46 protein-coding genes and 4 pseudogenes are annotated in these 55247 nt (G+C 61.0%); 24 read left to right on the top strand and 26 right to left on the bottom strand.

Translation table 11 applies throughout. The features are described from left to right. Window positions 1-424: 424 nt before the first annotated feature. The 3 genes from arfA to BMY49_RS07910 form a co-directional block, all read right to left on the bottom strand. The gene (gene arfA / locus BMY49_RS07920; protein ID WP_074210948.1) at window positions 425-574 is read right to left on the bottom strand and encodes an alternative ribosome rescue factor ArfA; all 150 of its coding nucleotides are present in this window, start codon (window positions 572-574) and stop codon (window positions 425-427) included. Between the two features lie 296 nt (window positions 575-870). Then, complete coding sequence (gene cobA, locus BMY49_RS07915) at window positions 871-1767, bottom strand: uroporphyrinogen-III C-methyltransferase (protein WP_044628974.1); 897 nt, start codon at window positions 1765-1767, stop codon at window positions 871-873. After that, window positions 1727-4450 (bottom strand): nitrate reductase, encoded by a 2724-nt coding sequence (locus BMY49_RS07910; RefSeq protein WP_089675356.1) that lies wholly within the window; start codon window positions 4448-4450, stop codon window positions 1727-1729. The genes cobA and BMY49_RS07910 overlap by 41 nt, the downstream gene beginning before the upstream one ends. Window positions 4451-5087: 637 nt before the next feature. Between BMY49_RS07910 and BMY49_RS07905 the strand changes: the two genes are divergently transcribed. From BMY49_RS07905 to BMY49_RS07890, 4 genes are all read left to right on the top strand, one after another. Beyond that, window positions 5088-6407, top strand: a complete 1320-nt coding sequence (locus BMY49_RS07905) for an NAD(P)/FAD-dependent oxidoreductase (RefSeq protein WP_089675355.1) — start codon at window positions 5088-5090, stop codon at window positions 6405-6407. Between the two features lie 17 nt (window positions 6408-6424). Next, window positions 6425-8950 carry a nitrite reductase large subunit NirB gene (gene nirB, locus BMY49_RS07900; protein ID WP_089675358.1) on the top strand — a complete coding sequence of 842 codons (2526 nt, stop codon included), beginning with the start codon at window positions 6425-6427 and terminating at the stop codon, window positions 8948-8950. Between the two features lie 28 nt (window positions 8951-8978). Next, the gene (nirD, locus tag BMY49_RS07895; RefSeq protein WP_044628971.1) at window positions 8979-9353 is read left to right on the top strand and encodes a nitrite reductase small subunit NirD; all 375 of its coding nucleotides are present in this window, start codon (window positions 8979-8981) and stop codon (window positions 9351-9353) included. Window positions 9354-9485: 132 nt separating this feature from the next. Then, a complete protein-coding gene (locus BMY49_RS07890) occupies window positions 9486-10424 on the top strand; it encodes a cation diffusion facilitator family transporter (protein ID WP_089675354.1) in 939 nt (312 codons plus the stop codon). Between the two features lie 99 nt (window positions 10425-10523). Here the strand turns inward: BMY49_RS07890 and BMY49_RS07885 are convergent, their stop codons facing one another. Next, on the bottom strand, window positions 10524-11291 hold the full coding sequence (locus BMY49_RS07885; RefSeq protein WP_089675353.1) for a metallophosphoesterase: 768 nt from the start codon (window positions 11289-11291) through the stop codon (window positions 10524-10526). Between the two features lie 43 nt (window positions 11292-11334). Further along, on the bottom strand, window positions 11335-12138 hold the full coding sequence (locus tag BMY49_RS07880; protein ID WP_089675357.1) for an alpha/beta fold hydrolase: 804 nt from the start codon (window positions 12136-12138) through the stop codon (window positions 11335-11337). Window positions 12139-12791: 653 nt separating this feature from the next. On the opposite strand from BMY49_RS07880, the gene BMY49_RS17990 reads away from it, so the two are divergent. Further along, window positions 12792-12914, top strand: coding sequence for a hypothetical protein (locus tag BMY49_RS17990; protein WP_255319117.1), 123 nt, complete (start codon window positions 12792-12794; stop codon window positions 12912-12914). A gap of 19 nt (window positions 12915-12933) precedes the next feature. On the opposite strand, the gene speG is transcribed toward BMY49_RS17990, so the two are convergent. Beyond that, window positions 12934-13518 carry a spermidine N1-acetyltransferase gene (gene speG / locus BMY49_RS07875; protein WP_089675352.1) on the bottom strand — a complete coding sequence of 195 codons (585 nt, stop codon included), beginning with the start codon at window positions 13516-13518 and terminating at the stop codon, window positions 12934-12936. Between the two features lie 124 nt (window positions 13519-13642). After that, window positions 13643-14848 carry an NAD(P)/FAD-dependent oxidoreductase gene (locus BMY49_RS07870; protein WP_074210952.1) on the bottom strand — a complete coding sequence of 402 codons (1206 nt, stop codon included), beginning with the start codon at window positions 14846-14848 and terminating at the stop codon, window positions 13643-13645. 142 nt (window positions 14849-14990) lie between these two features. Here BMY49_RS07870 and BMY49_RS07865 point away from each other — a divergent pair. Further along, window positions 14991-15152, top strand: a pseudogene (locus BMY49_RS07865) (beta-eliminating lyase-related protein); the annotation flags it as partial. On the opposite strand, the gene BMY49_RS17405 reads toward BMY49_RS07865, so the two are convergent. The 3 genes from BMY49_RS17405 to fhuB form a co-directional block, all read right to left on the bottom strand. Continuing rightward, entirely contained in the window at window positions 15150-15287 is a 138-nt protein-coding gene (locus BMY49_RS17405; protein ID WP_167359359.1) for a hypothetical protein, read from the bottom strand. The pseudogene BMY49_RS07865 and the gene BMY49_RS17405 overlap by 3 nt on opposite strands. Before the next feature lie 3 nt (window positions 15288-15290). Then, window positions 15291-15902 carry a LysE/ArgO family amino acid transporter gene (locus BMY49_RS07860; RefSeq protein ID WP_074210953.1) on the bottom strand — a complete coding sequence of 204 codons (612 nt, stop codon included), beginning with the start codon at window positions 15900-15902 and terminating at the stop codon, window positions 15291-15293. Window positions 15903-16019: 117 nt separating this feature from the next. Next, window positions 16020-18011 carry a Fe(3+)-hydroxamate ABC transporter permease FhuB gene (fhuB, locus tag BMY49_RS07855; protein WP_089675351.1) on the bottom strand — a complete coding sequence of 664 codons (1992 nt, stop codon included), beginning with the start codon at window positions 18009-18011 and terminating at the stop codon, window positions 16020-16022. A gap of 197 nt (window positions 18012-18208) precedes the next feature. Between fhuB and BMY49_RS07850 the strand changes: the two genes are divergently transcribed. The 7 genes from BMY49_RS07850 to BMY49_RS07815 all read left to right on the top strand — a co-directional run bounded on the left by BMY49_RS07850 (window position 18209) and on the right by BMY49_RS07815 (window position 28688). Continuing rightward, the gene (locus tag BMY49_RS07850) at window positions 18209-19141 is read left to right on the top strand and encodes a siderophore-interacting protein (RefSeq protein ID WP_062361326.1); all 933 of its coding nucleotides are present in this window, start codon (window positions 18209-18211) and stop codon (window positions 19139-19141) included. After that, window positions 19134-19757, top strand: a complete 624-nt coding sequence (locus BMY49_RS07845; RefSeq protein WP_062374720.1) for a cytochrome b — start codon at window positions 19134-19136, stop codon at window positions 19755-19757. Before BMY49_RS07850 ends, BMY49_RS07845 begins: the two co-directional genes overlap by 8 nt. Window positions 19758-19976: 219 nt before the next feature. Beyond that, window positions 19977-21434 (top strand): DUF3375 domain-containing protein, encoded by a 1458-nt coding sequence (locus BMY49_RS07840; protein ID WP_062361332.1) that lies wholly within the window; start codon window positions 19977-19979, stop codon window positions 21432-21434. Next, entirely contained in the window at window positions 21431-22039 is a 609-nt protein-coding gene (locus BMY49_RS07835; RefSeq protein WP_062361334.1) for a DUF4194 domain-containing protein, read from the top strand. Before BMY49_RS07840 ends, BMY49_RS07835 begins: the two co-directional genes overlap by 4 nt. Then, the gene (locus BMY49_RS07830; RefSeq protein WP_062361336.1) at window positions 22029-25421 is read left to right on the top strand and encodes an ATP-binding protein; all 3393 of its coding nucleotides are present in this window, start codon (window positions 22029-22031) and stop codon (window positions 25419-25421) included. Before BMY49_RS07835 ends, BMY49_RS07830 begins: the two co-directional genes overlap by 11 nt. Continuing rightward, window positions 25418-26626 (top strand): DUF3322 domain-containing protein, encoded by a 1209-nt coding sequence (locus tag BMY49_RS07825; RefSeq protein ID WP_062361338.1) that lies wholly within the window; start codon window positions 25418-25420, stop codon window positions 26624-26626. Before BMY49_RS07830 ends, BMY49_RS07825 begins: the two co-directional genes overlap by 4 nt. A 481-nt stretch (window positions 26627-27107) precedes the next feature. Next, on the top strand, window positions 27108-28688 hold the full coding sequence (locus BMY49_RS07815) for an ATP-binding protein (RefSeq protein WP_062361343.1): 1581 nt from the start codon (window positions 27108-27110) through the stop codon (window positions 28686-28688). A gap of 21 nt (window positions 28689-28709) precedes the next feature. On the opposite strand, the gene BMY49_RS07810 is transcribed toward BMY49_RS07815, so the two are convergent. The 3 genes and pseudogenes from BMY49_RS07810 to ltrA form a co-directional block, all read right to left on the bottom strand. Next, window positions 28710-28865 (bottom strand): hypothetical protein, encoded by a 156-nt coding sequence (locus tag BMY49_RS07810; RefSeq protein WP_208596182.1) that lies wholly within the window; start codon window positions 28863-28865, stop codon window positions 28710-28712. 67 nt (window positions 28866-28932) lie between these two features. Then, window positions 28933-29460: pseudogene (locus BMY49_RS07805) on the bottom strand (helix-turn-helix domain-containing protein); the annotation flags it as partial. A gap of 25 nt (window positions 29461-29485) precedes the next feature. Further along, entirely contained in the window at window positions 29486-30439 is a 954-nt protein-coding gene (gene ltrA, locus BMY49_RS07800) for a group II intron reverse transcriptase/maturase (protein WP_244154937.1), read from the bottom strand. Between the two features lie 508 nt (window positions 30440-30947). Here ltrA and BMY49_RS07795 point away from each other — a divergent pair. Beyond that, on the top strand, window positions 30948-32054 hold the full coding sequence (locus BMY49_RS07795) for an ABC transporter ATP-binding protein (RefSeq protein WP_074210958.1): 1107 nt from the start codon (window positions 30948-30950) through the stop codon (window positions 32052-32054). Window positions 32055-32070: 16 nt separating this feature from the next. Beyond that, window positions 32071-33186, top strand: coding sequence for a sn-glycerol-3-phosphate ABC transporter ATP-binding protein UgpC (gene ugpC, locus BMY49_RS07790; RefSeq protein ID WP_062372471.1), 1116 nt, complete (start codon window positions 32071-32073; stop codon window positions 33184-33186). A 118-nt stretch (window positions 33187-33304) separates the two neighbouring features. Here ugpC and BMY49_RS07785 read toward each other — a convergent pair whose 3' ends face one another. The 6 genes from BMY49_RS07785 to malE form a co-directional block, all read right to left on the bottom strand. Beyond that, window positions 33305-33829, bottom strand: coding sequence for a DUF1993 family protein (locus BMY49_RS07785; RefSeq protein WP_062372468.1), 525 nt, complete (start codon window positions 33827-33829; stop codon window positions 33305-33307). A 55-nt stretch (window positions 33830-33884) separates the two neighbouring features. Continuing rightward, complete coding sequence (locus tag BMY49_RS07780) at window positions 33885-34808, bottom strand: MalM family protein (protein WP_062372465.1); 924 nt, start codon at window positions 34806-34808, stop codon at window positions 33885-33887. Between the two features lie 107 nt (window positions 34809-34915). Next, the gene (locus BMY49_RS07775) at window positions 34916-36235 is read right to left on the bottom strand and encodes a maltoporin (RefSeq protein ID WP_089675350.1); all 1320 of its coding nucleotides are present in this window, start codon (window positions 36233-36235) and stop codon (window positions 34916-34918) included. Between the two features lie 154 nt (window positions 36236-36389). Next, window positions 36390-37280, bottom strand: a complete 891-nt coding sequence (malG, locus tag BMY49_RS07770; RefSeq protein ID WP_013333439.1) for a maltose ABC transporter permease MalG — start codon at window positions 37278-37280, stop codon at window positions 36390-36392. Window positions 37281-37305: 25 nt separating this feature from the next. Further along, the gene (malF, locus tag BMY49_RS07765) at window positions 37306-38841 is read right to left on the bottom strand and encodes a maltose ABC transporter permease MalF (protein ID WP_089675349.1); all 1536 of its coding nucleotides are present in this window, start codon (window positions 38839-38841) and stop codon (window positions 37306-37308) included. A gap of 62 nt (window positions 38842-38903) precedes the next feature. Further along, entirely contained in the window at window positions 38904-39791 is an 888-nt protein-coding gene (gene malE, locus BMY49_RS07760; RefSeq protein WP_244154936.1) for a maltose/maltodextrin ABC transporter substrate-binding protein MalE, read from the bottom strand. A gap of 21 nt (window positions 39792-39812) precedes the next feature. On the opposite strand from malE, the gene BMY49_RS07755 reads away from it, so the two are divergent. Both BMY49_RS07755 and BMY49_RS07750 read left to right on the top strand, forming a co-directional pair. After that, window positions 39813-41270 carry an alpha-amylase family glycosyl hydrolase gene (locus BMY49_RS07755; protein ID WP_371827820.1) on the top strand — a complete coding sequence of 486 codons (1458 nt, stop codon included), beginning with the start codon at window positions 39813-39815 and terminating at the stop codon, window positions 41268-41270. Between the two features lie 141 nt (window positions 41271-41411). Then, window positions 41412-42404: pseudogene (locus BMY49_RS07750) on the top strand (LacI family DNA-binding transcriptional regulator); the annotation flags it as partial. Between the two features lie 63 nt (window positions 42405-42467). On the opposite strand, the pseudogene BMY49_RS17800 reads toward BMY49_RS07750, so the two are convergent. Beyond that, window positions 42468-42590 (bottom strand): annotated as a pseudogene (locus BMY49_RS17800) (IS3 family transposase); the annotation flags it as partial. Between the two features lie 104 nt (window positions 42591-42694). Between BMY49_RS17800 and BMY49_RS07745 the strand changes: the two are divergent. From BMY49_RS07745 to BMY49_RS07735, 4 genes are all read left to right on the top strand, one after another. Further along, window positions 42695-43930, top strand: a complete 1236-nt coding sequence (locus BMY49_RS07745) for an IS1380 family transposase (protein ID WP_089675348.1) — start codon at window positions 42695-42697, stop codon at window positions 43928-43930. A gap of 274 nt (window positions 43931-44204) precedes the next feature. Further along, complete coding sequence (locus BMY49_RS17795; RefSeq protein WP_062361346.1) at window positions 44205-44528, top strand: glycerophosphodiester phosphodiesterase family protein; 324 nt, start codon at window positions 44205-44207, stop codon at window positions 44526-44528. A 199-nt stretch (window positions 44529-44727) separates the two neighbouring features. Then, window positions 44728-44964 (top strand): hypothetical protein, encoded by a 237-nt coding sequence (locus BMY49_RS17790; RefSeq protein ID WP_062361348.1) that lies wholly within the window; start codon window positions 44728-44730, stop codon window positions 44962-44964. A 31-nt stretch (window positions 44965-44995) separates the two neighbouring features. Beyond that, window positions 44996-45763, top strand: a complete 768-nt coding sequence (locus BMY49_RS07735) for an ABC transporter ATP-binding protein (RefSeq protein WP_062372434.1) — start codon at window positions 44996-44998, stop codon at window positions 45761-45763. Between the two features lie 46 nt (window positions 45764-45809). On the opposite strand, the gene BMY49_RS07730 is transcribed toward BMY49_RS07735, so the two are convergent. Then, window positions 45810-47465, bottom strand: coding sequence for a multidrug ABC transporter permease/ATP-binding protein (locus BMY49_RS07730; protein WP_089675347.1), 1656 nt, complete (start codon window positions 47463-47465; stop codon window positions 45810-45812). Window positions 47466-47625: 160 nt separating this feature from the next. Here BMY49_RS07730 and BMY49_RS07725 point away from each other — a divergent pair, with 160 nt between their 5' ends. Further along, window positions 47626-48492 carry a LysR family transcriptional regulator ArgP gene (locus tag BMY49_RS07725; protein WP_089675346.1) on the top strand — a complete coding sequence of 289 codons (867 nt, stop codon included), beginning with the start codon at window positions 47626-47628 and terminating at the stop codon, window positions 48490-48492. Between the two features lie 161 nt (window positions 48493-48653). Here BMY49_RS07725 and BMY49_RS07720 read toward each other — a convergent pair whose 3' ends face one another. Both BMY49_RS07720 and BMY49_RS07715 read right to left on the bottom strand, forming a co-directional pair. Continuing rightward, the gene (locus BMY49_RS07720) at window positions 48654-49211 is read right to left on the bottom strand and encodes a cytochrome b (protein WP_062361355.1); all 558 of its coding nucleotides are present in this window, start codon (window positions 49209-49211) and stop codon (window positions 48654-48656) included. Window positions 49212-49299: 88 nt separating this feature from the next. Further along, window positions 49300-50172 carry a LysR substrate-binding domain-containing protein gene (locus BMY49_RS07715; protein WP_054641605.1) on the bottom strand — a complete coding sequence of 291 codons (873 nt, stop codon included), beginning with the start codon at window positions 50170-50172 and terminating at the stop codon, window positions 49300-49302. A gap of 141 nt (window positions 50173-50313) precedes the next feature. On the opposite strand from BMY49_RS07715, the gene BMY49_RS07710 reads away from it, so the two are divergent. After that, window positions 50314-51192: a DMT family transporter gene (locus BMY49_RS07710; protein ID WP_054645110.1), complete on the top strand. Its 879-nt coding sequence runs from the start codon at window positions 50314-50316 to the stop codon at window positions 51190-51192. Here the strand turns inward: BMY49_RS07710 and BMY49_RS07705 are convergent. The 3 genes from BMY49_RS07705 to BMY49_RS07695 all read right to left on the bottom strand — a co-directional run bounded on the left by BMY49_RS07705 (window position 51175) and on the right by BMY49_RS07695 (window position 54140). Next, on the bottom strand, window positions 51175-51654 hold the full coding sequence (locus tag BMY49_RS07705; RefSeq protein WP_054641277.1) for an NUDIX domain-containing protein: 480 nt from the start codon (window positions 51652-51654) through the stop codon (window positions 51175-51177). The two genes, BMY49_RS07710 and BMY49_RS07705, sit on opposite strands and share 18 nt — an antisense overlap. 140 nt (window positions 51655-51794) lie before the next feature. Beyond that, complete coding sequence (locus BMY49_RS07700; RefSeq protein WP_058578672.1) at window positions 51795-52580, bottom strand: RsiV family protein; 786 nt, start codon at window positions 52578-52580, stop codon at window positions 51795-51797. Between the two features lie 117 nt (window positions 52581-52697). Continuing rightward, on the bottom strand, window positions 52698-54140 hold the full coding sequence (locus tag BMY49_RS07695; RefSeq protein WP_089675345.1) for a hypothetical protein: 1443 nt from the start codon (window positions 54138-54140) through the stop codon (window positions 52698-52700). A 332-nt stretch (window positions 54141-54472) separates the two neighbouring features. On the opposite strand from BMY49_RS07695, the gene BMY49_RS07690 reads away from it, so the two are divergent. Further along, window positions 54473-54865 (top strand): septal ring lytic transglycosylase RlpA family protein, encoded by a 393-nt coding sequence (locus BMY49_RS07690; protein ID WP_044629795.1) that lies wholly within the window; start codon window positions 54473-54475, stop codon window positions 54863-54865. Window positions 54866-55247 lie beyond the last annotated feature (382 nt).

Below are 55247 nucleotides of genomic sequence, written 5' to 3'. Positions count from 1 at the left end.
GGCCTCCCAGGGTAAGACGCGCGACCTTCCTCCCATCTACCCGCCGCATCTACTTCCACATCTTCTGGATAGCTATTGGGCTTCGAGTTTCATGGCCCTCTCGCCCAGATGTGGCTGCCTCATATGCGGTTCCTGTTCGTCGGGCCAGGAGTTTGCCTACAGCTTCCTTCAGATTCCGCCTCACGACGAACACCCTTGCTGTTCAGCTAACGGTTCCCGCTATCAGGGTCCGTAGGGGACTTTCACCCCCAAGTCATCCGGCCAACCACCACGGCGGACCGGATAGCGCCTAATTGGCGCTGCGCGCCATGCCTGGCGCACCATAAAAAAGCCGACCTAGCGGTCGGCCAAAAGCTGATGAGAGTCTGCAGACTGGCAAATTGCCTGCAGCGATGCCTGGGGAAGGCATCGCCAAAACGCTGGTTCAAGCGGCTTGGCGATGCCCTCTTTGAGCATGACGCCCTTTACGAGAGTAGCTGCCCTTCCCTTTCTTCGGCGTTTGCTGCTGCATTTTGAACATAGGGGTACGTAACTGCGCTTTGAGCGCGTTTTCGCCAACCTTGTGCTTTTTCATAGAATACTCCTGGTTTATTAAGAGACGCTTAACCGGGCAGTGGAAGCCTCCGCTCCTATGAACATTCGCGTCGCCATCGGTTCCTGCCAGCACGGTAGTTTTCAATAAGCCCCATGAGATACCGAATGGCCGACCGTACTGCTGCTGGCCAACATCGCACCTAGAGACATCGTCATGCACTCCTGACTCTCCTCTCCACCGCCTCGTTTGATAGCGTGTTAACGAATATGGGGAGAGCCTTTGAAGACTTCAACCCCAGCGTTTAAAACGCTTAGTAAAAGAACACGACTCGGCTATCAATGCTGCTGCCAGCACTGCGTTTGAGAGAGTCGAGCGGCGGGGCTGTGGGCCACCATGCTCACCACACTCCCCACCATAATGAGGCAGGGCGATGGCAGCGGCTGAGCGGCAAGGCGTTCGGGCATATCGGCTAGCGTGCCCACCAGGGACTGCTGCTCGGGCTGGCTGGCGTTGGCCACCAGCATGATAGGCCACGTATCGGGCAGGCCCGCTTGGCGCAGGCCATGGCAAATGGCGGCCACTTTGGAGAGCCCCATGTAGAACACCAGGGTCTCGTCTTGACGCGCCAGCGATGCCCAGTCCGGCATACCGCCTTCCCGGCATAGCTGAGCCGTAATAAAACGCACCTGCTGGGCGTGACCGCGATCAGTAAGCGGGATTCCCATCCCCGCCGCTGCGGCGGAGGCGGCGGTAATACCCGGCACAATCTCTGCGGGCAGCTCGGCCTCTGCCAGAGCCGCTAACTCTTCGCCCATGCGCCCAAACACGCCAGGGTCGCCGCCCTTCAAGCGCACTACCGATTTGCCTGACTGGGCCAGGGAGACGATCAGCGCACCAATTTCTGCCTGAGGCATGCTGTGATGGCCGCTGGCTTTGCCAACATAGTAGCGCTCGGTACCCGGAGGAATAAGCCCTAGCACTTCACCTCCAACAAGGCGGTCATACACCACTGCGTCTGCCTGCATCAGCAACCGTGCGGCTTTCAGCGTCAGCAGCTCGACATCGCCGCTGCCCGCGCCGACCAAATAGACGGTGCCTGGGTGGCACTCACCGCTTAACGGCAAGCGCAAGCGCGTGGCGGTATCGCGACTAAATGGCGCCCACGCCCGCTGACCCAAGCGCCACAGCGCTTCAGGCCACTTCTGTGTTAGCTGTTTGCTTAGCGCGCGCATGGGGCCGCTCCTCTTCAAGTATCGCTTTTAGTTCGGGTAGGCAGCTGCCGCACTGGGTGCCGCAGGCCAGTCGTGCGCCTAACGCTTCAACGCTGGTATCGCCCGCATGAATCGCTTTCACAATGCTGGCTTGGCCAACCTGGTGGCAGCTGCACACCACCGGGCCGGTATCGACAGCACCATCATCGCACCCGGCCAGCAGGCGTCTACGGTGCTGTGTCTCCAGGGTAGCGTCATTGAAGCGCGCTTCAAGCCAGGCAAGCCCGGGCAGCTCGTCGGGTGGCCCCACCATCAACCACCAGCGCAGCCGCCCGTTCACTACTCCTGCTGCGCGCAGCCTACCCGTTGCCGGGTCGTCACACCACAAAGAGACAGGCACGCCGCACCACGCTTCCACCTGCGCCAGCCAATCCTTAACTGGCTGGCTATCCGCTAGCTGCCAACGGGTGCAGCTTGCCATCGGAATGCGCGCCCAGTAGTCGCTGCGACACCAGGGCGATGGTTGCGTATCCAACTCGTTGGCTAGCAGCAGCGTCGCCTGCCAAGTAATGGGGAGTTTACTCACCGCCACCGCCCCCTGCTTGGCTTCCGGCTGCCCGGAGAGCGGGTCGGTATAGCCTTTAATCAGTGCACCGCTGCGACCCTGCTTGGTAAAGCAGTCGGTCCAGTGCATCGGCACGAAGACTTCGCCTCGGCGCTGGGCGTTGGAAACCCGCACCCGCCCACGGTACTCCCCGGCGGCAGCGGTCAACGTCGCCAAGCTTTGATCTGTTAAGCCTGCCTGAGCAGCATCGTCTGGGTGCAGCTCGATGAACGGTTCGGCGCGGTGGTTCATCAAACGCGGCGAACGGGCGGTACGCGTCATGGTGTGCCACTGATCCCGCACGCGACCGGTATTCAAGCGCAGCGGGTAGTCGTCGCTCAGCGGCTGCGCCGGTGGTCGCGGCGTAATCGGCAGCAGTTTGGCTCGGCCATTCGCGGTAGCAAACCGGCCATCTTCAAACAGCCTTGCCGTGCCGCGAGGAGCCTGCTGAGTCACGGGCCACTGGATCGGTGCGAGCGCATCATAAGCCGCTTGGCCCAGGCCTACCAGCCCTGAGATATCGAACAGCCGCTGGGTCTCGCCGCTATTCTCATAGCCAGAGAGGCGTGCGTGCTCATCGAAAATCTCCCACGGGTGGGTATAGCTGAACGCCTCACTAAAACCTAAGCGCTTAGCCACTTCGCAGAGTATCCACCAGTCGTGCTTCGCTTCTCCGGGAGGAGGCAGCATCCCCCGCTGGCGGGAAATTCGCCGCTCTGAGTTGGTCACCGTGCCATCCTTCTCCGACCAACCCGACGCGGGCAGCACGATATCCGCAAAGGGCAGCAGGTCAGTATTGGCGACGCACTCCGAAACGATCACCAGCGGGCATATTGCCAGCGCGCGGCGCACTTTCTCCCCATCCGGCATGCTTACCGCTGGATTGGTCGCCATCACCCACAGGGCGGTAATCTCGCCACGCTCGATGGCGTCAAAGAGCTCTACCGCCTTGTAACCCGGGGCGTCAGGCAGTGCCGGGGTTAAATGCTTTGTGGTCCAGAAGCGGCTGACTAACTCGCGAGCGCCAGGCGTGTGGTAATCCATATGCGCCGCTAGCTGATTGGCCAGCCCGCCCACTTCTCTCCCGCCCATGGCGTTGGGCTGGCCGGTAATCGAAAACGGCCCTGCCCCTGGCAGGCCAATTTTCCCGCCGGCCAAGTGGCAGTTGATAATCGCGTTGCACTTATCGGTTCCGCTAGAGGATTGGTTCACCCCTTGGGAGTAGAGCGTGACCACGTGTAGCTGGCTGGCAAACCAGTAGTAGAAGGTTTCTAAACGTTCGGGGTCTACATCACACTCGCGGGCGACGGCTTCTACGCTGCCTGAATTCTGCTGAGCGGCATTCAGCGTATCTTCCAGCCCTTCGGTGTGGCGTTCTAGGTACACGCTATCCAAACGATTGTGGGCGTCCATCCACGCCAACAGCCCGTTAAACAGGTAAGCATCGCTGCCTGGACGAATGCCCAGGTAGAGATCAGCGATCTCACAGCTGTCAGTCACTCGGGGGTCAATCACCACGACCCGCATCAGCGGGTTGCGCTCTTTGGCAACCTTCAAGCGCTGATAGAGCACCGGGTGATTCCAGGCAAGGTTAGACCCTACCAGCACCACCAGCTCTGCCTCTTCTAGGTCTTCATAGCTGCAAGGCACCGCATCGGCTCCAAAGGCGCGCTTGTAGCCCGCCACGGCAGATGCCATGCAGAGCCGCGAGTTGGTATCCAGGTGAGGGGTCCCCAAGAAGCCTTTAAACAGCTTGTTGGCAACGTAATAATCTTCGGTTAAGAGTTGCCCAGACAGATACGCCGCCACCGACTGCGGGCCATGGGCGCTGCGCTGCGCTTGCAAGCGTTCGGCGGTGGTGGTGAGCGCCTGCTCCCAAGAGACCTCCTGGCCGTCCACGCGCGGCTTCAGCAAGCGCCCCTGCTCTCCTAGCGTTTCGTGCAGCGCGGTGCCTTTCACGCACAGGCGGCCATAGTTGGCTGGGTGCTCGCGGTCTCCTTCGACGGCGATGAGCTGCCCGTTCTCCAGCGTGGCGGTAACGCCGCAGCCGACGCCGCAGTAGGGGCAGGTGGTTCGGGCGAGCCGATTGGCCTGTGGCATGGCAGTTTCCTCCGGCGTTAAAAAGCAAAAAGCGCCCAAGCCAGCCTCGAAAGAAGCCTGCCTGGACGCCGTTGTCTCAGGGGCACCGCTTACCGGGTGCCGTACTCATCAGTGATTTGCTGCAGTTGGTATTGTTCGACGCAATTAGTCGTTGTGATCGTTATGGGCAAAGACCCTGCACTGAGCCGTTGTTGCTTGTTACTGGAATAACTGCAAACCCTGCGCCCACGCTGCGCTAAAACCATTAAAATAATTAATAAACAATAATTTATAAACGCAGCCTGCATTTCTACTACTCGCCAAAGGAATGCTCTTTGTCGAATAAGCGGCTGAAGAGAGTGCATTAACCGCCGCTTAAGCACCAAAGTGGGGCAAACCTAGCTAACCATGAGCGGCCTGCCGCCTCCTCAAAAACGCTTAATACCCTGATTAGGCTGAATTAAATCCACCGACGGCAAAAGCTGGCGGGCTTTTTGCTCACCATAAGATAAGACAGCTCGGCAGCCAACGGCGGTTGCTGCGCGTTATCAACGACGCTAACGGGCAACGACGCCCCTGATACTCCCTTCTTGAAAGGGCTGTGTCAGGGGCGTTTTTTTATTTGCTGAACATTATGCTTCAACCACAGGAGCTACCTATGGAAACCGCTTCCCGGTGCTCACCGAACGAACACCTCGTCATTATCGGTAACGGCATGGCTTGCCACCGACTACTTGAAGCGCTGGTTAACCATCCGCAGCGCCCCCGCCGTATCACAGTGGTGGGTGAGGAGTCGGTACCTGCCTATAACCGCATTTTGCTCTCTCCTTTACTGGCGGGCGAACTGGCGCCTGAGGCGCTCACTCTGCAAGACGCCTCCTGGTACGCCGATAACAACATCACACTGACGCTTGGCGACCGCGTGACCTCCATCGACCGCGAACGCCGCCTGCTCCTCACGCATCGCGGCGACATCTTAAGCTATGACCGATTAGTGATGGCCACTGGCTCGCGCCCCACGCTGCCAGCGGTGCCTGGCATCACGCTTGACGGTGTTCATACGTTTCGTGACCTACGCGATGCCGACGCCTTAGAAGCTATTGCTCAGCAAGGCGGCAACGCCGTGGTGATTGGCGGCGGCTTACTTGGATTGGAAGCCGCTGAAGGGCTGCGCAAACGCGGCGGTAGCGCGCTCACCGTCAGCGTTTTACAGCGCAGCGAGCGGTTGATGAACCGCCAGCTAGACACCACCGCCGCCCAATTGCTGGAAGCCACGCTGCGCGAGCGTGGCATCATCATTGAAACCGGCGCATCGCTTGCTGCCTTGGAGGGTAACGGCCACGGGCAGGTGCAGTCGGTCACACTAAGCGATGGCCGGAAGCTAGCTGCCGACAGCGTGATTGTCGCGGCGGGTATTACCCCCAATGCGGAGCTAGGCCAGCAAAGCGGGCTTATGTTCGACCGCGCCATTGTGGTGGATGGGCACCTCACCACCTCAGACGACCACATTTATGCGCTGGGCGAATGCTGCCAGTTCGAGCAGCACACTTACGGGCTGGTGGAACCCATTTGGCGGCAGGTGGAGGTGCTGGCTGCCGTGCTGTGTGGTGAAACGCCAGCGGCGTATCAAGAAGCCCCCACGGCCACCAAACTCAAGGTCAGCGGTGTCAGCCTGTTTGCCTTTGGCCCCACCGAGGCCGCCGCTAAGCACGAAGAGCTTCGTTACCAAGACCCGGAAACCGGCGACTACTGCCGCCTGCTGCTCCATCAAGGCCGCCTTATCGGCGCGGTGCTGTATGGCGATACCCGCCACGGCCCCTGGTATTTCGAGCAGGCGCTGGCCGCGACCGATCTCACCGCGTGCCGCCACCTGTTGCTGTTTGGCGCAACCGATGCCCAAACAGCGCTCGACAACCATTTCGATAACCCTCTCGACACCCTATCATCCCCTTTATCTCTCACCCGTGAGGCGGCTTAGCTATGGTGAATCACACAATGTCTACTCCAACCACGTCTTCCAACACGCAAAAGTTGATCATTGTAGGCAACGGCATGGTCGGCCACCATTTTGCCGAGCAGCTCGTAGAAAGCGGCGCGCTGGCGGAGTTTGAGGTGACGATGTTTGGCGAAGAGCGCCACCGCGCCTATGATCGCGTGCACTTATCCGAGTACTTTAGCGGCCGCGATGCGGAGTCACTGGCGCTGTGCGACGCCGATTACTACCACACCCACGGCATTCAACTACGCAGCGGCGAAGCGGTCACCGCGATTGACCGCGAACAGCAGCTGGTGGTGACCGAACAAGGCCACTACGCCTATGACCAGCTCGTGCTGGCCACTGGCTCTTTTCCCTTTGTGCCGCCCATTCCCGGCAACGACAGCGAAGGCTGCTTGGTTTACCGCACCCTGGATGACTTGGATGCCATTCAGGCAGCGGCCAAAAACGCCACCAACGGCGTGGTCGTGGGTGGCGGCTTGCTCGGTTTGGAAGCCGCCAACGCGCTGCGCGGACTGAACCTGGACACCGCTGTGGTGGAGTTCGCCCCACGACTGATGCCCATGCAGGTAGATAGCGAAGGCGGTGAGCTGCTGAAAGAGAAAATCGAAGCCCTGGGCGTTCAGGTACTCACCGAGCGGGCCACACAGCGTATTGAACCCGGCGACAACAGCCGCCTGCGGATGGTCTTCCAAGACGACAAAGTGCTAGAAACCGACCTGATCGTCTTTTCCGCCGGTATTCGCCCGCAAGACACCCTCGCCCGAGAGTGCGGCTTGAGCATCGGCGAGCGCGGCGGCGTGGTGATCGACGACCAGTGTCGCACCAGCGACCCGAACATCCTCGCCATCGGCGAGGTAGCGCTGTGGAACCAGAGCATCTTCGGCCTCGTGGCGCCTGGCTACCAAATGGCCAAAACGGCCGTCGCCACGCTGACGGGGGGCGATATTTGTTTTAGCGGCGCCGATATGAGCACCAAACTAAAACTGCTGGGTGTGGATGTCGGCTCCATTGGCGATGCCCACGGCAACCAGAACCCTGGCGCCCGCATGTTCCGCTACCTCGACCCGCTCACTCAGGTCTACCGCAAACTGGTCGTCACCAGCGACGGTAAGAAGCTGCTGGGGGCCATGCTGGTGGGCGATAACAGCGTGTATGACACGCTGTTGCAGTACTACGCCAACGGCATCGAGCTGCCTAAGGAACCCGCATCGCTCATTCTGCCGCAACAAAGCGGTGCTGCCCCGGCGCTGGGGCCGGATGCCTTGCCGGAAACGGCAATGATCTGCTCCTGCCACAACGTGACCAAAGGCAGCATCTGCAGCGCCATCGACGCGGGCGCAGCGGACCTTGGCAGCGTTAAAGGTGCCACCAAAGCCAGCACCGGCTGCGGCGGCTGCGCGGCGCTGCTCAAAAGCGTGGTGGACCATGAGTTGGAAGCTCGCGGCGTTGAGGTGGATAAGTCCATCTGCGAGCACTTCGCCCATACCCGCCAAGGGCTTTACGACATCGTAAGAGTCGAAGGCATCAAGACGTTTAGCGAGCTGATGCAGAAACACGGCAATCAAGAGACGCATCGCCTGGGCTGCGATATCTGCAAACCAGCGGTGGCCTCGATTCTCGCCTCCTGCTTCAACGAACCGATTACCGATGCCGCCCACGTGCCGCTGCAGGATACCAACGACACCTTCATGGCCAATATGCAGAAAAACGGCACCTACTCGGTGGTGCCGCGCATCGCCGGCGGTGAAATCACCCCGGATAAGCTGGTGGTGCTGGGGCAAGTGGCCCAGAAATACCAGCTCTACACCAAGATTACCGGCGGCCAGCGCATCGACCTGTTCGGCGCACGGCTGGAAGACCTGCCGGCCATTTGGGGCGAACTGATTGAAGCAGGCTTTGAGACCGGCCACGCCTACGGCAAGTCGCTGCGCACCGTGAAATCTTGCGTCGGCAGTACCTGGTGCCGCTACGGCGTACAGGACAGCGTGGGCATGGCGATTCAGTTAGAGAACCGTTACAAGGGCCTGCGCGCACCGCACAAGATCAAGTTCGGAGTTTCCGGCTGTACCCGGGAGTGCGCCGAAGCGCAGAGCAAAGACATTGGCATTATCGCCACCGAAAACGGCTGGAACCTCTACGTGTGCGGCAACGGCGGCATGCGCCCCCGCCATGCGGAACTCTTCGCCACCGATTTAGATGACGAGCAACTCTACCGCACCATCGACCGCTTTTTGATGTTCTACGTACGCACCGCCGACCGCTTGCAGCGCACCTCGGTATGGCGGGAAAACCTGGAAGGCGGCCTGGACTACCTGAAGGAGGTGATTCTGGAAGACAGCCTGGGTATCAACGATGAGCTGGAGCGCCAAATGCAGCATGTGGTGGATAGCTACCAGTGCGAGTGGGCCAACGCCATCAGCGACCCCGAAAAGCTCAAGCGTTTTAGAAACTTCGTGAACGATGCACGGCCCGACCCTTCCATCATCATGACCTCCGAGCGCGGCCAGCTACGCCCTGCTTAACCCAGTGACCACCGAATCGAGGACGACCATGACCGCCACCGCACTCAAACTATCGAACCACAACGACACTTGGCAGCCGCTCTGCACCAGAGCAGACCTCGTGGCCTTTTCCGGCGTTGCCGCATGGCTGAGCACACCGGAAGGCCCCGCCCAAGTGGCGCTGTTCTATTTGCCCGGCCACGCGCAAGAACTCTATGCCCTGGATCACTTCGATCCTTTCTCGAAGGCCTATGTGATTGCCCGCGGTATCGTCGGCGACATCAAGGGCAGCCCCGCGGTGGCCTCTCCGATCTACAAACAGCACTTCCGCTTGGAAGATGGGCAGTGCCTGGAGGACGACAGCCAACAGCTACGCGTCTGGCGCGTGGGTTTTAAGGGCGATGAAGTATGGATTGAGGGCTAATAGACTCACCAGTAAATAGCGCCGCCGCCAAGCGGCGTTATTTTACTGTGGTATAAACCACTGACATTTCCCACCTTGATGTTGCTATGCTTCCCAGCCTCTTGATTCGCTAGGCATGGGAGCCATACGTTCGTGAAGACAGAATCCAGTACGTTAGCCTTTTCCGCCTTCATGGCGCTGCTCATTGGCTGTGCCGGTATCGTGGCCACCTTGGCCTCGAACTCCCAGGCCATCCTATTGGATGGCTTGTTCAATCTTATCTACTTTAGCGTAGCGCTGGTGACCATCAAGGTCAGCAAGCTTGCCAGCCGCCCAGATAGCGAGTCGTACCCCTTTGGCTACAGCTACTTCGAGTCGTTGGTTAATTTATGCAAAGGTTTGCTGATTTTTGGGGTATCGATCTTCGCACTGGTGGATGCCGTGGCCGCACTGCTTACCGGTGGGCGAGAAATTTCCGCAGGGCTTGCGGTGATTTATGCGCTGTTCGCGACCGCCGCCTGCTCGCTCACTGCCTGGGTCATGCAGCGTAGTCAACGCCATGTGAGTAGCCCCTTGGTGGCCGCCGACAAACTCAACTGGCTGGTCAATAGCGTGATTTCAGGGGCTGTCCTGGTGGCTTTTTGCCTAGTGATGCTGTTTGATCGTCTCGGCTGGCGGGCTGTTCTTCCCTACATCGATTCGGTCTTGGTCATTGCGGTCGTCGTTCTCTGCCTGGGGGTCCCCGTGCGCATGGCATCGCAAGCGCTAAGAGAGCTGCTCAACAAAACTCCGGAAGAAGCCGTCGCCGAACCGGTGCGCCAAGCCGTTGCCCGTGGCCTTGCCGATATCGACACCCTGGAAGTGCGCGTGCGTATGGTGCGCCCCGGCCGCCTGCTTTACGTCATCGTCCACGTGGTACTCCCCAAAGACCTCCCAGAGGCGACATTGGCAAACCAAGACGCGCTGCGTCAGCGCATCGATGAAGAAGTACGCCGCTACTACTCGCCAGTGGTGTGCGACGTGGTGTTCACCGCTGACAACCGCTGGGCAGCGCCCTCTTGTGGGCTGTTAGTGAAAAAGTACTCTAACTAAAAATTCCATCGCCTATCACTCCCTGTAGTTGTATGAGCAACTGTTATCGTCACAGGTAGGAGTGTAGCTAGGTTATAGAGCAGCGCGTCATTTCAGCCCTTATTCACCTACCGTGACCACCCAATCAGGTCGAAACAGCGGCGGCGAAAACTCCTCTGGATAACCGCCCGGGTTGGCGATAATGCGGGTGCCGCTGTGTCGTGTATCCACCGGTTCGTGAACGTGGCCGTGAATCCACAAGTCCATCTTGCCCATCAGTTGCGGGAGGTGGGAGGCAAAGGCGGGCGAGAGCGCGTCGCCTATATACTGTTCGGGAATGCAACCGTGCAATGGAGCATGATGGCTCACCACGACGCGGGGGCCATCGAAAGGCTGTTGAAGCTCGCGACTCAACCACTCCAGCACCTCACGGTGCATGTCTTGGCTGGCTTGGGGAGTGAACACTTGGCCGGGAGCCGTGGTAATGATGCGAAAATCAGGCATGTAGCGCAGTGCTTTCGCTTCGGTGTCTAATGGATTGCGGGTGGGGTCGTCGGCATAGAGCGCAAAATCTGTCCAGAGCGTCGTGCCGTAAAAGCGTACTTCGCCAATGGTCACGCTGCGATTATCTAGCAGCTCAATATCATACCGAGCAGCTTCTAGCGCTAGCTCTTGGCGCAGCAGCGGCATGCTGGTGCCGTAGAACTCATGGTTGCCCGGCACGTAGAGAATCGGCAGGTCGGGAAACTGCTGCCGTGCCCATGCCAACCCTTCTGCTCTGCGATGAATATCCCCTGCCAACACCACCACATCCGCCTCGGCAGGCGGCAGTTCGCGGTGTCCGTCAAAATGTTCTAAATGAAGATCGGATAAAACTCTTAAGCGCATAGAACGTCTCTCATTATGCTTACATGGGCCTGAGATTAAGCCGTTAATAGGCAAGGCGAGCGATAAATTGGCGGGCAAACTCGACCACCACGGCTTCGGCTTCCCGATGAGGAATATGACCGATGCCGGGCAGCATTTCGCAGTGAGCGGGACCTTGGGTATAGCGGGCAATACGCTCAGGCTGACGATGAGACCCGTACTCGTCTTTTTCGCCATGCAGCACGAGTGTCGGGCACTGTACTTGTTCAAGCGCTGGGATGAGTGACCACTCTGCAAACGCGGGGCTTAGCCATGTGTCCACCCAGGCGTTGAGTACCCAGCGGGCTTTGTCGCCGTGGTACCTGGCCAGCTTGGCGAACTGTTCCGGCGCCTGAAAGGCAACGTTTGCCTCCTCAATCCCCTGCCGTGTGCGGTTTTCGTTAAACGCTTGGGCAGCAATGGTCACCAGTCCTTGGCACTGATCCGGGTAACCTCCAGCACAGTGCACCGCCATGCACCCCCCAACGCTATGGCCCAGGGCGATAAAGCGTGTGATTTGGTAGACCTCGCGTAGCGCTGCAAAGCTTCCCGTGGGTTCATCGTCAACAAAGCTCAGTGGTAGCGGTGTTGCGCTGGCATTTGATTGGCCAAATCCTAGCCGGTCATAGGCAATCACCGGCTGGCGCGTGGCGGTACATAGCGCCGCGGGAAAACTGCGCCAGAGTTCTACACAGCCCAGTGAATCATGAAACAGCACAATCGGGACATCCGAGCGTGGATTATTTGGCTGCCACCTACGAGTATAAAGGCAACCGTCGGGAGCGCTTACCCAGCGGTCTTGATGGTGAATAGCGGGCATTGATGTCATCTTAATGTTGTTAGTGTGTAATGAGCTCACAGCCAACATAGCATGTAGTACGCCGCTAACGTTTTAAGAAGTTGCTTTTAAGCGGCAGCCCCACCCAGCTAGCCAAGGTGAACGCTTTTTCACTAAGCATCGCCATGCTGTGTATCTCTTGAGCACGTCGTCCTCAACGAAATGCTGCACCGCAACAAAAAGAGACTATACTGGTAAGGTTGTCCCACAGGAGGACCATGTGATGACAATCATAAAGGCAATCCCAGCACGTAATGATGAAGTGCTCGCGTTTTGGCAATGTCAGGCGCAGTGGCAGCGCGCCGCCAATGATGCACTCGCCAACTTTTACTGCTAACGAGCGTTTTGCTCGACTGTTATATCCCCTATAGACGAAAAGATAACACCCCAAGCCGACACCCTCTGTCGGCTTTTTTGTATTATGAAAATCTTTTCCATTCAACAGGCTAGGAAGAAGCAGCGCTTCTTTGTCCCGTTTTGTAAGCTATTTCTTACATGCCATGGCATATCACTTACATCTTTTTGACTAGCCACGCCTTGCAAAAGCGCCTAATATTCACATCACAGCTATCTTGCTGCATTGCACAAAGCAAACTGCGTATAACAAAAATGATTCTTCAACCTCTGCACCAGGAGTGTTCGCCATGCAAAATGCCTCTAATCAACACCCGGCAATGGAAGTCGATGTCATGGAAGTGTGGGCAAAACGCGCGCAGCAGCAACGCGCCGCGTTCGACGCCCTAGCTGCCTATATGCGTCAGCAGTAAGGCGCTGACTACGTCTTGGTCAGCGCCTTTGGCAAACGACCAAGACGTGGGGTGTCATGACTCCCCCCTCTTCAACGGGCTGCTGATCCAACTGCGCCAGATACGCCTCCTGAAGGATATACATACGTTTGACGTCACGGTATTGACCGTTGATGAAGAATTCCTGTACCAAGTGGCCCTCTTCGATGAACCCGCTCTCCTCGTAGAGATGGATCGCTTTGACGTTCTGTACCGCTACGATCAAGTAGACCTTGTGCAGATTCAAAATCGTGAAGGAGTAGTGCAGCGCTTGGCGAATCAGTGAGCGTGCGAACCCTTTGCCCTGATGCTCTGGGGTAATGATAATTTGAAACTCGGCGCTGCGGTGGATGTAGTCAATCTCAATGAGCTCCACCAAGCCAATGGCTCGGCCCGTGCTGTCTTCGGCAACAAAGCGCCGTTCCGCATTGTCGTGAATATGCTTGTTATACAGCTCCTCAAGCTCATCAAACGACTCATAAGGCTCTTCAAACCAGTACGACATAATGCTCTGATTATTGTTGAGCTCATGCACAAAGCGCAGATCGTTACGCTCTAGAGCACGTAAAAACAGGGTGGGGCTCATGAAAACACTCACTTATCAATTACATAATGCTCACCAGCAGGCAAGACGCACCTGCTGACAAAGCACACATTCATCCATATTCGTAGTGTAGCGGTTTACTTACCGTTAGGTGATTGGCCAGACACTACCGCTGAAATGAGAATAGCGCGCTTAACGGGTGCTGACGGCCTTCAATGAGCGCGCGCAGCAGTTGTGCGCCTATCATGCTGTAGGTAATGCCGTTGCCACCATAGGCCATGGCAAAATGTACCCGTGGCCCTAGCGCCTCATGAGGCCCGAAATAGGGTAAACCATCGTCCGTTTCCGCAAAGGTGCCGCCCCAACAAAACGTCGGGTTGATCTTTAAACCCGGCCAGAGCGCTTCTACCTTTGCGGCCAGCGTCTGGGCTTTTTCCATCACACGCGCATCCCGGCACTCCGGAATATCTTCCTCATCATCTTCACCGCCGATGAGCAGCCGCCCATCCTGGGTAGAGCGTAGGTAGAGATATGGTCGCGCCGACTCCCACACCAGGGTATGGCTTAGCTTGCCCAGCACCTCAAGAGGCAACGGGTCAGTGACAAACGCGTAGCTGCTGCGATTTTCGGCTACCGGTTCAGGCAACCACGACTGGCTCTCGTAACCCGCTGCGATAATCACCTGTTGGCAGCGCAGCGTCGCTCCGTTGCGCAAGATCACCTCGACACCCTCGGCGTTCGGCTCAAGCCGCTCGACCTGTGTGCGATCAAACACACCTCCGCCACGCCGCACCACATTTTCCAGCAGATGATACGCCATACGGTAAGGGTCGATGCTGGCGGCCAACGAGGAAAGAATCGCCCCTGGGGCTGAAAAACCGTAGTCGGATTCAAGCGCACGCTGGTCAAGCCAGGCAACGTCAAAGCCAAAGCGCTTGCGCATCGCAAGCTCCGCTTTCAGGGCCGCCACATCTCCGTCATGACTGGCAAAATAGAGGCTCTGCTGACGGCTAAACGCCACATTGCCAAGTTCCGCCGCGAGTCGCTCCAGCGAATGAATCGCTTCGGCACAGCTACGATAAGCCATCACCGCATTAGCTTCTCCGTACTGCTCGGCCAAATGGACCATGTGGGTATCAATTTCGTACTGCAGCAGCGCCGTACTGGCAGCAGAGCTGCCCCACCCTACGTCCCTGCGTTCAAGAACCACCACTTGATGACCGTGGCGACTTAGCTCGTCGGCAATTAACGCCCCTGTAATACCGCCACCGATAATCACCGTTTCCGTTTGGTGATCGTGGGTAAGCTGCGGGAAAGCCGTTAACAGACCATTTTTCACCGTCCAAAACGGGTAACCACTTTTAAGATCCATCTAATTGCCTATGCTAGGTTGCCATGCGGTAGGAGTTGGTTATACAAACGATGACCCATGTCTGCGATAACCATGTTTGCGATAACCATAGCTGTTTATATCCATAGTGCCCTGTTCGGGAGGGCCGCCGGGAGAGAATTATATGATCGACTTACGTAGCGATACGGTGACACGCCCTACCGCCGCCATGCGAGACGCTATGATGTCAGCACCGCTGGACGATAATGCGTGGGGCGACGACCCAACGGTGAATGCCTTTCAAGCCACGCTGGCCGAGCGATCAGGTAAGGAAGCCGCGCTGCTATAAGAGCACGGCGTACTGATAGAGCTGCTCTACGCCACACAGATGGTGGTGCATCGTGATATCAGCGACAGCGATATTGAGCAGGTGCTGGATATCATCAAGCGCTACTTCGATCAGGTATAACGCGTCAATCAACCCCTACAACAGCGCCGAGCCGAGCGCCAGGTGCACCGCGATGGCAGCCATCATCAGGCCAATCAGCCCATCGATGGTGCGCCATGCCGCAGGGCGGGAGAGCCAGGGCGACAGCGCCGCGCCGCCCCAGGCCAGCAAGCTAAACCAAAGAATCGACGCCGTTGACGCTCCGGCAACGAACACACCGGCGCTCTCCTGCTGAGCGCCAATGGCGGGAATTAACAGCAGCGTATCGAGATAGACTTGCGGGTTAAGCACCGTGACCGCCAGAGTTGCCAGCAGCACGCCGCGCAAGCTGCGCGCTTTGGCGCTGTTGGCCTTTAAGCCTTCACGGCCACTGGCAGCTCGCCATAACGCTTGTGCCGCTAACCAGGCCAAGAACAGCACGCCCACCCAGCGCATGGCTTCCATGGCGTTAGGCATGGTGAGCAAAAACGCACTGGCACCAAACATACCCGCCGTAAGCAGAATGATGTCCGCGCTCATACACAGCCCCGCCGACCACCAGTGATACTCACGACGAATGGCCAGCCCCAGCACATAGGCGTTCTGCGCCCCAATCGCCATGATAATGCCGCCGCACACCACTAAACCCGTTAGGTAGCTTTCCCACATCGCCGCTCGCCTTATGCTTGAGTTAAGAAAGCGCTAGGGTAAGGGTAAGTTGACATAACAAAAAATCATCTTGCTAATAGCTCATTAGCGCAGCTTATACACGCTCAGGTTAAGCGCTTATAAGCGCCGCAGCCCCCACATAAAGTAGGCGCCGCCGATCAGCGAAGCCACTAAGCCTGCCGGAATCTCATAAGGGAACATGATTTGACGGCCTACCCAGTCGGCCAGCACCATCAACAGCATACCGATCAAGGCAGCGCCTACTAAGTGCTGTCGGGCGCGGGAGAAGCCCAGTAGCCGAGCCATGTGCGGGGCCAATAAGCCAATGAAGGAGAGTGGCCCCACCACTAGCGTGGCGCAGGCGGTGAGCAAGGCGACCAGCAGTAATAGTGCTAGGCGCGCACGGTTCAGACCTATGCCCAGAGAACGCGCTGTGGCGGTACCCAGCGGCATAATATCTAGCCAGCGGGTGAACGGCAGCGATACCAACGCAAGCCCTGCCGCAATACTGCCTACGAGCAGCGCGCTGCCTACATCCACGTAATAAGTAGAGCCTGCCAGCCACGCAATAACCTGCTGGCCGCGCGGGTCACCGCCCGCCAGCAGCACGCTGCGCACCGCATCGAACAGCGCGCTAATCGCTACGCCGCTGAGCAGTAAACGCTCAGGCACAAAGCCACTCTTACGGTTGAGCGCTACCAGCACAAGCAGCGTCGCCAACGCCCCCAGCGTTCCTATCGCCACCAGCAGGGCATTGCTGGGGGCGGGGAGCAGGTAAATACCTAAAATCAGTGCAATGGCACAGCCACCGCTGATACCCAGCACTTCGGGGCTCGCCATAGGGTTAGCCGAAAGGCGCTGCAGAATAGTGCCCGCTATTGCCAGCATCAAACCGCTGGCCGCTGCTGCCATCACGCGCGGAAAGCGCCACTCAATCACACCCCAATTCGTCGGGGCGATGATGCTCCAGCCGTTGGCCCCTTGCCCCACCAAATGGCCCGCCACCATAGCTGCCACCAGCGCCAGCAGTAGCCCAGTGGCTAACCGATGGGGCGCGGCGTGGCGCGTGAGCGCCACGCCGGTTGCTTGGGGAGGACGGTCGCCCTGCAGCTTAAGGCGCGGAATTAACCACATCAGCAGCGGTGCGCCTAAGGCGCCCGTCACGGCCCCGGTGGGAATCAGCGTCGCCACCATGCCGGAAAAGCGCTGCAGTAAGAGGTCCGTGGTGGCCAGCAGTACGGCGCCTAATAACGTCGACCAGAGCAAACGCGCACGCAGCGTGCGTGCCCCCGCCATACGCACGATATTGGGAGCCGCTAAACCAATGAAGCCGATAATACCCACCACACTCACCACGCTACCGGTGATGAAAACCGCCAGCCCTAACCCGGCAAAGCGCAAATGCTTCAGCGAAATCCCCAGGCTTTTGGCGCTGGCGTCGTCTAACTCTAAAACGGCCAAAGGACGCAGCAGCAGCCATGCCGCCAAGCCGCAAATGGCAAGCCTAGGAGCCAGCGACGCCACGCCATCCCAACCATTTTGAGCCAGCGATCCCGCGCCCCAAATCAGCAGCCCGGAAAGCACCTCGTGGTTAAACAGCAACAGCGCGGTGGAGAGTGCGCCCAGGTATAAATTAACGACCAGGCCCGCCAACACCACCACAACAGGGGCCAAACCGCGCCGCCAGGAGAGCAGGAACACCAGCCCCACCGCCAGTGCGCCACCCGACAAGGCGACCCACTCACGCCCCACCACCAACAACCCTGGCGCCAGCAAGGTAGCGGTCATCAGCGCCAGATTAGCGCCCGATGCCACCCCCAACGTGGTGGGTGACGCCAACGGGTTGCGCAGCACCTGCTGCATGAGCACGCCCGCTAGCCCCAAACCGCCCCCGGCCAACAGCGCGATCGAGAGGCGCGGCCACCAGGCGTAATAGAGCAGAAGCTCGTCGACATTCTCGAAAGAAGGGGTCACTAATGCCTCTAGGCCCAGCGCAAAACCGCCTTGGCTCTCTAGACCGACCCAAAACAGCACGACCATCGGCAGGCTCAGCAACAGACAAGCTTTCGCGGGGGTCATTCCTCCCATTCGTTGAGCAGCGCCTAGCATGATGCCCCTCCGTTGGTGGTGGCGGGACGATTCACCAAAAGAGCGAGGGCAGGCGGCTGCGTCATGGGAGTGACCTTGGATATAAGCAAACGAGTGCATGGAAATGAGCGCGTGAATGACTGTCGAAGATTCTAAATGATAATAATTAGCACTACAATTGCCCCCTTGATTTATGTCTCCGCATGAGGAACCCCATCATGGCAGCCAAACCGAGCTATCGGCTTTTCGATATCACCCTTGCCAGACGCACCCAAGTCAGCGCCTCATTAGTCAGGTTTACTTTCACTGGCCCGGAAGTCAGCCATATGGCGACCTACGCACCGGATCAGCGTGTCAAGCTGTTCTTCCCCGAAGGCGGTGGTAGTCTCGATCCGCTGTTTGAGATTGCCAAGCTGGAAGAGCATGACTGGTACGGCGCTTACCGCGCACTACCGGATGCACAGCGCCCCTCTGCGCGCACCTACACCATTCGCGCTCTGCGGCCGGAGAAGGCAGAGGTGGACGTAGAATTTGTACTCCATGGCGACAATGGCCCCGCATCGCGCTGGGCTATGCACGCCCGCCCAGGTGACCGCCTTGCCATGACAGCCCCCGACGCTAACTCGGAAGGCCCAAAGCTGGGCTACGAGTGGAAGCCGCCCCAAGGTGTACGCCGTATTCTGATCATCGCCGATGAAACCGCCCTCCCCGCCGCCGCAGGCATTCTTGAAACTCTTGATGACCTGCCGCTCAAACCCAGGGTCGAAGCGCTGTTCGAAGTGCCTCGCAGTGACGACGTTCAGCCGCTGCCCCAAGCCGCTAAGCTGCACTGGCTGGCCCGCGATGCTGAACCCGGCTGCCAACACGGTGAGCTGCTGATGAGAGCAGTGCGCGATATTGATTTGCATAAGGAAATTCAAGCGCTAGGCGGCGTGCCTACGGCAGCCACTAGCAACGACGAAAGCGACGATGAGGACGGCCCACTCTGGGAACCCGCCACCCTGGATGACAGAGCTCCCTTCTACGCTTGGATAGCTGCTGAAACCAAGGTCGCTATGAAGCTGCGTCGCTACTTAGTCAACGAGTGCGGGCTACCCAAGCAGTACGTTACCAGCATGGGCTACTGGCGCCAGGGCAAGGCCAATGGTTAAAGGAACGGCAAACAACACGGCGTTAAACAGTGATCTCACACGCAAGCCAGCTCAAACGCCTATTGGCTGGCGAGACAGCCCTGACAGCTATGGGCGGGTCAGCCGTGCGCTTCACTGGCAGACCGCCGCGCTGGTCACGCTGCAATTTACTGTGTTGCTGGCTTGGCGGGGAATGGGCGGAAACGCTATCACGCTGTTTTTGGCAAGCATTGGGCCTCATGGCTCGTTAGGGTTTCTGATTCTGATCGTGACGCTGGCTCGCCTTGGCTGGGCATGGGTCAACCGCAAGCAGCGTCCTCCGCAGCCGCTCGGATGGGATGGCCGCATAGCACGCCTTGTACATATCACTTTTTATGCGCTCCTGCTGTTGCTGCCTGCTTTCGCCATTTTGCGCCAGTACGGCCGCGGCGGGGCACTACGCTTTTATGGCATGGAGCTGCTGCCCGAAGCGGAACGCGACATCACCTGGATGATCGCCCCAGCCAAGCTCCTTCACGGCCCGCTCTCGTGGCTGTTATGTGGATTAGTCATCGGCCACATCACGATGGCGCTGATTCACCGCTTCTGGCTCAAAGACCGGGTACTGGCACGTATGGTGGGGGCAAGGGGGCGGTGAAGCATTGAGCAAAGCCACCGCACAGCTTTCGAGTAGTGCACAGCGCAACACTGCCGCCTACTCATCCCCTCGCCAACGGCTGCGTGGTTGGCTGGGGTAGCAAGCGCGGCCTAAGGTGAGGCATAATCGAACGAATCTCAATCCAACTGTTCAAGGCTACCTAGTTCCCCCTGTGCGGCCTGGACATGGGTGGCTATTCATAGAGCATAATCCAGCCGCATGGACTACGACTACCTCAACAGTCTACGTAAATACCATCCCGCTTGGCGGCTGCTGCTGGCCGACCACGCACCGCTGATCATTGCCTTCGTGCATCGCAGTTTTATCGAGCCCAATGTGCGCAGCCTGCCGGAGCAGGAGCTGGCGGCAAGGCTGGAAGACTATCTGTTCCACCTTCGCCAGGGGCTGGGCGAAGGGCACTTCCCAAAGCCCGCGCGGGAGTATCTGAATGACTGGGCCAGCGATGAACGCGGCTGGCTGCGGCGCTATTTTCCCGCCGACTCGGACGAACCGCATTACGACCTGATACCTGCCGTCGAGCAAGCCATTCAGTGGCTGGCCGGGCTCGAGCAGCGCACCTTCGTGGGGGCGGAGTCGCGATTGAAGTTGGTCTTCGACCTGCTACGTGACATCTCCCAGAACAGCGAAACGGATCCCGAGACGCGCATCGCGGAGCTGAGTCGCCGCCGCGCCGCCATTGACGCAGAGATCGAGGAGATTCGTGCCGGCCATATGGCGTTCATGGATCCCACGCGACTACGCGAGCGCTTTCTTCAGGCCACCGACACGGCTCGGGCGTTACTGGCCGACTTCCGCCAGGTGGAGCAGAATTTTCGTGACCTGGATCGCCAGGTACGCGAACGAATCGCCACCTGGGAGGGCGGCAAGGCCGCGATACTGGAGGAGGTACTGGGCCAGCGTGATGCCATTACAGACTCCGACCAGGGCCGCAGTTTTCGTGCCTTCTGGGACTTCCTGATGTCCGCCGACCGCCAGCAGGAGCTCACCGAACTGCTGGAGTCGATCCTGTCGCTGGAGCCGGTCGCTGAGCTGAATCCTGACCCGAGGCTGCGCCGCATCCACTATGACTGGCTAACCGCCGGAGAAGCGACCCAGCGCACCGTGGCCCGGCTCTCCGAACAGCTGCGACGCTATCTGGACGATCAAGCCTGGCTGGAGAATCGGCGTATCATGGATCTGCTGCGCGGTCTGGAACAGCACGCCCTGGCGGTGCGCGAGAACCTGCCAACCACCCCTTTCATGACCGTAGAGGCTCCCGCCCCCGACGTCCAGTTGGCCATGGATCGGCCGCTGTTCAGCCCTCCCATCAAGCCACGTATCGAGCAGGCGCCGCTCGAGGAGGGAACCGCGGACATCGCTGCCGACCCACTGTTCGAACAGGTCTACGTGGACAAGGAGCGGCTGCGGGCCCGGCTACGCCAGGCGCTGCAGACCCAGCGCCAGATCAGCCTGGAGGCGCTGCTGCAGCGGCATCCACTGGAACAGGGACTGGCGGAGCTGGTGACTTGGCTGAGCCTGGCCACCGGGGAGGGGCTGGGCCTCGTCGATGAAACGCAGGAGCAGGTCGTGTATTGGACCGATGACCAGGGCCAGCAGCGCCGCGCCGCCCTGCCTGCGGTGATCTTCGTTAGTGGCCACCAGGGAGCCCACCCATGAACGAGACCGGCACCCCACCCAACGAGCGCGAACCGGCGCTCTCTCCGGTGTTGATCCAACTGTTCAAAGGCGTCCTCTACCGCGATGACCAGTCTGGAGCGTGGCAGGATCTGTTGCGACTCCAGGCGCAAGTACGCGACCATGCCGGTGTATTCGGGCTGGAGCTGATCCTGGACGAAGCCGAGGGCTACGCCTATTTGCGCCAGCGCCCGACCGAGGAGGGCGAGGAGGAGCTGCCGCGTCTGGTACCACGCCGCCAGCTCAGCTACCCGGTCAGCCTGCTGCTGGCACTGCTGCGCAAGAAGCTGGCAGAGCATGACGCCACCGGCTGCGATCCGCGGCTGATTCTCTCTCGCGAGCAGATCGCCGACATGCTGCGCCTGTTCCTGCCTGAAACAGGGGATGAAGTGCGCCTGATGAGCCGCATGGACAGCCATATCAAGCGGGTAGTGGAACTGGGCTTCCTGCGCCGGCTGCGCGGCCAGGAGGAGCGCTTCGAGGTGCGCCGCATTCTCGCCGCCTTCGTCGACGCCCAATGGCTCGCCGAGTTCGACCAACACCTAGCAGACTACCGCCAGCACCTGGATAACGACGATGACGGATAATCCGCAGAACGCGCTGTTCGACTTCGCCAGCGACGACTCTCACACCGGGTTTCGGCTCCAGCGCCTGGAGGTCTACAACTGGGGCACCTTTCATCAGCGAGTCTGGCACCTGGCACCGAATGGCGAAACCAGCCTGCTCACCGGCGACATCGGCTCCGGCAAGTCGACGCTGGTGGACGCCATCACCACCCTGCTGGTACCGGCCCAGCGCATCACCTACAACAAGGCCGCCGGCGCCGAACAGCGCGAGCGTAGCCTGCGCTCCTACGTGCTTGGCTACTATAAGACCGAGCGCAGCGACGGCGCCCTGGCCGCCAAGCCCGTTGCCCTGCGTGACTTCAATAGCTACTCGGTGATTCTCGCGCAGTTCTACCATGCCGGCTACGACCAGCACGTCACCCTGGCCCAGCTGTTCTGGCTGCGCGACAGCCAAGGGCAACCCGCTCGCAGCTATGTGGTCGCCGACCGGCCGCTGACCATCACCGAGGACTTCGCCAACTTCGGCAGCGACCTCAATGCCCTGCGCAAGCGCCTGCGCCAGCTGCCCCAGGTGGAGCTCTTCGACCACTTCCCGCCCTATGGGGCGGCGTTCCGCCGGCGCTTTGGTCTCGACAGCGAGCAGGCCCTGGAGCTGTTCAACCAGACGGTCTCGATGAAATCGGTCGGCAATCTCACCGAGTTCGTGCGCGGGCATATGCTGGAAGCCTTCGCGGTGGAGGAGCGCATCGACGCGCTGATCCGTCACTTCGAGGACCTTGACCGCGCCCACCAGGCGGTGCTCAAGGCGAAAGCGCAGATCGACGCCCTGCAGCCGATGGTCGACAACCTGGACCGCTACGCCGAGGCCAGCGACCAGGCCCGGGAGCTCACCGCCTGCCGCGAGGCGCTACAACCCTGGTTCGCCGGAATCAAGGCACAGTTACTTGAGCAGCGGCGGGAGAAGCTGGAGCGGGAGCTGGAACGGCTGGCCTCGCGTATTGAGGCGCTGACCAGCGAGCAACAGCACAACCAGGCCAAGCGCGACGAGCTGAAGCAGGCCATTGCCGACAACGGCGGCGACCGCCTGGAGCAACTCAAGCGACAGATCAAGGATCAGGGCGAGCGGGCCGATGAGCGCCGTCGGCGGGCCGAGGAGTACCAAACGCTTACCCAGCGCCTGGCGCTGGACCCACTGGGCGACGAGGCGGTGTTTGTGGAGAACCGCCAGCGGGTGGAACACGCCCTCGAGACCCTGGAGGACCGCAAGGCCGAGGCCCAGAACGCGGTAACCGAGGCGGCGGTCGCCTTCCGCGATGGCCGCGAGGGTGTCGAGGAGGTCGAGCGCGAGCTGAACTCCCTACGCCAGCGTCGCTCCAACATCCCTGCCGCCATGCTGGCATTGCGTGAGCGGCTGTGCGAGAGCACCGGGCTGCCAGTGGAGTCGCTGCCCTTTGCCGGTGAGTTGATCCAGGTGCGTGATGAAGAGCGCGACTGGGAGGGCGCCATCGAGCGCGTGCTGCACAATTTCGGTCTGTCGCTGCTGGTGCCGGATGCACACTATCAGGAGGTCGCCGAGTGGGTGGACCGCACCCACCTGCGTGGACGCCTGGTCTACTACCGGGTGCGCGAGCCGAAAGGCGCCAGCCTGCCGCAGCTGCACCCGGACTCCCTGGTGCGCAAGCTCGCCGTACGGCCAGACTCCGACTTCTACGCCTGGCTGGAACAGGAGCTCGCCCGCCGCTTCGACTACGCCTGCTGCCGCGACCTGGCGCAGTTGCGCCGCGAGCAACGCGCCATCACCCGTAGCGGCCAGATCAAGGCCAAAGGCGAGCGCCACGAGAAGGACGACCGCCACGCCATCAATGACCGTGCCCGCTATGTGCTGGGCTGGAGCAACGAGGCCAAGATCGCCGCCCTGGAGCAGCAGCAGTATCAGCTGCAGCAGCGGCTACAGCAGCTGGCCGACACCCTGAGCCAGGCCCAGGAGACCCAGAAGCAACTGGAAACCCGCGGCACCCTGCTCCACCGGATCGATGTCTACCGCCACTTTCAGGAGCTTGACTGGCACACCCCGACGCTGCTCATCCAGCGACTCGAGGAGGAGCGCCAGTCGCTCGAGGCAACCTCGGATACGTTGCGCCTGCTCCAGCAGCAGCTCGGCGACTTGGAAGCAGAGCTCAAGGAGCAGGATGCGCGCCTGACCGGGCTGCGCGACGAACGCGCCACTGCACGGCTCAAGTACGATCAGGCCGGTGAGACCCAGGCCGAGGCCGAAGCCCTGGTGGAGCGTACCGCTGCCACGGTGCGCGAAAGCGACTTTCCCCGCCTCGACGCGCTACGCCCCGAGGCCCTGCCCGAGCGGCGCCTGACCGTGGAGTCCTGCGACAATGCCGAGCGGGAGATGCGCACTTGGCTTCAGGGGCGCATCGACGCCGAGGAGAAACGCCTCAAGCGCCTCGGCGAACGCATCATCGACGCCATGCGTAGCTACCAGACCGAGTGGCCACTGGAGACCCGCGAGGTGGACGTCAGCATCGCCGCCGGCGACGAGTACCGCGGCATGCTCGAGCAGCTGGTCGGTGACGACCTGCCGCGCTTCGAAGCCGACTTCCGCAAGCTGCTCAAGGAGAACACCATCCGCGAGGTGGCCGGCTTCCAGGCCAAGCTCAACCAGGAGCGCGAGCTGATCCGCGAACGCATCGATACCATCAACCGCTCGCTGCACGCCATCGACTACAACCCCAACCGCTATATCCGCCTGCAGGCCGAACCGACCCCGGATCCCGAGGTACGCGAGTTCCGCGAGTCGCTGCGCGCCTGCACCGAAGGGGCGCTGACCGGTTCGGAAACCGAGGAGTACTCCGAAGCCAAATTCCTGCAGGTCAAAGCCATCATCGAGCGCCTGCGCGGGCGGGAGGGCCAGACCGAACCCGACAAGCGCTGGACACGCAAGGTCACCGATGTGCGCAACTGGTTCGTCTTCTCCGCCTCGGAACGCTGGCGAGAGGACGACGCCGAGCACGAGCACTACACCGATGCTGGCGGCAAATCCGGTGGTCAGAAGGAAAAGCTCGCCTACACGGTGCTGGCCGCCAGCCTGGCCTACCAGTTCGGCCTCGAAACGGGCGGGCAAAGTTCACGTTCATTCCGCTTCGTGGTCATCGATGAAGCCTTCGGCCGCGGCTCCGACGAATCCGCCCGCTACGGTCTGGAGCTGTTCCAGCGGCTCAATCTGCAACTGCTGATCATCACCCCGCTGCAGAAAATCCACATCATTGAGCCCTTTGTGGCCAACGTCGGCTATGTGCACAACGACGGTGGTCAGCACTCGATGGTGCGCAACCTCAGCATCGAGGAGTATCGCGCCGAGCGCGCCGCCCGCAGCATGATAAGCGCGTCATGAGCTGGAGTACCCCTGCATCCATCCGCGCGCAGGTGGAAAAGGCCTGGGACAGCGGCCGCCTTCTCGCCGCCCGGGTGTCCGGCGAATCGCCGTTCCCCCTGGAGATCCGCCTGCGCCGCCCCAGCGCCCGGGACATCACCGAGCGCTTCGGCGCGGTGATGGACTGGGTGAACGCACTGCGGGAGCAGAGCCGGGAGAGACGCGGCTACGGCTACGAACTGCGCTGGCAGCAGGTCAACAACCGGGTTCACGGCAGCAACGCCATTCCGGTGGCAGCGATCATCGCCGATGAAACCCAGGCGCTGCAGCTGATCCGTCGCCAGCAGGATGCCCAGCGCTTCCAGGCCCTGGTCGACACCCTGCTTCACCACCACCTCGAACTGCAGGATTGGATAGCGCGCCACCCCCTCGCCGTGCTCCGCCATGCCCACGACTGGCCCCGCCTGCTGGCCGTACTGGCGTGGTTCCTGGCCCACCCGCGGCCAGGGCTCTACCTGCGCCAACTGGACATTCCCGGCGTCGACACCAAGTTCATCGAAACCCGCCGGGGCCTGCTCGCCGAGCTGCTGGATGTGGTGCTACCGGCGACCGCCATCCACCGCGATGCCAGCGGCGTTAAGGGCTTCGCGCGCCGCTATGGCCTGCGCACGGAAGCGCCGCAGATCCGCTTCCGTCTGCTCGACCCGGCGCTGTCCATTCAGGGCCTGCGCGATATCGCGGTTCCGCCGGAGGAGTTCTCCGGGCTGAGCCTGCCGGTGCAGCGTGTGTTTATCACCGAGAACCGCACCAACGGCCTGGCCTTCCCCGAGACATCCGCCAGCCTGGTGATCTTCGGCTTGGGCTATGGCCTGGAGAGGCTGAGAGAGATCCCCTGGCTGCACGATAGCGCGCTCTGGTACTGGGGCGACATCGACACCCACGGCTTCGGCATCCTCAACCGCCTGCGCGCCAGCTTGCCCCATGCCCGCTCCCTATTGATGGACCGTCCCACTCTGATGGGCCACCACCCCCTGTGGGGCCAGGAACCCGAGGAGAAGCGCTACACCGGCCACCCCACCCGGCTCACCGCCGACGAGCAGGCACTGTTCGAGGAACTGCGCGCAGACCGTTTGGGCGCGAGGGTGCGACTGGAGCAGGAGCGCATCTCCTTCAGCGCCGTCGAGCGTGCGGTGGCGGCGACCGAGGTCATTACACAAGGGCGTTAATGCGCACCGCTATCGCGATGCTACGCATGACCTAACGCTGCATCGACTATCGGTAACAAGCTAGCAGGGTGCGGGTAATTGAATCAGCCCAGAGTTGAGAAATGCAAGGAGGTCAAGCACGAGAGATAGAAGCAACGATTCTCGTTTACTCTATGGAGATCGACTCCCTGTAAGATAAACTCCTTGCACAAGGAAACCAGCATGTTCGAGGTCAAGGGTGCCACTTTCGTTTCGAGATCAACGGCAAATGCCTGCTGCATTCTGTGGCGCACCGTTTCAAAGAGGGCAAGATCTACGGGTTGATCGGCCATAACTCTACTCGTCGATTTGATCAATGATCTACACCCAGACTTACCGAATATTGCCTCGGTAGACATACTCAACCCGACGAGGCTGCTCCGCGATATAGTACGCGTTATGCCAAGCCGCTGGGCATGCTAAACTGCTATTTGTATCGCTGTTTTTTGCTCTGGAGGCCGCCGTGACGAATTCCCACCGCCGTAAGTTACCCATCGGGATTCAGACGTTCTCGGATATCCGCGAGGGCAACTATTACTACGTCGATAAAACCCCGCATATCGAGCGTTTGGTTAATCAGAACAAATACTATTTCCTATCGCGGCCGCGCCGCTTCGGCAAAAGCCTGTTGCTGGATACCCTGCGCTGCCTGTTTGAAGGCCGCCAAGCGCTATTTGAAGGGCTCTATATTCATGATAGGTGGGACTGGCAGCAGCGCTACCCGGTGATTCGTATTAGCTTTGCCGATGGAGTGATGCAGAGCCGTGAAGGGCTGGACGAGCGTATTCGTGAGCAGTTAAGGGTTCAACGCGAGCAGTTCGGCATTACTCAGCATCATAAAACCGATATACCGGGTGAATTTTCTGCCCTAATCCGCGCCGCCCACCAGCAGAGCGGCCAGCGGGTGGTTGTGCTGATCGATGAGTACGACAAACCGATTCTGGATAATATCCTGGTGTCGGAGCGCGCCCGAGAACTACGCGAGGGCCTGAAAAACCTTTACAGCGTTATCAAAGACGCCGACCCGCACTTGCACTTTGTGCTGCTTACCGGTGTTTCCAAGTTCAGCAAGGTCAGTCTGTTTTCGGGCTTGAACAATCTGCGCGATATTACCCTGTCGCCCGACTATGCGACCCTTTGTGGCTATACCGATGACGACATTGATACAGTATTTGAACCCGAACTGTCTGGGTTAGACCGTCAGGAAATCAAAAAGTGGTATAACGGCTATCGTTGGGGTGGCCGAGAGGTTACGTCTGTCTACAATCCCTTCGATGTACTGTTGCTGTTCCAAGAACAAGAGTTCGGCCCGTACTGGTTTGAGTCTGCGACGCCGACGTTTTTGGTCGATATCCTCAAGCAGCGGGGAGTGTTTACCCCTCGATTGGAGACCTTACAGGCAAAAGCGCAGTTGCTAGGGCGCTTTGATGTGGATGACATCACCACCGAAGGGCTACTTTTTCAAACGGGTTATATCACCATTAAGGACGTGCAGGAGCCCATACTGGGCTATCGCCTCTATACGCTAGGCTTTCCGAATCGAGAGGTGGAAAGCAGTCTCAACGATTTATTGCTACCGGTACTGGGTATCAACGCAAGCGAGGCACAAACCCATCAACTGGCGTTATTCGATATTTTTCAGCGCCATGATCTGGCTGCTTTGGAAGCTCATCTCAAAGCCCTTTATGCAGGACTCCCCCACGACTGGTACCGCAACAATCCCATTGCCCAATATGAAGGCCACTATGCCAGTGTCTTCTATAGCCACTTTGCCGCTCTGGGGCTGGATGTGACGGTGGAAGATGCCAGCCACCACGGCAAGGTGGATATGAGTGTGGACGTTGGTGGGCATATTTACCTGTTTGAGTTTAAGGTGGTCGAACAACTGCCAGAAGGTAAAGCGCTGACGCAAATCAAATACAAGGGCTATGCCGATAAGCACCGCGCCTCCGGCAAACCCATACACCTGATCGGCGTGGAGTTTTCCAGCACCCAGCGCCAGATTGTAGCGTTTGAGGTGGAGACCTTGGTTAAAAGCTCTTGAACCATCCTTGGCTCAACAACCCTACGGCGGTTCGATTGCCTCCATTTCCACACTAGTCGGCTGCTCACCATCTAGCTGCTCTGTCGCCAACAGCTTGCCACTCTCCAGCCGCACCAACCTATCCGCGAGGTGGAAATAGCGGTCATCGTGGGTGATCACCAGCACCGCTTTGCCCATGCGTTTTAGCTCGAGCAACACCTCGCAGTAAAACACCTCTTTGAATAACGGATCCTGATCCGCCGCCGAGGAATACCGTCACGTAACGCTGGCCGCGCCGAGAGGCGGTTTCGTCGACGCCGACGGTGGCCACGTTGCTCAAATCCAGCTCCCCCAGCATGCGGCCGACGTAGTGGTGCACGATGCGCCACAGCCGCTTGTCGGAGATCTCCAGCTGCCGGGAGACGGCCAGTACCGGCATCTCCTTGACCAGCGACATGGCGGCTTGCTCGAACAGCAGGGTGAAGTCGCTGCCTGGCCGCGCCCAAGGCACCTCAATGCGCTTGACGCCATGTACGGGGCACTTAGTGCGAGGCACGCGGGCATGCAGGTAGCAGTGGTGCTGGAAGAAATTGAGGTGCCGCCAGGTCTTGTCGGCGAAGTCGTGAGCCGGGCAGGCCTTGCCGCACTCAGGACAGGGGTAGAGGCTGCCTCGCTCGGCCTCGACGTAGAGGTCCAGGCGATGGGGTGACACGGAGGTATCCAGGTGCTGGTCCTTGAGGATCCAGGGCGCTTCCAGGCCCAGGCCGAGGGTCAGAATCTGGGTGCCGTCCATGCCATGCCTCCTGTCGTCGTGGAGGTCATATCCTGGCCCAGCTCAGGGGGCGAATTCCACACCCAACGACGAAGAGCCCACTTTTGTGGCGGTTGACCGTCAGCCGGAGTGAGTTCTCGAGAAAATCACTCAGGCTGGCCATGACGCGCTCGCCCGCTCGCCGACTCCTGACATACACCTGCAGGTCGTCGGCGTAGCGGCAGAAGCGGTGGCCGCGGCGTTCCAGCTCCTTGTCCACGTCATCCAGCAGAATATTCGCCAGCAGCGGACTCAGCGGTCCGCCCTGGGGTGTTCCCTGCTGGCGTGGCGCAGCCAGACCGTCCTGGAACATCCCGGCTTCCAGGTAGCGGCGGATCAGGCGCCGTACCCGCTTGTCGCGGACGCGGCGCGCGATCCGCGCCATCAGCAGGTCGTGGTTCACCCGGTCAAAGAAGGCTTTCAGGTCAAGATCGACCACCCATCGGTGGCCGGCAGTGACATGGGCCTTCATCGCCGAGACGGCCTGCTGGGCACTGCGCCCTGGCCTGTAGCCGTAGCTCGATGCCGAGAATGTCGGATCGAAGATCGGCGTCAGTACCTGAAGCAGCGCCTGCTGGATCAGCCGGTCGGTCACCGTGGGGATGCCGAGCTGCCGCGTCCCGCCCTTGGGCTTGGGAATCTCGACGGCCCGGATCGGGCTGGGATGATAATCACCGGCCAGCAGCCGCTCACGCAGCGTCGGCCAGTACTGTTTCAGGTGATCGGCCAGCTGGTCCACCGTCATGCCATCGGCACCCGGTGCGCCTTGGTTGGCAACCACCTTCCGGTAAGCCCGCGCCATGTTGGCCTTCGCTACCACGGCCTCCATGAGCGGGGCGGGCTCCGCTTTCGTCCACGATGACGACGCCGGGACCGTCTCGACGCCCACCGGCCGGGACTCAGGGTTCCGCCCCTGCCCCTCTGGGTGGGTGACGGTATCAGCGTCAGTGTCTGTCTTCATGATCGATCCTCGAGACGTTATCGCCTACTCGCGGTTCTTCATGTTCGGCCCTTGGTGCCGGGGTGAATCGGCACTTACTATGGCCTCTGCTGACGTCTGGTGATCCATCCCGTCGCCTCTCGACGCCGGTAGCACCGTGGCAGACCACCAGACCTCCCAGGGTAAGACGCGCGACCTTCCCGCTTATGCCTGTCGGATTTACGTCATGGCGTTCCGTGCAAGTATCGGGCTTTGGTGATGCGTGCCACCTCACCCCGCCATGACGCCTCGTATCCGCTTCCTGTTCGTCAGGCCAGCGTTTTGCCTCGGGCTGCCTTCAGATTCTCCCTCGCGGGAGACACCCTTGCCGTCGGCTAGCACTTCCCCTTGCCGGGCGTGCAGGGGACTTTCACCTCCAAGTCATTCCAAGGCACCACCCTTGGAAACAGCGCCAGTCAGGCGCTGCGCGCCATGCCTGGCGCACACACAAAACAAGGGCCGGCCCCCGAGGCCGGCTAGGAGTCGCAAGATGGCAAGCGTGACCCTGGAAAGGCTCAACAAGACCTTCGGCAGCACCCACATCATCAAGGACGTCGACCTCAAGGTCGGCGACGGCGAGTTCGTGGTCTTCGTCGGCCCCTCGGGCTGCGGCAAGTCGACCCTGCTGCGCCTGATCGCCGGGCTCGAGTCGATCAGCGACGGCGAGCTCAGGATCGCCGACGACGTGGTCAACGACCTGCCGCCCCGCGAGCGCGGCGTGGGCATGGTCTTCCAGTCCTACGCCCTCTACCCGCACATGACGGTCTACGAGAACATGGCCTTCGGCCTCAAGCTGGCCAAGATGGCCAACGAGACCGTCGATGAGCGCGTGATGGCCACGGCCCGCATCCTGCAGCTCGAGGAGCTGCTGCACCGCAAGCCCAAGGAGCTCTCCGGCGGCCAGCGCCAGCGCGTGGCCATGGGGCGCGCCATGGCCCGGGAGCCGCGCATCCTGCTGTTCGACGAGCCGCTCTCCAACCTGGACGCCTCGCTGCGCGTGCAGATGCGCAACGAGATCGCCCGCCTGCACCACCGCCTGGGCTCCACCATGATCTACGTCACCCACGACCAGGTGGAGGCGATGACCCTGGCGGACAAGATCGTGGTACTGCGCGACGGTCGCATCGAGCAGGTCGGCAGCCCCCAGACGCTCTACCAGCAGCCGGCCACCAGGTTCGTCGCCGGCTTCATCGGCTCGCCCACCATGAACTTCATGCCGGCCGAACTGCTCGGCGGGAACGAGGAGGGCTGTCGGGTCCAGGCCCCGGGGCTCGGCGAGCTGTCGCTGCCCCAGGACGCCAGCGGCCAAGGGCCCGGCGCCGAGCTGTCGCTGGGCGTGCGCCCCGAGCACCTGCGGCTGGCCGAGGCCGAGGGCGACAACCGCTTCGAGATCGTCAACGTCGAGTACCTGGGCAACGAGGTCTATGTCTATCTCGAGCCACGGGAAGGCGACACCCTGCTGATCCACCGCAGCGAAGCGCCCAGCGACTGGCAGGTCGGCCAGGACGTCGCTCTGCGCGTCGATGTCGAGCATACTCACCTGTTCGACGCCTCCGACCGGGCACTGGCCATCGCCACGCAGCGCCACGCTGCCTGACAGGGAGACATCACCAATGGGACACCTGACACTCACCGGCATCGGCAAGGACTACGACGGCGTCGAAGTCTCGCGAGACATCGACCTGAGCATCGAGGATGGCGAATTCGTGGTCTTCGTCGGCCCCTCCGGCTGCGGCAAGTCGACGCTGCTGCGCATGATCGCCGGCCTGGAAGAGATCAGCCGGGGCGAGATGTGCCTGGACGGCGAGCGTCTCAACGAGACGCCGCCCCAGGAGCGCGATATCGGCATGGTCTTCCAGTCCTACGCGCTCTATCCCCACATGACGGTGGCGGAAAACATGGCCTTCGGGCTGAAGCTCGCCCACGCCGACAAGGCCGAGATCAAGCAACGGGTCGAGGCCGCCGCCCACACCCTGCAGCTATCGCCACTGCTGGATCGCCGCCCCAAGGCACTGTCCGGCGGCCAGCGCCAGCGGGTGGCCATCGGCCGCACCCTGGTCAAGCAGCCCCGGGTATTCCTGTTCGACGAGCCGCTGTCCAACCTCGACGCCTCGCTGCGCGTCGAGATGCGCGTACAGCTCGCCGAACTGCATCGCCGACTCGGCGCCACCATGGTCTACGTCACCCACGACCAGGTCGAGGCCATGACCCTGGCGGACCGGATCGTCCTGCTCAGCAGCGGTCGCATCGCCCAGGTCGGCGCGCCGCTGACGCTCTACCACTTCCCCGAGAGCCTGGAAGTCGCCGCCTTCATCGGCTCTCCCCGCATCAACACCCTACCGGTCACGGTCATCGATCCCGGCAAGCGGCGCACCGGCGTGCGACTGCCCAACGGCGAGACACTGCCCGTGGCGGTGGATGGTTCGCGCCTGACGGAGGGCGACACGGCCACCCTGGGCATTCGTGCCGAGGATTTCGTCACGCCGGATACGGCCGATGCCCTGCTGCAAGGTCGCCTGGGCGTCGCAGAACGGCTCGGCTACGAGACCCTCGCCCACATCGACGTGGACGGTGTCGAAGGCACCGTGACCCAACGTCTCGACCGTCTGGCGTGCCTCGAGCCCCGACAAGCCCTGACACTGGGCCTGTCCGGCGAGCAGTGCCATCTGTTCGATGCCGAGGGTCAAGCCTGTCCCCGCCAGGTGGAGATCCCCGGCATCGCCCGATGACGCGGGCGGCTCGCGTCCGCCCCGGTGCGCCGCACCGGGGCCTCCCGGGTGCCTGGCGGGCCTGACACCGAGCGACTGCTGATCCGGCTTCTCGTCACGATCGGCCAGGCCCGTCAGGCTACTGGAGAAAGGAGAAGCCGGGCGGATACCGGTGATAGCCATCGAAATCCTCCTTGCCCAGCGGCACGCCCTCCGCCCTGGCGATGGCATAGACCATCGACAAGTGGAAGAAGAAGTTCGGCAGGGCGAAGGCCTGGACGTATTCGTCCATGGGCAGGGAGATGACCGCGTGTCCCGCCGTGTCCTCGCCCAGCGGCGAGTCCCCGGGATCCCGGGGAATGGAAAGCGCCAGGATGAACTCACGGCTGCGATCGAGCTGCTCCCGGACGCTGGCGTAGCGATTGACCTCGCCATCGTCTCGGTCGTCGCCGGCGTCGAAACAGACCTCCGGGACCCTGGCCAGCCGGCAGCAGGCGCGGAGCGCGAAGTTTGCCGCGATCCTGGCCTGGGTGTGCAAGGGGAACATATCCGGCGCCAGGCTGGCCTGCAGAATGCCGTGTCGCGCCGTATCGTGTCGTTCGATCTTCTCCATGAGCGCTGTCAGGCGCTCCAGATAGTGAACCAGGGTGTCCTGAACCGTCACGGTTATCCCTCCTCTCCCTCGTCGCGTCTCTTCCCGCCAGCGCCGGCGATGGCCGTCAGCGCCGCTCCAGGCGTTCCGCCAGCCAACGCCGGGTGCCCGATTCTCCTTCACGTTCGGCATGCTCGGCCAGTGTCATCGCCAGCTCCAGGTCACCGCTATCCAGGGCGGCCCGGATCATGCGTCGCCAGTCGAGGGGCGCCGAATCGACCGGCTCGTGCTCAGGAGGTGGCTCGGCCTGTGTCGGGCTCGTCGGCACCGTCTCGGCGCCACCGCTGCCCAGCAGTGGCGCCAGCAGACCATCACTCTCGCCCAGCGGCCTCACCCGCAGCGATACCTCGCCACTGGCCAGGTGCGGCGCCACCGGATCGACCACCGCCGGCTCGGCGAGATGACGCGCCCGTGCCTGGGCTCGCGCCGGGTGCAGCAGTTCGCTTTCCGCGGCCCGAGCGGCATCGGACGTCAGGACCACCAGCCGGTCGGCCCGGGCCGAGGGCGTGATACCGAAGCTCAGGTAGAGGCGGTCGTCGTTCAGGCCCCGTGTCGGCTGGTAGGTGAACTCCCGCCAGTCGAAGCGGCGCTGTATCGCGCCCGTCTCGTCGAGGATCAACACCAGGGGGGCGAACAGTGACAGATGCCCCTGGTCGTCGCGCCACACACGGCTGATCAGCTCCAGGCGCAGCGGCCCCATGCCGCGCGGCAGCTCCATGGCGTGAAAGGGGCTGGGACCAGTATCGAAGCGGTGAATCGGCGTCTCGGGGCCGAAGCGCAAGGTTCGCTCGTCATGGCCGGCCAGCGGCGATAACGGCAGGGAATCGAGCCCTCGACAGCAATCGCTGGCGCGCTCGAGCCAGGCCTCGTCGGGCCGGTGTTCGGTGGCCGAAGGCGTCGTCGTGGCGCAGCCGCCGAGCAGCAGCGCTCCCAGGGCGCCTGCCAGGGCGAGACGGCGTTTGGCCGCCCTGTGGGAAACTTCGATGGACATATCATGACCTCGTGGGGTGGCAGGAAAGCGGTGACAAGGAAAAATGCCGGTGCCCCAGGGCACCGGCCAACGATCAGCAAACTGTCATCTCACGCCATGCGTGAGGCTTACCACCAGGCCTCGGCCTGTAGCCCCACGGTCACGCCGTCGTACTCGCCCATGTCGATGGACTCGCTGGCAGCGTTGTAGACATCACCATCCCAGTTGGCATAAGTCACGAAAGCGCGCAGCACCGGACGCGCGAAGGCCCCGCGTCCCGCCGACCACTGCTGGGCCAGGGTCAGTTTGGTCAGGTCGGCGGTTTCCATGCCGTCATCCTGAGGGTCGACACGGTCATAGCCGAGTTCCAGCGCCGTGCTCTGGGTGTCGGTCCAGTAATAGGTCGGTCGAACGCCGGCCGACAGCCAGGTCTGCCCCTGGCCGTTGTCCAGGTCACGGTCCTCGTAGATGGCGGCGTAGAGCATGTCGATATCCGGTGTCAGGTTGACCTGACCGTGATTGAGCACGCGAATCATGTCGCCTTCCGGCGTGGTCGACGCCGTGTTGGCACGACCGGAACCGCCGATGATGCCGTCGGTGGCATACTGCACCGCGAACTTGTTGTAACCACCGAACCAATCGCCCTGGGTGTGCTGCAGGGTCACCATGTACCCCTTCTTGGGATCGATGCCGGCGCGGTCCTGGGCATCGGTGAGCGTTGCCGCGCCATAGTCGTAGCCGATCTCGAGGCTACCGCCCGGATTGGTCGCGATGTCCGCCAGGCGAATGTCGAGGGTGTTGTTGGCGAGGTTCTGGCGCCCATCGGGGAACTCGGTGTCCTCGCTGGTGTTGCGCAACCAGGCCAGGCTCAACTTGCCGAAGCCCAGGTCGATGTTCTCGATACCGCCACCGGGCCCCGAGAGGTCCCAGTAGTAGTAGTCGTTCAAGTGGATGTCATGGCGCTGGTAGTAGCGCTTGCCGGCCCAGAGGGTCGCGTTGGGCAGTGCCTCGATCACCCCGGTCGCCTGGACGTTGAGCTGGCGCAGCGCCATGGTGTTGCCATCGTCGCTTTCGCTGTCCAGGGCCTCGAAGTCGTTGCCCTGCTCGTTGACGTAGGCCACCAGGCTGTCGAAATAGAAGGTCTTGCCGTCCTTCTCGTAGAGCGTCGAGCCCAGGCCCAGCTCGGCGTAGGTCTCGCACTCGTTGCCGAGGCGGTACTTGGCCGGCGCGCCGGCTGCCTGGAAGCACGCCTGGTCGCCACCGCCGGTGGTCGAGCCGATTCCCGAGCGACCAAAGCCGTAGAAGTCGACGTCGGCGGCCTGTGCAGCCCCGGTCGCTCCCAGGGCGATGGCGGCGGTCAGGGTGGAGAGCGTAAAGCGTCGTGTCCTGAGTGAGGTCATGATGATCCCTTTCTTGTTGTGTATGGCAAAGCCGGGCTTGAAACCCATGCGCTCTTGAAGCCCGGTCGGGCGTTAGCGGCGACGGCTCCCTGACGGGATGCCGCCGTACTGTGTCGGAAAGGAGGCGCCCTGTTATCCTCCCCGCCCCATGGATGAGGGGCGGGGGAACGGGGCGTAGGCGATAGTAAGCGGAGGAGGAGTGTCAGCCCTTCACGCCGCCGGCGGTCAGGCCGCCGACGATCCAGCGCTGACAGAGCAGGAACACCAGGGTGATGGGCAGGCCGGAGAGCACCGCCGCCGCCGCAAAGTCACCCCAGCGCTGGTTATGCTCGGCGAGATACTGCTGGGCGCCCACCGCCAGCGTCAGCTTGTCCTCGTCGAGCAGCAGCACCGAGGCCATGGGATACTCCATGATCGACATGATGAAGGCGAGGATGAACACCACCATCAAAATCGGCACCGACAGCGGCAGCAGGATGTGCCGGAACGCCTGCCAGGTGCTCGCTCCATCGATCATGGCGGCCTCCTCCAGGGAGCCGTCGATGGATTCGAAGTAGCCCTTGATGGTCCAGATATGCAGGGCCACAGCGCCGAGCGAAGCGAGAATCAGCGAGCCATGGGAGTTGATGCCGAGCCAGGGCACCAGTTGGCCGAGCCGGTCGAACAGCGCATAAAGCGCCACCAGCGACAGCACTGGCGGGAACATCTGGAAAATCAGCATCCCCTTGAGCAGCCCCGCCTTGCCGCGAAAGCGCATACGGGCGAAGGCATAGGCACTGGTAGTGGCGAGCAACAGGATCAGCACCGAGGACACCGCCGCCACCTTGACCGAATTCCAGAGCCACAAGAGCACCGGAAACGGTGGCTGTACGACGCTGCCATCGGCGCGCTCCCAGGGAATCCCCAGCGCCAGAGACCAGTGCTCCAGGGAGAAGCGTTCGGGAATCAGGTTGCCGGTGGCAAAATTGCCCTCGCGAAAGGAGATCGAGATCACCAGCAGCAAGGGAAATGCCACCAGGGCGACAACACCCAGCAGGGCGAGATGCGCGGCCAGCTTGCGCGCACGGATGGAACGCGGTTGAACCATGGCCATGGAAGAATCCTCCTGGAATCCGGACCTACACCTCGACCCGGGAGAGCCGCAGGTTGAGCAACGACAATCCCATCACCAGCAGGAAGATCAGGGTGGCGATGGCCGCTGCCAGCCCGAAGTCCTGCCCGGCATCCTGGAAGGCGATGCGATAGGTGTAGCTGACCAGCAGGTCGGTGGTGCCTGCCGGCGTACTCGCCCCGAGAATGTCCGGGCTGCCGCCGGTGAGCAGGGTGATCAGCACGAAATTGTTGAAGTTGAAGGCGAAGGCAGCGATCAGCAGCGGTGTCAGCGGCTTGATGATCAGCGGCAGGGTGATCCGGAACATGTTGGTCAGGGGCCCCCCGCCATCCACCGCCGAGGCTTCATACAGATCACGCGGCACCGACTGCAAGAGCCCCATGCACAACAGCAGCATGGTCCTGGCCATGGCCGGATCGGTGAACCAGTTAGGACGGATGCCGAACAACCCTTCGAGGATCAGGTTTATCTCACCGTAGGACTGGTTGAACATGCCCTTGAAGATCAGGATCGAGATGAAGGCCGGCACGGCATAGGGCAGGATCAGCAGCGTGCGATACACGGCCTTGCCCCGCAGTTGCTCCCACTGCAGCAACGAGGCCAGCACGAAGCCCACCGCCAGGGTGAAGAGCACCGTGAGACCGGCGAAGACGAAGGTCCAGACGAAGATGGCCAGGAAGGGGCCCCGCACGTCGGGATCCAGCAGCACGCGTGCGTAATTGTCCAGCCCCACCGCCACCGGCCAGCCCGGTGTCAGGCGTTCGCCCTCGCCGTCGACGAAGAAACCATGCTCGCGATCCGGCGTCAGTCGAGTCCCGTCACGTAGATCGGTGAGGCTGCCATCGGGGTTTTCCGTGTAGCGCGGCAGAATCGGCGCGAAGTGCCGCAAGCCGGCCATGCGCAGCTCGACGCCCTCGGGAGTGGTCAGTACCAGTCGCTGGAGGCGCTCGCGCTCGGCGATCACCTCGCGCATGCCCAGGACCTCTCCAGCCGGTGGCGACTGGGCGGGATGCACCGCCAGGGAGCCTCCCGACTCGCTGTCGACCAGGGGCTCGGATATCAGGCGCGACGCCCCGATACTCGTCTCTTCCCCCTGGGCCTCGAGATAGAGCCGGACACGCTCGCCTTCGCGGTAAAGCCGGAAATCGAAGGCGCTGCCCTCGGCCTGATAGGTACGCTCGAGAAACTGGGCACGCACCCGCTCCTCACTGAGCAGGTTGCTCGAACTGTAGTTGCTGAAGCTGATGCCGACGGTATACAGCAGTGGAAAGATCACGAAGACGCCCATGCCGGCCAGTGCCGGGAAGACGTAGCGATGACTCATCAGCTCGCGCTTGCCGAACACTACCGCCAGGGAAGCCCCCAGCACCAGGAACAGCAACGCGAACATCCACTGCCCCCGCAGGTGGAACGCCACCACCAGCCACAGCAAGGATACCACCAGCGCCGCCACCAGGGCGCGGGAAATCCAACGGCGATAGCGCTCGGCAAGGGAGCGGGAACGATGGCGCGGCAGGCCGCGTGAAGCATTGGTCGTGAACATGGCCGGTCACCTGCCGCCCGCGACCGGACCGGAGCCAGGACGCGGACGAATGTTGGGAAGGATCACTGAATCGAGGTACGCATGCGCTCGGCGGCAGCATCGAGTGCGGCCTGTGGCGCCTGGCGGCCACTGCCGATGTTCTGCAGTGCCGGCTCCATGGCCGACCAGAAGGCCCCCATCTCGGGAATGTTGGGCATGGGGTCGCCGATCTCGGCGTTGGCCAGGGTGGCCGCGATATTGGGGTTCTCGCCCAGTTCCGCCTGATAGGCCCGATGCGCCACCGCGCCCAGCGAACCGTCACTGTTGAAGGTCCGCAGCCCTTCTTCATCGAGCAGGTAGCCCTCGAGGAATTCGGTGGCCAGGAAATCGTTGGGCGAAGCGGCATTGATCATGGCCGCGGTCACCCCGAACAGCGGCTTCGCCCTTTTCTCCCCTACCTTGGGCAGCGGCGCCACGCCGAAGTCGATGCCGCTCTTTTCCAGGTTGCTCCAGGCCCAGGGGCCGCTGATCATGGTCGCCACCTCGCCACGATTGAAGCGCGAGGCCATGACGTTGTAGTCGGTTCCCTCGGGCAGCACGCCGGAGTCGATCAGCTCGCGCAGGCGTTGCGCGCCCTCCACGGCCCCGGCATTGTTGACGCCGATGTCGCCGACGTCATATCCCTCGGCGGTCCGCTTGTAGGGATAACCACCATTGGCGGCCAGCAGGGGCCAGCCGTAATAGGGTTCGCCGTAGTCGAACAGGATCGCCTTCTTGCCCTCCTCGCTCAGTTCGGCGTCGAGCTCGGCCAGGGCCTCGAAACTTTCCGGCGCTGTCTGGACGATATCCTTGTTGTAGATCAGGCCCAGCGACTCCACTGAAATGGGATAACCGTAGGTTTCGCCATTCCAGACCATCGCGTCCCAGGTGAAATCGAAATAGCGCTCGCGATACTCCGTCGACGGCGACATCCGCCCTTCTTCACCTCGCCGATGAAGGACTTCGGCTACGACATCAGCGACTATCGGGACGTCGACCCGCTGTTCGGCACTCTCGAGGACTTCGACCGCCTGGTGGAGGCCGCCCATGCCAGGGGGCTCAAGGTCATCATCGACCAGGTGCTGTCGCACACTTCCGACCAGCATCCCTGGTTCGTCGAGAGCCGTCAGAATCACGACAATCCACGCGCCGACTGGTATGTCTGGGCCGACCCGCGCCCCGATGGCACGCCGCCCACCAACTGGCAATCGATCTTCGGCGGTGCGGCCTGGCAATGGGATACCCGGCGCCGCCAGTACTACCTGCACAATTTCCTGGCCGAGCAGCCCGATCTCAACTTTCGCCATCCCGAGGTCGTCGAGGCCGTCCTCGGCGAAGTGCGTTTCTGGCTGGATCGAGGCGTGGACGGCTTCCGTCTCGACGCCATCAATTTCTGCACCCACGGGGAGCTGCGCGACAACCCGCCACGGGAGGCGCTCGAGGAAGGCTTCATGGGTGTCCGCCCGGACAATCCCTATGCCTTCCAGCACCATCTGCACGACAAGACCCAGCCCGAGAACCTGGCCTTTCTCGAGCGCCTGCGCGCCCTGCTGGACGAATACCCCGGCACCACTTCGGTGGGCGAGGTCGGCGACGACGATTCGCTGACGGTGATGGCCGACTACACCCGGGGCGGCAAGCGGCTGCACATGTGCTATTCCTTCGACCTGCTGGGCGAACGGCACGACCCCGACTACCTGCATCACACCCTGGCCACCATGGAAGCCCGTCTCGACGACGGCTGGCCCTGCTGGGCACTCGGCAACCATGACGTGACACGGCTGGCCACGCGCTGGAATGCCGAGCAAGACGCGGCGGCCCTGCGCCTCTACATGGCCTTCCTTCTCACCCAGCGCGGCAGTATCTGCCTGTATCAGGGCGAGGAGTTGGGATTGGGCGAAGTGACGTTGGACTTCGACTCCCTGGTCGACCCCGCCGGCATCGCCTTCTGGCCCGCCTACAAGGGACGCGACGGCTGCCGCACCCCGCATCCCTGGCGACACGACGCCGCTCATGGCGGCTTCTCGACGACCGCCCCCTGGCTGCCGATCGCCACCGAGCACCTGGCCCTGGCCGTGGACCGCCAGGAAGACGATCCGGCTTCACTGCTCAACGCCTATCGCGCCTTCCTCGCCTTCCGCCGTCACCATCCCGCCCTGGTCGAGGGCGAGGTCGTTCATCACCCGGTACGCGACGGCGTCATGCGCCTGGAGCGTCGGCACGACGACGAACGCCTCCTGGTGGCCCTCAACTTCACCGACGAGCCCCGCACCCTGCCCGCCCCGACGACCATCACGCCGCTGGACGACGCGCCGTCATGCGTCAACGGCCGATGGGAAGCGGGCAGCGTGACGCTGCCGGCACGAGGCATCGCCATCACTTCGACCGCCGATGGCTGGCCGGATCGCTGACATCGCTCGCCCCGGGCGCTCGGTACCGAATATGGCCGAGCTCCGAAGGGCGGGTCGGAGGATCCGGCACGGCCGGGACTGGGCCAGTCCCGGCCGTGCCGGTATGCTGGGCACCCAACGCATTCGGCATGGAACTCCGCTGTGACACCTCCCTCTCGGCATATCACACTCAAGGACTTGGCCCGCGAACTCGGCGTCTCGACCGCCAGCGTTTCCAACGCCTTCAACCGACCGGACCAGCTCTCGCCGCGCCTGCGCGAGCGTATCCTCAGCGAGGCCCAGCGCCTGGGCTATCAAGGACCGGATGCCCGCGCCCGCACCCTGCGCACCGGCCGCTCGCGGATCATCGCGGTAGTCCTCGCCGAGACCCTGACCTACAGCCTGAACGACGCGGTATCCAGCGAGCTGCTGACCGGGATCGCCGAAGTGCTCGACGATCATGGCCATACCCTGCTGTTGCTATCGGGTCGGCAACCCGGTTCGCGGCAGACCTCCGGCACGGCCAGCATGGCCGACGGTTTCATCGTCTATGGCCTGATGCCGAGCGCGATGCTGCTCAACGAACTGCCCGCCCAGCGCCCCCTGGTCGCCGTGGATTTCAACATCGACGGCCAGCCGATGGTGCACATCGACAATGAGCCCGCCAGTCACGCTATCGCCTGCTATGCCCTGGCGACACCGCCACGGCGCATCGGCGTGCTCGCCCTGCGACTCACCGAGACACCCTGCAACGGGCGGGTGACCGAGGAACAACCCTGGTTGACCGCCGAACGCACCATTACCCGCGCCCGTCTCGATGGCTTCCATCGCGCCTTCGAGGAACACGGCATCGACCCGGCGGCGGTGCCAGTGTGGAATATCGAGGAGAATACCCATGACATCTGCGCTCCGGTGATCGCCTCCATTCTCGACCTGCCCGACGACGAACGGCCGGATCTGCTGCTGTGCATGTCCGACCGCATTGCCCTCACCGCCCTGACCCTGGCCGAGCAGCGTGGCCTGCGCATCCCCGAGGACCTGCGCCTGACCGGCTTCGACGGCATCGCCGAAGGGCAGTACCGCTCGCCGCGCCTGACCACGGTGCGCCAGGACAGCACCGAGAAGGGGCGCATCACCGCACGCATGATCCTCGGCCTCGTCCCCGCCGAACCCAGCCTGCTGGCCACCGAGCTGATCGTCGGCGAGAGCTGCCCCTACCGTGTCACGTTCGGCCTGACGAACCCAGCTACGCAGAGTCTCCGGTGTACAGCCAATCTTGGGGGCAATGGCGCCGGTAGACGCCCATTGGGTGGGGTAATCGACCGCGTGATCGAAGACCATGCGGACAACCCGCTTAACCTGGATATTGCATAAGACATGAAAAAGGCGGCTGAAAACCGGTTATAATTCAAGCTCCTACACAAGAACCAACCGCCTCAGCCGCCATGACAAAATGTACCACGCCGTCCGCTTCCTTTCCACGCTGCAAAGGCCGTCAGGTCATCGCCCGTTTCGATGGCGGTGATGTCACTTCCGACGGCGGTATCCTGCTGCTGAGGCAGCTCGATCGCGAGATGGGCCTAACCCGCGCCGTCGCTCGCCGGCTGAGTGATGACCGCGATCCTCAACGCTGCCTGCATCGCACCGAAACCCTGGTTCGGCAGCGCGTGTTTGGCCTGGCGCTGGGCTACGAGGATCTCAACGACCACCAGGCGCTGCGTCACGACATCGCCCTGCAGACCGCCGTCGATACCGATGGCGTGCTGGCCAGCCAGTCCACGCTGTGTCGCTTCGAGCAGCAAGCCGATCGGGACTGGGCGGTCACCATCCACGAGGAAATGATCGAGCAGTTCATCCGCTCGTTCCGGCGGCCACCCAAGAAGCCGCTCTACCTCGACTTCGATGCTACCGCCGATCGGGTGCATGGCCAGCAGCTCGGGCGGCACTTCAACGGCTACTACAACCACTACATCTTCCTGCCGCTGTTCGTGTTCTGTGGCGACCAGCTGCTGGTCAGCTATCTGCGTCCGGCCTCGCTGGATGCCGCTCACCACGCCGGCGCCATCCTCGCCCTGTTGGTCCGGCGGCTGCGCCAGGCGTGGCCTGAGGTGAAGATCGTCTTCCGAGGCGACAGCGGATTCTGCCGTCCGCTGATTCTCAACTGGTGCGACCGCCACGGCGTCGATTACATCATCGGCCTCGCCGGCAACAAGCGCTTGGCCAAGCTGGCTCTGGACATCGACTACACGTCGGCTATCCGCTTCGAGAAGAGTTGGGAGAAGGAGCGTGTCTTCGGCTTCATCGAGTACGCTGCCAAGAGCTGGAAGGAGCGTCGACGAAGGGTGATCGTCAAGTCCGAGACCAGCCGGCGTGGCTTCAACACCCGCTATGTGGAGCAGCAGTTCCTGTTCTCCGACCGCACCAGCTGCCACGAATGGTGGCCCAATCAGTACCGACTGCTGCTCTCGGGGCTGGCCTACCTGCTCCTGGAGCGGCTGCGTCGGATTTACCTCAAGCGCACCGACTTCGCCCAGGCCCAGGTCAACACCCTCCGCCTGAAGCTGCTGAAGATCGGCGCCGTCATCACCCGCAACACGCGCACGATTCGGCTGATGTTGAGCAGCCAGTACCCGGAGCAGGACCTCTTCCTGAAGCTGGCCAGCAAGCTGGTGCCGGGATAGCGCCACGGCGTGCTGTCCCCGGCACAGAAAAGACATAGGGGTGGGGGGGTGGGGGGGTGGGGGGGTGCGCCCTGAGCACAGGAACTTGATCAAAAAGCAGCCAAACTCCACTCCAGATCCCTTTTATCCCCACCGAGCCTGGCATCTGGGGACTTCTGACTGACCCGGTGCAACATCCGGGCTAGGCAGCCTGCTGGCTCCTGCCCTTGCCATTGCTGAAGAGAGCGAGAAGACGCCCCGCTGGAACGAGGCGCTGATCGAGGCGGCGTAGGCAGTGACGCTGGGACCCCGCCCGCTCTTTCTGGTCAACGACATGAGTGCGGACAATGCTCACGAGCAGGCACTCAAAGCGACGTTACTGATCAGTGCCGCCGAGCGAACCACCTGGCACTGCTCGCCGCTGCCGATTGGGCATCGGGGCGCACCGCTTCAGTTTCCCGAACACACGCTCGAGTCGTATATCGCAGGCGCTCAGGGCGGGACCGATATCTTGGAGTGCGACGTCGCCTTCACCGCCAACGAAGCACTAGTCTGCCGCCACTCACAGTGTGACCTCCACGCCACCACCAATATCGTCGAGACGCCATTGGCCGGGTAGTGCAGCGTGCCGCCAGCGTTCGATGACACCACCGGCGCGTTGACCAACGCGGCCGATATACGCTGCTGCACTAGTGACATAACGCTCGCGGAGTTTCATACGCTGCAAGGGCGTGAATAGCGATGCCACGAGTATCGTGGTGTAAGTGACGGGCACCCCAGGGTGGCGCACAGACCTCTATACGTCCCCTGGTACCTTGATGAGCCATGCCAACAGTATTGTGCTCTTCCAGCAGCAGGGGATCATGATGGCACCGGAACTGAAATCCCACGAGGTCGACATGCCGTTCACCGGGCATACTTCCGAGGGTTTCACTCAGCAGGCCTACGCCCAGAAGATGATCGATGAGTACAAGGCGGGTCCCATTGAGCGTTCGGCTATTTTTTTCATTTTTTCATTAAAAATGAGAACCATTAGCACTAGAATGGCGGCATGATGATTGATGCATTCGCCACCAGGAGTCGTCCATGTTCGAGATCAAAGACGCCACGTTTGAAGTCAATGGCAAACCCATCCTCAACCCCATCGAGCACACGTTTCACGAAGGCAAAGTGTATGGCCTGATTGGCCATAATGGTTCCGGCAAGTCGACGCTCATCAAGCTGATGGCACAGCAGCAGCCGGTCGCTCGGGGCGCGATCCATTTCGATCAGCGCCCGCTGAGTGACTGGGGGCATCGTGAGTTTGCTCGCCAAGTGGCCTACCTTCCTCAACACCTGCCGAGCGCCGAGAGCTTGACCGGGCGTGAACTGGTCGGCTTTGGCCGCTATCCGTGGCACGGTCTCTTGGGGCGCCACACCCAGGCCGACGAAGAAGCCGTGGAACGCGCCATTGCGCTCACGCATACGGAAGCCTTCGCCGACCGACTGGTCGACACCCTCTCCGGCGGCGAACGCCAGCGGGTTTGGCTGGCGATGCTGCTTGCCCAGGGCAGCCGCTTCCTGCTGTTGGACGAGCCGTTGGCGGCGCTGGATATTGCCCATCAAATCGAAGTGCTGGCGCTGATTCGCAAGCTGTGCGACGAGCTCGATTTGGGCGTGGTGATCGTGCTGCACGATATCAACATGGCCTCCCGCTACTGCGATGAGCTGATGGCCCTGCACAGCGGCCGACTCCTGGCACACGGGTCTCCCCACGAGCTAATGCGCGACAGCACCCTGGAAGCCATTTACGGGTTGCCGATGCAAGTCATCCGACACCCCAATGGAGAGCACAATATCGCCGTTGCCCAGTAGCTGGCCGCTGAAAAGTGGCCACCCTGCGTCGGTGGCTGCTGTAGGCTCACGAGCTGATCTGCGCCACCGCATCTTCACTGGCCTGTGCCCGCTGCTCTCCCGTCAGCTCACTCAATTGCCCCTTAGACATCTCCAATAAGCGGTCCGCATGGACGAAGTAGCTGTCGTCGTGGCTAATGGCAAACACGGTTTTGCCCATCGCTTTCAAGTGAGGTAACAGTTCGCGGTAAAACAGCCGCCTGAACTGCGGGTCCTGGTCCGCCGCCCACTCATCCAGCAGCAAAATATCCCGCTCTTCGGCAATCGCCAGCAGCAGTGCCAAACGCTTGCGCTGCCCTTGCGAGAGCTGCGTATTCACCACGCGGTCATCTTGCCATTCAAGCTTTTGCTGCATCTGCAGCCGCTCGAGCCAGGTCGCGACCAGTACCGGGTCAGCCGCTTTGCCACCCGGCCCCATGGCTTGGTCGAACTGGTGAAAATCGGTAAAGACGCTGGCAAAGCGCGCCCGAAACGCAGCCCACTCTTGCGGGCTAAGCTCCTTTCCATCCACACTAATTTGGCCACTTTGCGGGCGGTACAACCCTGACAGCAGACGCGCCAGCGTCGATTTACCGCTGCCGTTACCGCCAATCAGAAACACCTGCTCGCCACGCGCCAGCGTGAGATTGAGCGGTCCCACCTGGAAGCCTTCGCCCCCGGAGGACGGCGTGTAGCGATACACCACGTTGGTGAGCGTTAAGCGCTGCCAACCTTGGAAACGATCCTCCACATCGAAGCCCGGCTGGTACTCCGCTAGCTCCAGGCTGGCCAATTTATCGAACGCCACTTGGGCGCTGATTAACGTGGGCCATGCGCCCACGGCCTGAATCAAGGGCGTGCGTAAAAACAGCAGGGTTAGAGCAAAGGTGGCTGCCACCGCAGGGCTTGCCCAGCCCAGCACGTTGGCCATGAAGAACACTACGCCAATGGCGCCCAGCATCATGATATTGGACCAGTTATTGGCGCTGAGGTGGTAGGTGTCTGCGCGAATAATATGGTGGCGATACGCTTTTGCGTTATCCGTGTAGGATTCATCAAAAAAGCGCCGCGCACGGTCACGGTTAAGCGCCAGCTCTTTGCGACCTTCGATCGCCGATTGATAATCCTTATACAGCCGATCCTCGCTTTCGCGCACCTGATGGAAGTGGCGATACACCTTCGATACCAGCACCCAGCCAACGCCCATGGTGAAGGCCATCCACAGCACGGTGATCACCACCATCTGCGGCGAGAGCCACGCAAGGTACGCCACCGAGGCCAGCGTGAGTACTACGCCCTGCACCAGCTCAGGTAAGCGCACAAAACCAATGGTAATATTGCGCACATCGCTGGAGAGACTTGCCAGCAGCGTCGCGTTACCAAGCTGCTCTAACCGTTCGATATCGGTATCCAGAATCCGCTTCACCAGCCGGGAGCGCAGATCAAAGACGAAGTAGTGGCCAAGCAAGGTGAGCGCTAGCTGCGTGCCCAGCGTGACCGCCAGCAGCAGCGCCAATAGCCCTAAAAACTGGGGCAATGCGGAGAGGGCGCTGCCCGCTTCGATCAGCCGCTGGTTGATGAACGCAATCACACCGACCCCAAGCCCAGCACTCACCAGGCTCAGCGCTAGTGCGCCTAGAAACGGCCAGCGGTAATGGCGAAACACCACTCGCAATAATTCCATGCTGCAACCCCTTTACACATAAGCGGCGAATTGTGACGCACTTCCCCGGCAAGTCAAACAAAGAGACTGATTTTCATTTACGCATCTTGGCCCGCGCGCCTTCCTTTACTCGCCGTTGCGGTGTTGATTAACTGCCAGAGCCAACAACAGAGAGGACATCATGGTGGATTACAAATTACTGCATGCACTGGCCACCGTGGTGGAGTGCGGCGGCTTCGAGCGAGCAGGCGACGTGATGGGCCTTTCGCAATCAGCTATCTCTCAACGGATAAAAGCGCTGGAAATTCGTTTGGGCCAGCCGGTGCTGGTGCGCCACCCCGCTCTCGCGCCCACGCCTGCCGGCCAGCGATTATTAGCTCATTACCAGCAGGTGCAGCTCTTGGAGCGCGATTTACACGATGCTCTTCCCTCTCTAGAAAAAGCCGCGCCAAGGCTACGCATTGCCCTGAATGCCGATAGCGTGGTGACCTGGTGGGCCGACGCCGTGGCGGATATCTGCCAAACGGAAGAGGTGCTGCTGGATTTGGTCATTGAAGACCAGGAGGTAGGCTTAAAGCGTCTACGCGATGGCGATGTTGCCGCCTGCCTATGCGCCACACCCAACCCAATTGCCGGTGCCCGCTGCCTACACGTGGGGGATATGTCTTATCAACCGCTGGCATCGCCCAGCTATGCCGCACGCTTTTTTCCGGAAGGCCTGAGCGCAGAGGCGTTTCAAAAAGCCCCCGCTATCGTCTTTGGCCCCCACGACCAGCTACAGCACCAGTTTTTGGCGCAGTGCGGCTACCAGGGGCACTTCCCCTACCACTTGTGCCCTTCGTCAGAGGGCTTCGTGCGCTTGGCAACGGCGGGGATTGGGTACGGCATGATTCCTCAGCGCCAAGCTGCTGAACAGTTGCAAGCAGGCCAACTGGTGAGTATCGCACCGGGGCAAGGATTAACCGTACCGCTCTACTGGCACTATTGGCGTCACAGCGGGCAGCTGATTCAGCGACTAACGGAAAGGCTGAACCATCTCACGCTTTAGCATCATGTTTACTCAGGGCTCTAAAAAGAGGTCTACACTCAAGGAACCAGAGCAGCCCCATTACTCTCCAACGGCAGCTTATGAGTACGGAAAAAGCACGCCAAACCACCCGTTTTTATGGCTATGGTTCAGCGTGACTTAGAAGATGCGTAGGCAGCGATTTAATCAAACAGGCTCATGCGCTTCATCACGTTATCGCGCTTAATTCGCCAATGAAACAGCGCGCCAGCCACATGCAGCGTAATCAGCACCACCAGTGCCCAACCTACACGCTCGTGCCACATAAACAGAGTTTCCGAGAGCGCCTCATTCTTACCTAGTAGCCCTGACAAATGCCAGTGGAAAAATTCCACCGGAAAACCGCCTGTGGCGGTGGCTGCCCAGCCGAGGAGCGGCATAACGACCAGCCCCACATAGAGCAAATGGTGCACGCTGGTGCTCACAATGCGCTCAAAGGCATTCAGGGGCGGATCATGATCCGGTACTACAAAGGCAATTCGGGTAATAATGCGCAGCGTCATCAGCAGCAGAACCGTGACGCCCAGGGTCTTATGGCTAGTATAAAGTAGGTTGGTCAGCGTATTCCCGACGAGCGCTACAGTACGTTCATAGCCCAAAAACCCAAGGGTTAAGCCACTCGCTAGCGATAGCAGCACCGCCAGTGCTACCAGCCAGTGCAGCACCCGATGCGGGTAGATATAGTGATCTAACTCGTGCATTCAAAACTCCCTGCCCAGTAGCGTCGTCAGCGTTAGCTTAGTTCAGCGGCGTCACGATAGAAAAATAATTGTTAGGTAATGACATACCTTATAACGCTTCGCTGGGAGCCGCTAGCTGTTCGCGAATCAATTCACCCAGCCGTCGAGCTGGCTCTGAAGGCCGGTGCGGCGCACGGTGCAACGCCAGCTCAATCATCGGCAAAGCAGGCAGCCCGCTACTCTCATCTAACGGTCGCAGCGTAGGTGTGAGCATACTCCTCGTCACAACCACCACTGCCAACCCAGCAGTCACAATCGGCGCAAGCCCCGCCATAGACTGGCTAGTGTAAGCCACTCGCCAATCCCGCCCGGCGGCCTGTAAGGCCTGCTCCGCCACCTCACGAAACACATCCGCCCCTGGGGAATATAGCGCTAGCGGAATGGGGTCGCTCAATGATGGCTGCTGGTGAACCCCTACCGCCCAGACCAGCGGCTCACGACGAATTACATCGCCCCCTGGGGAGTTGCGCTGGCGCGTTACCAGTGCCAGATCCAGTTCCGAGGCTTTCACTTGCTCGACCAAGTGAGCACTGGTGGCGCACTTAACGGTTAATCCCACCGCCGGATAGAGCTGGTGAAAGTAGGCAAACACCGACGGTAGCAGCGAGGCGTAATCCTCAGGGATGCCGAGGGTGAGATCTCCGGTAATCTGGCGGGCCTGCATATCGCTCCAGGCCTCGTCGTTTAGCGCCAGCAGCCTTCGCGAATGAGCCAGTAAGCGCTCACCTTCAGCGGTAAAGCGCAGCCGCCGACCATCTCGCTCGTGCAGGCTGACCGCTAACTGCGCTTCTAACCGCTGTAGCTGCATACTCACCGTGGACTGCGTATAGGCCAGCCGTTTCGCCGCTGCGGTCACGCTTCCTGTATCCGCAATCGCCACTAGCGTTCGCAACAGCGTTAAGTCAAACGTGGGTGCGCGCATACATCACCACTGTTGATGATATTGATCATAAAAGATCGTTATCTTGATGAGTGGGTGATGAGTATGCTGCGCGCCATAGGATCATTACAAGACTTGGTCCTCTTCAAAGGTTGGATCACTGCAGGCTCCAGGAGGCGCGTCATGCAACCCACTCACTCCCCAGTAGTCATATCCCCGAAATTCAGCGTCTGCGCCGCCTTGGTAGCGGTGACGCTGTGGAGCATTGCGCCGCTGCTGGTGGAGCTTGCCCGCGACACCGCCCCTCTTCAGCTAACAGCACTTACCTTGCTAGCAGGTGCACTTGCCACTCTGCCGTTGAGTCGTCGTGCTGCTACGCAAACCTGTTCGCTAGGCTGGCGGCTAAGCGTGTGGCTGGGTATCCCGCTGCTGATCGTAGGCGCCGTCAGCAGCTATTTCATTGGTATGCGTCTCGCCCCCGCCGCCGAAGCGGCGTTGATTACCTATACATGGCCGGTGCTGTTCGTGCTGCTGAGCCAGTGGAGCCGCTGGGGACGGTTGCAGTGGGCAAGCGTGGCCGGCGCGCTGATCGCTTTTTCGGGCGCGGCGATATTACTGCTGCCCCAAGCGCTCAGCGGGGGAGTTGGCGGTTCGGCTTCCGGCTATGGCTTGGCGCTGCTGGCGGCCTGCTGCTGGGCACTCTATTCATGGCTAGGTCAAGCGGCCCCTATCTCACTCACGCCGCTGCTGCCGCGCTTATTGTTGATTGCTTGTGCACTCACCTGTATCGCTAGCGTTTGGCTGGAGGGTGACGTGGCGCTGCCTCGCGGCGAAGCGCTCGTGGCAGGCATCGCGCTAGGCTTGGGGCCTTACGGCATCGCCATGGTGGCGTGGGACAAAGCGCTGCGATTCGGTCACGCCAGCCTCGTGGGCAGCTTGGCGTATGGCGTGCCTATCTTGGCAGCGTTGCTACTCGTCCTGGCAGGCATGAGCGTATTCGACTGGCGGCTACCTACGGCCGCCCTGCTGGTGGTCGTTGGGTGCTTAAAGGCGGGCCGCTGAGGTGGGCATCATCATCTCGCTAAACAGCACGCTGGCCAGCAGCTCTGGCAACCAGGACGGCGCAAAGGTGTCACTCTCGCTGCTCTGGATTTCCGAGAGTGGCCACCACGCGTAGCAGGGCGTGGCGTCACGGCTATCGTCCAGCATCAGCCTGCCCTGGGCGTTGTCGTGGGTGTCAAGCTGGGTATCGGGACAGCGCACCAAGAAAAAGCGCTCTTCACCGGTTTGGCCCGCTTTCGCGGTGTGGGCACGCTGGCGAAGTAGCGGCCCCAAGGGGCAGGTAAGCCCGGCCTCCTCGAAGAGCAAACGAATTGCCGCCGCCGGGTAATCTTCATCGTGAGCCAGCGCGCTGCCCAGTAGCGTCCAGTGGGGAGGCGATGCCTCGCGTTTGAGCAGCAAGCGGCCCTGCGTATCGACCACCAGTAGCTGCACTTGCCGAGCGGCTTGCGTATCGGGTGTCATAAGCGATCCATGCCTATTGGTCTTCGTGGGAACAATAAAAAAGCAGCTCCCCCACACGTCTCGTGTCGGCGAGCTGCTTTTCAGCGTAGTCGATAACCGGCGATTTGTTTTACGCCATTAGGAGCAATCGCAGAGCTAGTTTATTGGCCCAGGTAACGCGGCTTGGCCACGCCTTTCAGCGCCTCAAGGGGGAGCGTAAGGGTTGGCTGGCCCGCCGCATAGGGCGCAATGTCATAAACGTTGTAGGTCACTTCCCAGCGGTCCTCCAGCGGCGCAATGTTGCGGCTTTTACTCAGCGGCCACTGGGTTGCAAACTGCGCATCGAGGCCCATCTCAGTGATCCAACGCTGATGCGCGCCAGCCAAAAGGGCATCGAAAGCGGCCTCCTGCCCGTCCACCAGCATGTCCTCGGGCTCGACGATGCGCCGCTCGCGCTCATCGATGACCATGTATTCGGTCAACGGAAGCCCATGCGCTTGGCCGGCATGATACACATAGCTATTGAGTTCGATGACCAACAGGTCGTGATGACGTGCGTACACCGTGGCTTCCAATAGCGCTTCGCTGGTCATGTCGCCAGGCGCGGCTTGGTTGTCCTCTTCAGCTAGGCTCAGGAAGCGCTCAGCGTACGCGTCCCAGCTCTCGGCAGGGGCAGCCGTCTCGTCGCTGATCGCCATGCCTAGGGTGAGCAAGCGGGTTTGTAGGGCCTCGCTTAACGCAGGCGCCTGGGGAAATGCCAGCGCTGAGATAGTCACCGTCGAACACTGCTCCCCTTGACATCCCGGGGCCACGTACTGTTTTTCCACGGCCAGCGAGGCCAGTGCAAACGGCTCTGAGGGCGATGTATCAGCGGCCAAACAGCCGCCCAAGAGAAGCGCTCCGGCGAGCGATAGACCCACTCCTAGTGTTTTGAACGTGCGTAGCATCTTAACCTCCTTGTGAATCACTCACCCTATGAGGCGGGCTGATCATCGTAGAACGGCAACGCCCCTGCAGAGCGGCAGGGGCGTTGTTGAAAACGAACCGATACTTCGCGGTCGCGTTTAGGTGTCCGGCTGCATTTCGGTGGGTTCTGCGCTCACCGCTAGTTCGAACATACCGCTGCCGCTGGCGCTAAAACCGCGTGCGCTCACGGTATAGGTGCCGGGCAGTAGCGCCTGCTCTAAACGGGCGTTGGTACCACCGCCGCTGTCGTCGTCAGTATAGGACACGCCTTCGCCGTACAGTTCAAGATACGTATCGAAGTCGTTAGAGCTCATGCTCAGCGTGACGAGCGAGCTTTCCTCTATCGTGAGCTGATAGGTCAGAGCCTCGCCGCTGTACCAGCCGTTGAGCGTTTCATCGGGAGTGAGCGCACCTTCGTTGCGTAACTCGACATCGTTCGGCAGATCACGTGGTTCAATAGCCAGAGTGAACAGCCCGCTGTCGGTGCCATAGGCGGTACGGGCCGTGAGTTGGTAAGTACCCGGCGCGAGAAAATCGGCAATGCGCGCATTCAACTCACCCGCACTGTCATCATCTTCACGGTAATAACCGTTAGGGCCCTCGAGTACCAAGTAAGCGTCCACATCGCTGGAGCTCATATCGATTTGGTACATGCCCGCTTGGTCGATCTCTAAGTCATACGTGACGTCTTGCCCGCTGTACCAGCCGCTCAGCGTCTCGTTGGGGGTGACGGTGCCATCGTTACGCAGCTCGCCATTCCCCGGCAGCTCATGGGGCTCGGCCGTCAGGGTGAACAGGCCACTGCCATCACCAAAGGCAGAGCGGGCAGTCAACGTGTACTCACCGGGGGCAAGAAAATCGGCAATGCGAGCATTCAACTCACCCGCGCTGTCGTCATCTTCGCGGTAGTAATCGTTCGGGCCTTCCAATTCTAGGTACGCATCGAACTCATCGGCACGCATTTCGATCTGGTACATGCCTGCTTCTTCGATGGTCAGCGTAATCTCACGCTCCCTGCTATCGAGCCAACTGTCGACGGGGGTGCCCACGGTCATACTATCCGCATCGCTCAGCTCGATGGTACGGCTGCTGACGTTGAACGGACCATAGCTATGAGCATCGGCACCGCTTACGACGACGATGTAATCGCCACCCTCTTCGATACGATGACGCACCGTCTCTGCGTTAGCCAATAGCTGGAGCTGATCGTCATATAGCGCTACCGTGCCTTGTAGCGCACCGCTCAACGATATCTCGACCAGTGCCTCTTCCTCCAATGAAATGGCATAACGCGTAAAGCGGCTGCCATCTTTGCCATTGAGCTCGCTGGCGGAGGTGATTTCGCCCCGCGAGCGCTCACCCAAGGTGAGATAGTCCAGGCCTTGAAGGGCCGCAGGCATCGCTCCCTGTTCGGTAGTGGTGTCTGCGTCGGGCTCTTCTGACGAGGGGGTCACGCTGGGCAACGTTTGCGCGGCGAAGTAACCAACGGCAACGCCGCCCACCGCCACAATCAAAAGAGTAAGAGAGGAAGACTTAGCCATGGGTGCATCCTTGTTCATTGGCGAGATAGTGGTCAGCAGTAGAGCGCAGTGATGTCGTACATGAATTATATGGCGCTAAACGAGTTAAAGTGAGCGTTTAATGAAAAATATTGCACCGCACAAATATCATCATTAACTGGCTTCATGGGAACGGCATAACTCACTGAAACGCAAGGGCATACCGGCATGTGATAAAAAGTGAAATTATGCGGCCAATTGCGCCGATCTTCTTAAAGCTTGCCGACCCCTGCATAGCAAGCTACTATCCATACGCCTATCGGCACCTCGTCGACGAATGCGGAGTCCGCTTTACGAACCACTGAGGTACTCCTATGGGAGCCCATAAACACCGACTACGAACGACCTGCTTGGCAGTCGCACTGCTTTTTTTGACGGCCAATCAAGCAGTTGCTCATCAAACCAATGCGCAAACTGAGTTACAAGAAGGGGTGGCTTCTTTCTATAGCGACCGCTTCCAAGGGGCCACCACCGCCAGTGGTGAGCCCTTCGATCAACAAGCGCTGACTGCAGCGCACCCGAGTCTGCCCTTCGGTACCAAGGTGCTGGTCACCCGCCCCGATACCGGACAAGAAGTCGAAGTCATGATCAATGATCGTGGCCCGTTCGTAAAAGGACGCGTGATCGACCTTTCTAAACGGGCAGCGCGAGCCCTCGGGATGATTCGCCGAGGCACGGCACCTGTAATGATCACCCTGGTAGATTAACGGATAACACATCCGCAAGCGTGTGATACCCCTTAACCCGCCTTATTCATGAGGGCGCTGGCTGAGTGGATTGTCAGCCCTCGCTGCCAACACCAGCCCACCGGCACCGCGTTGGCAGCATGAGACCCCGCTGTTATATGCAAAAAAGCGCAAATTTTAGTTCTTCTTATAGCCTACAGGAATGAATTGCCCTCATCCGTGCAGCCGTCACCGTCAGCCGAAGTGGGGCTGCTTGGCGCAGGGATCGGTGGTGGTATCGCCGACGAGTCAGCCTAGCGCGGTCAGTTTCGGTAGCCCCTTCAGCAAGGCAGGCCACCATTTGTCAGCCGCATCGCCGAGGTGAACGGTGATGCGCCGGGCGTGCAGCTTCAGCGTGGCTGCG

This window comes from Vreelandella aquamarina (assembly GCF_900110265.1).
In the GTDB taxonomy this organism is placed as follows: Bacteria; Pseudomonadota; Gammaproteobacteria; order Pseudomonadales; family Halomonadaceae; genus Vreelandella; species Vreelandella aquamarina.
This window is presented reverse-complemented; position numbering and strand designations above follow the sequence as displayed.

Bases quoted from the DNA above. Each gene is read 5' to 3' on its own strand.
- arfA (WP_074210948.1), bottom strand. From the start codon at position 574: ATGAAAAAGCACAAGGTTGGCGAAAACGCGCTCAAAGCGCAGTTACGT.
- cobA (WP_044628974.1), bottom strand. From the start codon at position 1,767: ATGCGCGCGCTAAGCAAACAGCTAACACAGAAGTGGCCTGAAGCGCTG.
- BMY49_RS07910 (WP_089675356.1), bottom strand. From the start codon at position 4,450: ATGCCACAGGCCAATCGGCTCGCCCGAACCACCTGCCCCTACTGCGGC.
- BMY49_RS07905 (WP_089675355.1), top strand. From the start codon at position 5,088: ATGGAAACCGCTTCCCGGTGCTCACCGAACGAACACCTCGTCATTATC.
- nirB (WP_089675358.1), top strand. From the start codon at position 6,425: ATGTCTACTCCAACCACGTCTTCCAACACGCAAAAGTTGATCATTGTA.
- nirD (WP_044628971.1), top strand. From the start codon at position 8,979: ATGACCGCCACCGCACTCAAACTATCGAACCACAACGACACTTGGCAG.
- BMY49_RS07885 (WP_089675353.1), bottom strand. From the start codon at position 11,291: ATGCGCTTAAGAGTTTTATCCGATCTTCATTTAGAACATTTTGACGGA.
- BMY49_RS07880 (WP_089675357.1), bottom strand. From the start codon at position 12,138: ATGACATCAATGCCCGCTATTCACCATCAAGACCGCTGGGTAAGCGCT.
- BMY49_RS17990 (WP_255319117.1), top strand. From the start codon at position 12,792: ATGCAAAATGCCTCTAATCAACACCCGGCAATGGAAGTCGATGTCATG.
- speG (WP_089675352.1), bottom strand. From the start codon at position 13,518: ATGAGCCCCACCCTGTTTTTACGTGCTCTAGAGCGTAACGATCTGCGC.
- BMY49_RS07870 (WP_074210952.1), bottom strand. From the start codon at position 14,848: ATGGATCTTAAAAGTGGTTACCCGTTTTGGACGGTGAAAAATGGTCTG.
- BMY49_RS07860 (WP_074210953.1), bottom strand. From the start codon at position 15,902: ATGTGGGAAAGCTACCTAACGGGTTTAGTGGTGTGCGGCGGCATTATC.
- fhuB (WP_089675351.1), bottom strand. From the start codon at position 18,011: ATGCTAGGCGCTGCTCAACGAATGGGAGGAATGACCCCCGCGAAAGCT.
- BMY49_RS07850 (WP_062361326.1), top strand. From the start codon at position 18,209: ATGGCAGCCAAACCGAGCTATCGGCTTTTCGATATCACCCTTGCCAGA.
- BMY49_RS07845 (WP_062374720.1), top strand. From the start codon at position 19,134: ATGGTTAAAGGAACGGCAAACAACACGGCGTTAAACAGTGATCTCACA.
- BMY49_RS07840 (WP_062361332.1), top strand. From the start codon at position 19,977: ATGGACTACGACTACCTCAACAGTCTACGTAAATACCATCCCGCTTGG.
- BMY49_RS07835 (WP_062361334.1), top strand. From the start codon at position 21,431: ATGAACGAGACCGGCACCCCACCCAACGAGCGCGAACCGGCGCTCTCT.
- BMY49_RS07830 (WP_062361336.1), top strand. From the start codon at position 22,029: ATGACGGATAATCCGCAGAACGCGCTGTTCGACTTCGCCAGCGACGAC.
- BMY49_RS07825 (WP_062361338.1), top strand. From the start codon at position 25,418: ATGAGCTGGAGTACCCCTGCATCCATCCGCGCGCAGGTGGAAAAGGCC.
- BMY49_RS07810 (WP_208596182.1), bottom strand. From the start codon at position 28,865: ATGGGCAAAGCGGTGCTGGTGATCACCCACGATGACCGCTATTTCCAC.
- ltrA (WP_244154937.1), bottom strand. From the start codon at position 30,439: ATGAAGACAGACACTGACGCTGATACCGTCACCCACCCAGAGGGGCAG.
- BMY49_RS07795 (WP_074210958.1), top strand. From the start codon at position 30,948: ATGGCAAGCGTGACCCTGGAAAGGCTCAACAAGACCTTCGGCAGCACC.
- ugpC (WP_062372471.1), top strand. From the start codon at position 32,071: ATGGGACACCTGACACTCACCGGCATCGGCAAGGACTACGACGGCGTC.
- BMY49_RS07780 (WP_062372465.1), bottom strand. From the start codon at position 34,808: ATGTCCATCGAAGTTTCCCACAGGGCGGCCAAACGCCGTCTCGCCCTG.
- BMY49_RS07775 (WP_089675350.1), bottom strand. From the start codon at position 36,235: ATGGGTTTCAAGCCCGGCTTTGCCATACACAACAAGAAAGGGATCATC.
- malG (WP_013333439.1), bottom strand. From the start codon at position 37,280: ATGGCCATGGTTCAACCGCGTTCCATCCGTGCGCGCAAGCTGGCCGCG.
- malF (WP_089675349.1), bottom strand. From the start codon at position 38,841: ATGTTCACGACCAATGCTTCACGCGGCCTGCCGCGCCATCGTTCCCGC.
- malE (WP_244154936.1), bottom strand. From the start codon at position 39,791: ATGTCGCCGTCGACGGAGTATCGCGAGCGCTATTTCGATTTCACCTGG.
- BMY49_RS07755 (WP_371827820.1), top strand. From the start codon at position 39,813: ATGAAGGACTTCGGCTACGACATCAGCGACTATCGGGACGTCGACCCG.
- BMY49_RS07745 (WP_089675348.1), top strand. From the start codon at position 42,695: ATGACAAAATGTACCACGCCGTCCGCTTCCTTTCCACGCTGCAAAGGC.
- BMY49_RS17790 (WP_062361348.1), top strand. From the start codon at position 44,728: ATGAGCCATGCCAACAGTATTGTGCTCTTCCAGCAGCAGGGGATCATG.
- BMY49_RS07735 (WP_062372434.1), top strand. From the start codon at position 44,996: ATGTTCGAGATCAAAGACGCCACGTTTGAAGTCAATGGCAAACCCATC.
- BMY49_RS07730 (WP_089675347.1), bottom strand. From the start codon at position 47,465: ATGGAATTATTGCGAGTGGTGTTTCGCCATTACCGCTGGCCGTTTCTA.
- BMY49_RS07725 (WP_089675346.1), top strand. From the start codon at position 47,626: ATGGTGGATTACAAATTACTGCATGCACTGGCCACCGTGGTGGAGTGC.
- BMY49_RS07720 (WP_062361355.1), bottom strand. From the start codon at position 49,211: ATGCACGAGTTAGATCACTATATCTACCCGCATCGGGTGCTGCACTGG.
- BMY49_RS07715 (WP_054641605.1), bottom strand. From the start codon at position 50,172: ATGCGCGCACCCACGTTTGACTTAACGCTGTTGCGAACGCTAGTGGCG.
- BMY49_RS07710 (WP_054645110.1), top strand. From the start codon at position 50,314: ATGCAACCCACTCACTCCCCAGTAGTCATATCCCCGAAATTCAGCGTC.
- BMY49_RS07705 (WP_054641277.1), bottom strand. From the start codon at position 51,654: ATGACACCCGATACGCAAGCCGCTCGGCAAGTGCAGCTACTGGTGGTC.
- BMY49_RS07700 (WP_058578672.1), bottom strand. From the start codon at position 52,580: ATGCTACGCACGTTCAAAACACTAGGAGTGGGTCTATCGCTCGCCGGA.
- BMY49_RS07695 (WP_089675345.1), bottom strand. From the start codon at position 54,140: ATGGCTAAGTCTTCCTCTCTTACTCTTTTGATTGTGGCGGTGGGCGGC.
- BMY49_RS07690 (WP_044629795.1), top strand. From the start codon at position 54,473: ATGGGAGCCCATAAACACCGACTACGAACGACCTGCTTGGCAGTCGCA.